Raw genomic sequence first — 53,830 nt, forward strand, 5'->3', positions numbered from 1 at the left:
AGGGCCCCTGCGGCGGCGCGACGACCCGTCCGCCCCAGACCACGGCAGCGGCGGCGGCCGCGTCGACGTCGGCCACGCGGAAGCACGCGTGCCAGCGGTGGCGGCGCTCGAAGCCCGGCGGCGGGCCGTCACTGAGCGCGGCGACCGTGCGCAGTCCGTCACGCACCAGGATCTGCCCGTGCGCGTACTCGACCTCGCAGCTGTCGTCGGCCCCGTCGGCCCAGCCGAGCGCGCCCCCGTAGAAGAGGGCCGCGGCGAAGATGTCCCGGGTGTGCAGTTCGAGCCGGGCGACAGGCCCGTCGCCGACCTGCCAGTTCTGGTCGGGAGCCTGCTGGCGCAGACCGAACACCGCGCCCTCGGGTCCCGCCACCACGGCGATCCGTCCGGCGCCGGTCAGCAGCGGGCCGACCGCCACGGTGGCACCGCGCTCACGGAGCCGGGTCACCGCGACGTCCACGTCGTCAACGGCGAAGTACGGCGTCCAGGCCGCGTGGTCGCCCAGGTCGCACGTCGTCTCGCTGATGGTGCCCACCGGCGCGCCGGCCCGCACGGCCAGCGAGCGCGGCCTGCGCGGCGCGCCGAGCAGCGGGACGTGGCACCAGCCGAGGACCCGGCCGTAGAACTCCTCGGCGGCCCGCAGGTCCCGGGTGGCCAGGCTCAGCCAGCACGGCGCGCCGCGCGCCTTTCCCAGGTTGTCCGGGGGCAGGCTCCCGGCGGACACGGTCGGCTTCCGGTCCCTGACGGGTATCAGCCGCGTCCCGCCGCCCTTCCGCACGGTCCGCTCCCCGGCCCATACGCGTCGTGTGTCCCTCGGCACTGTCACGGCACCCTCGTCTCACTCGCAGCCCCCACGCGGTTCGTGCGGTCTCGCGAGTGGTGATTCCGCAGTCGGAAGCCCGCATACCGGGACTTTCCTCCCTCACCCGGGGGGCCAAAGACCTGCCTTCGCCGTGGTCTGGCATGGTCACCCCCATGCCTGCCTTCTCCGCGCCGGACGGTACCCGGATCGCCTACCACGTCCTCGGAGGCGGCACGGGCGCCGCCTCGGAGGCCCGCGGTGTCCCGCCCGTGGCGTGTCTGCCCGGGGGCCCGATGCAGGCCTCCGCATATCTGGGCGACCTCGGCGGGCTGGCCGCGCACCGCCCGCTGCTCATGCTGGACCTGCGCGGCACCGGCGACTCGGCGGTGCCGGAGGACCCCGCCTCGTACCGCTGCGACCGGCTCGTGGACGACGTGGAGGCCCTGCGCGGGCACCTCGGTCTCGACACGATGGACCTGCTCGCGCACTCCGCCGGCACCAATCTCGCGGTGCTGTACGCGGCCCGCCACCCCGAGCGCGTCGGCAGGCTGGCGCTGATCACGCCGAGCGTCATGGCGGTGGGGGTCTCCGTCGACGGCGCCGTGCGGCGCGAGACGGCGCTGCTGCGCCGGGACGAGCCGTGGTTCCCGGCGGCCTTCGCGGCCCTGGAGGAGATCGTGGCAGGGCGGGCGACGGCCGACTCCTTCCAGGCCATCGCACCGTTCGCGTACGGCCGCTGGGACGCGGCGGCGCGGGCCCACCGGGCGGCAGAGGACCTACAGCGCAATGACGCGGCCGCTGCCGCCTACGGCGCCGAGGGCGCCTACGACCCGGCGGCCACGCGCGCCGCGCTCGCACGCCACGCGGCTCCGGTGCTGGTCCTGGCCGGGGAGGCCGACCTGAACTCGCCGCCCTCCGCGGTGGCCGAAGTCGCGGAGCTGTTCCCGGACGCGGAGCTCGTCGTGCAGCCCGGCGCCGGGCACTTCCCCTGGCTGTACGACCCGGCCGGGTTCGTGGCGGCCACGGCGGCGTTCCTCGCCTGACCGCCGCGCCGCCTCCGTCCCGGCCGGGCCGCCGGGCGTCACCAGATCCGGACGCGCTCCGACGGGTCGAGCCACAGCCCGTCGCCCTCCGCCGTGCCGAACGCCTCGTGGAACTCGTCGAGGTTGCGGACGATGTTCGCGCGGAACTCCGGCGGCGAGTGCGGGTCGATGGTGAGGTACTGCTGCTCCTGCTCCTTGCGGCGCTTGGTGCGCCAGCAGTACGCCCAGTTCATGAAGAGCCGCTGCGAGCCGGTCAGGCCGTCGCTCTCGGGCATCGGCGCGCCGTCGAGCGCGATGAGGTAGGCGGTGTGCCCGATGGTCAGGCCGCCCAGGTCGCCGATGTTCTCGCCGACGGTCAGCGAGCCGTTGACGAACTCGCCGGGGAGGTTGCGGGGCGAGAAGGCGTCGTACTGCTTGATGAGCGCCTTCGACTTGCTCTCGAAGGCGGTCTTGTCGGCGGCGGTCCACCAGTCGTTGAGGTTGCCCGCGCCGTCGTACTGCGCGCCCTGGTCGTCGAAGCCGTGGCCGATCTCGTGGCCGATGACCGCGCCGATGCCGCCGTAGTTCTCCGCCGGGTCGGCGTCGGGCGAGAAGAACGGCTTCTGGAGGATGCCCGCGGGGAAGCAGATCTCGTTGGTGCCCGGGTTGTAGTAGGCGTTCACGGTCTGCGGCAGCATGAACCACTCGTCGCGGTCGACCGGCGCGCCGATCTTGGCGAGCTCCCGGTCGGACTCGAACGCGGCCGCCGCCTGCGCGTTGCCGAGGAGGTCGTCGGGCGACACCCGCAGCGCGGAGTAGTCGCGGAAGGTGTCGGGGTAGCCGATCTTCGGGCGGAACGTGGCGAGCTTCTCGTACGCCCGTTCCTTCGTGTCGTCGGTCATCCAGTCCAGGCGCGCGATCGACTGGCGGTAGGCCTCCAGGAGGTTGGCGACGAGGTCGTCCATCATCGCCTTGGACGACGGCGGGAAGTGCCGTGCGACGTACTCCTTGCCGACGGCCTCGCCGATGGAGCCCTCCACGAACGCGACCGCGCGCTTCCAGCGGGCGCGCAGCTCCGGGGTGCCGTTGAGGGTGCGGCCGTAGAACTCGAAGTTGGTCCGCACGAAGTCGTCCGTGAGGTACGGCGAGCAGGCGCGCAGCACGCGCGTCAGCGCCCAGTCGCGCCACTGCTCCATCGGCACCTCGGCGAGGACCGCGGAGAGGTGGGTGAGGTAGGACGGCTGGCGGACGCAGGTCTCCGCGATGGTGGCGTCCGAGCCGCCGAGCGCGGCGGCGTAGCCGCGCCAGTCGAACTCCGGAGCCAGCGCGGTCAGCTCGTCCAGGGTGGTGAGGTTGTAGGTCTTCAGGACGTCGCGGGTCTCGGCCCGCTCCCAGTGGCCCGCCGCGAGCCTCGTCTCCAGCGCGAGGACGGTCCGCGCGGCGGCCGCCGGGTCGGCGTGCTTGCCGAGGGTGAGGAGCTCGGTGAGGTGGGCGACGTACTTCTCCCGGATCTCGGCGAACTTCTCGTCGCGGTAGTACGACTCGTCGGGCAGGCCGAGTCCGCCCTGGAGGATGTTGAAGAGGTAGCGGTCGGAGTCGCGGTCGTCCGAGTCGATGTACGAGCCGAAGAGGCCGGAGCCGCCGATCCGCTCGAAGCGGCCGAGGAAGGCCGCGAGCTCCCGGGTGTCGCGCAGGCCCGCGACCTCGTCGATCAGGGGCTGGGCGGGGGCGAGGCCGCGGGCGGCGATGGTCTCCTCGTCCATGAAGGAGGCGTACAGGGCGGCGATCTTCCGGGCGTCCTCGGAGGTCGCGCCCGGATCGGCGGCGGCCCGCTCCGCCAACTCCTGGATGATCGTCTTGACCTGCTGCTCGGCGGTGTCGGCCAGCTGCACGAAGGGGCCCCAGCTGGAGCGGTCCTCGGGAATCTTCTCGGTGTCGAGCCAGGCGCCGTTGACGTGACCGAAGAGGTCGTCCTGCGGCCGGATCTCGGGGTTCATGCCCGGGCGGGCGTCATCCAGAATGCTCATCCAGGCAGCCTATGCGAGCGGCCGCCCGCGCCCGGCCCGTCCGCCGCCGACCGGCCCGTCAACTCGCGTGCAAAACGTCTCAATAGGAGCGATAAAGTATCGCGTCAACCTCTGTACGCCTGTGACACCCAGGAGCCCATCCGTGAGCGTAGCCATCGTCCCGTCCCAGGAATCCGCTCCCGCCGGGGAAGCCGCTTCCTCCGAGGAAGCCGTCGTGGACGCGGCGGCACTGGTGGCCGAGGACGCCCGTGACTTCGGGGCCTACGCCCGCACCGGCGGCTGGGCCTTCGGCCTCAAGGTCGCCCGCAGTGTGCGGCCGGGCGGGCAGAGCGCCGGCGAGACGCCGAAGGTGTCCGCCAAGGAGTTCGCCGAGCTCGCGGGCTGCTCGGCCGACCGTGTCATGCGCTACTACAAGGCCTGGGACAAGGCCGCCGACGACGGGATGGTGCCGCACTTCGAGGCGCTCGCCCCCGGCATGGAGGTGGAACTGCCGGACGCCGACGTCTGGTTGTCGTACTACACGTCCCGTTCCAGCGCCCTGACCCCGCGCGGCGAGGCGATCACGGAGGCCGCCGAGGCCGAGGGCATCCGCCCCACCAAGGCCCTGGAGGTCGCGGAGAACCCGACCGCGCTGCGCGCCGCGATCCTCGCCGACCCGGGCACCGCGGAGGCGGCGCGGAAGGCCCTGATGGACCGTCTCGGCGAGGACCCGGCGCTGCGCACGGAGCTGGTCCGTGACATCGTCCGCGCCGACGACCTCAAGAAGGCCGTGGCGGCCGAGTCCAAGGCGGGCGACCGGGTCGACTACGTCCGCCAGATCGTCGAGAAGGGCCAGGTCAAGACGCCCGCAGGGCAGATGATCGACGCGCCCGCCGAGCTGCGCGAGGAGGCCGAGCGCCACCTCTCCCTCATCGACGAGCTGGACGACGGCGAGGAGTCCGGCGAGTGGGCGCGCGAGGCGTACGACACGGTGCGTGACATGGTCGCGCAGACCGTCCAGAGCGACCCGGAGCTGCGGGTGCAGGAGCGGCGCGCGAAGTTCTACAGCAGCCTTCAGAAGGCCACGAAGGTCTTCGAGGAGCTGACGTTCGACGACGTCGCCGCCGCCGAGGAGATCCGCGACATCTACGAGGACGACATGGTGGAGCGCCTCGAAGAGCTCCAGCAGGCCATCGGCGCGTGCATCACGGCTCTCCGGACGGCGACGGCTGCCCAGGAGACGCCGACGCCTCCGGCCGGCGAGGTGGAGAGCCTGCCGGACGAGTGGGACGCGTCCTGACCCGACCCTCCCGGCTGCCAGGGACAGGCTCTCAGTGCGTGAGCGTGATGCGGATCCCGACCGTGCCCTTCAGGCCGCGGCGGATCCTGCTGCCGAGGAGCGTGAGGAAGCCGGTCACCCCGTACTTGTGGAGGATGCGGGTGCGGTAGGCGGCGGTGACGTCCGGCGGGCAGATCTCGGCGGTGGCGGGCACCTGCTCGCCCGTCGGGTTGCCCCGCCGGTCGCACGGGCCGACCATGACGTCCGGACACCTGCGGATCCGCTTCACCTTCCACGAGTCCACGGGCGTCCAGATGCCGAGGGCGTCGCCGTCCCCGACGACCCATACGGGGGTGGGCACCAGGGTGCCGTCCTTGCGGGCGCTGCTGACCAGCAGGTACTTTCCGGCGCTGAGCTCCGTCAGCAGGGTGTCGACCATGCCCGGAGTCTAGGGCTCCGAGGCAGGCATCTCCCGTAACCTCCTATTCTGGTTACATGGCCCAGTCCCCCGGCATCCCGATGCGCTCGCACAGCGGGTCCACCTACCGCTTCGATCCCGGGGCGCTCTGTCTGGAGCTGCTCACGACCGGCGGGCCCGGCGAGTTCCGGCGGTACGAGATGCTGCACGCGCCCGGCGACCTGGCCGCCTGGGCCGGGCGCTCGCGGCTGACGCCGACGCCCTCCCTCGACGTGTCCGACGCCGAGGTGGCGGCCGCCAGGCAGCTGCGCGACGCGCTGTTCCGCGTGACGACGGCCCAGGCCCTGACCAACTCCGCCGACCCTGCCGATCCCGCAGATCCCGCCGACATCGACGCGATCAACGAAGCGGCGGGCCACGCCCCGCTGGTCCCCGCGATCGGGCCGGACGGCGAGCGTGCCTGGGCCGGGCCCGCCGACGGGACCCGGCTGCTCGCCACCGTCGCGCGCGACGCCGTGGAGCTGCTGACCGGACCGTTCGCGCACCGCATACGCATGTGCTCGGCCGGAAACTGCTTCCTGATCTACGTCGACACCTCGCGCCCCGGGCGGCGCCGCTGGTGCTCGATGGAGCACTGCGGCAACCGCAACAAGGTCCGGACGCTCCGCGCACGCCGCTCCGAGGACCACTGACGCACCGCTACCTCACGGCCGGTCCGTACAGCGCGGCCGGCGCCCCCGAGGCCAGCGCCCAGTAGCGGTCCCCGTACGACCAGTGCCACCACTCGGTGGGGTAGTTGACGAGGCCCGCGCCCGTGAGGGCGGTGCCGAGGACCGTGCGGTGGGCCCGCGCCTCGGCGGTGATGTTGTCCGCGCCGGTGTAGCAGGCGCCCTCACTCTCCTCCGGGTCGGCGTTCATCCGCGTGCCCAGGTCGAGCTCGCGCCCTTCGGCGTCGGCGAGGGTCAGGTCGACGGCCGCACCGGCGCTGTGCGGGGCGATGTCGGGCGGGGAGACGTAGCGGCTGGCCGCCGCGTGTATCTCGGCGGCCGGCCGGTGCGGGTGGAGGGCGCGCAGCTGCTCGACGTACTCCTCGAAGTAGTCGCGTTGCAGCGCCGGCGGCCGGTAGCCCTCCACGAACAGCAGCCGCAGCCCCTTCGGCAGCAGTTCCTCTGCCCGCAGGAGGCGCCGCAGGACGCCTTCGCGCAGCAACGCGAAAGCGTCGTCCCCGTCGCCCGCCTGTTCCCGCACGTCGACCAGGAGCCCCGTGCCGTCCCGTACGTCGACGAGCCGCTCGCCGCACTCGCGCACGGGGACGGCGGCGACCCGCGGGTCCGACATGAGGACGATCTCGCCGGGCTCTTGCTCGACGGTGTGCGGGGCGCTCATGAGGCGGTCCACGGGGACACCCCGGTCACCGCGTCCACGGGCAACGGGCCGTAGATGTGCGGGAATTCGACGCCGCCGGGCTTCGGAGCCTCGAAGCGCACCGGCACGGTGAGGCGTTCGCTGTCGATGGTGAGGACGACCAGCTCGTCAGGGCCTTCGTAGCCTCCATAGAGGAACTCGGCCACGCCCCGCAGCTGTTCGGGCAGCGAGCAGTGGATGAACCCCTCCTCGCTCAGCGTCCTGCCGCGGGTCGACATCTCGTAGGTTCCGGTTCTTCGGGCGGCGTCCCACAGGGCGCGCTCGGTGATGTGCAGCAGTTTCGTCATGGATCAACGGTACGCGGGGCCTCGCGGCGGAGTGCGGGGTCAGGGTCGGACGGCCTCCAGGGCCTCGGCTACCACGGTGTGGAAGCGGGCGTGCTGCCGTGCGCTGGGCGGGAGTTCGGGGTTCCAGGGCACGGTGGGGATGCCAGGACCCAGGGCGTCGCCGAGCGCGGCCGCGTTGCCGCGTACGTCGGTGAGGACCAGGTCCGGCTCCAGTGCGGCCGCCTCGGGCCAGGTCGTCGTGGACCAGTTGGCGCCCTGCCCCGGCGCCGGGTCCACGAGGCCGACGCCGAACCCGGCGAGTGCGGCGAGGTCGGGCCAGGCGTACGGCCTCGCCAGGTGGACGGAGTCGGGGCCGGCCGGGGAGAGCGCGAGCACCCGGGGCCGTGCGGGACGGGTGGCTGCGGCGGTCAACCGGGCCTCGGCGGCGGCAAGTTCGGCTTCCGCTTCGGGTCGCGGTGCGGCGCCCAGGCTGCGGGCGAGTGCGGTGAGGCGGTCCCTGATCCCGGCGAGGCTGCGGCCGCCGCCCACGTCGAGCACGACGAGCGGGACCTGCTCCTCCAGGTGCTTGGCAGCTTCCGGGTCGATGCCGTAGACCTGACCACCGCCGTAGGTCAGCGCCACGACCAGGTCGGGACCGGACGCAAGGAGGGCGTCCAGGTCGAGTGCGGAGCCCGCGCCGAAGTAGGGCAGGTCCCCCAGGGGGAGGCTGCCCGTCTTGGCGGGGTCGGGCCGGGCCGGGTCGTCGTGCGCGGAGCCGAAGACACCGGCGGGCCGTATGCCGTGGTCGTGCAGGGCCGCACCGGTCGGCACGTAGGCGACCGGCCGGGCAGGGCGGTTCGCGGTCCTGACCAGATGCCCCCGGTCGTCGGTGAACTCCCATTCCTGGTCCGTGCGTTGTCCCATGATGTCCGGCTCCTCCCGCCGTCCCGCGCCGTGGCTTGTTCCCGCCGTGGCCGTCCCGGTGCTACCTGCCCGGGCGCACGCCGGAGTACACGGACCGGCGAGGTCTCCGCCGGTCGACCTAGTCCCTGCGCCGGTACCGATCCCGGTCGAGCGACAGATGTGGGGACGGGGTGCGTGTTCGTAGCTTCATCGGTGTCGGCAACAAGCGGAAACACACACCGGACCAGGAGGCGGACATGAACGGCACCCACGGGACCACCATGAACGAGCGGGGCGACGAGGGACACGGCACGGGGGCCGACGAGCGCCTGAAGCTCGCGGTCATCGTCGCGAGCACCCGTGAGGGCCGCTTCGCGCCCACCATCGCCGACTGGTTCACCGGGCAGGCCGCACACCGCCCCGACCTCGACGTGGATGTGATCGATCTGGCCGAGGCGCGCCTCCCCGACGGGCTGTCCAAGCGTCCCGGACCCGAGGTCGCCGCGATCACTCGGCGCATCGACGCGGCCGACGCGTTCGTCGTCATCACCCCGGAGTACAACCACAGTTACCCCGCCTCGCTGAAGACAGCGATCGACTGGCATTACGAGGAGTGGCGCGCCAAGCCAGTGGGCTTCGTCAGCTACGGCGGGCTGTCGGGCGGACTGCGTGCCGTCGAGCATCTGCGCCAGGTCTTCGCGGAGCTGCACGCGGTGACCGTGCGCGACACCGTGAGCTTCCACGGCGTCTGGGGCTGCTTCGACGAGTCCGGCGCACCGGTCGACCCGACCGGCCCGGAGAGGGCGGCCAAGACGATGCTCGACCAGCTCAGCTGGTGGGGCCGCACCCTGCGCGACGGCAAGACCGCCCGCCCCTACGCCGCCTGAGCCGTCGTGCCAGGCAACGAGGTCGCGGGCGGCGGGCCGTCCGGCCGGGCCCTGTGCTACCTCTCGCAGAGGGCGTCGTCGACGAGCTGCTCCGTGCGCTCGTCCCGGTCCTCCGCGACCACGTTGGTCGAGCGCATCACCATGACGCCCTTCTTGCCCTTGTCGACGAAGCCGTTGGTGTTCAGGTGGCCGAGGGTGGTGCCGCCGTGGCCCCAGTAGCCGCCTCCGCAGCTGAGCTGCGTCCACAGGATGCCGAGCCCCGCCCTCTCCATCCTCCTGCCGTCCTCCTGCGGCACGGGCACCGTCTTCAGCATCTGTGCCAGCTGCCGTTGCTGGAGCAGTTTGCCGCCGAGGAGGCTCTGCCAGAAGCGCGCGAGGTCGTTCGGGGTGGTGACGAGGTCGCCTGCCGCGTCACCCCAGGTCATGCTCAGCTCGGTGCTGTCGACGAGGCGGCCCTTGGGCTTGAACTGCTGGTAGGCCTTGGCGTGCGGCTGGGGAAGGCCGGTCTGCCTGCCCGCGGAGAAGGTGTGCTTGAGGCCGAGAGGCTTGATGATCCGGGAGCGCACCTCGTCACTCCAGTGCCGGCCCGTCACCTTCTCGATGATCATCCCGGCAAGTACGTAGCCGGTATTGGAGTAGCTCCAGCCCTTGCCGGGCTCGAAGAGGGGCGGGTTCCGCAGGGCCAGGTCGACCAGTTCGCGCGGCTGGTAGTGGTCGAAGCGGTGCTTCTGGAACTCCTCCTCGTCGGTTATGGGCAGGCTGTCGTCGTAGTCGGGCAGCCCGCTGGTGTGCTGAAGCAGTTGCCTGACGGTGATCCGCCTGCCGTCGTTGCCGTTGGCGTCGACCACTCCGGGCAGCCACCGGTGGACGGTGTCGTCGAGCCGCATGCGGCCTTCACCGACCAGTTGCAGCACGACGGTCGACACGAAGGTCTTGGTGTTGCTGCCCATACGGAAGTAACCCTGCCGCGGCATGGGCCGGTCGGTGCCGAGTTCGGCGGTGCCGCTGCGTATGGAGCGCCGTTTCTCTCCGTTCACCAGGGTGGCCTGGGCGCCCACCACTCCGTCCTTGCTGACTATGTCGTCCAGGCTTCGCTGGAGGTCCGTACGGCTGTGGCCGGAAGGGCCGGGGGCGGTGTCGGCCCAGGCGGTGGAGAGCGGTATCGCCAGCGTCGCCGTGACGGCGATCGCCGTCACGGTTCCGAGGGTGCGCAGCTGCGGCATGGTGGTTACCTCGCATGGTCTCAAGACGTGCGGCGTCCCCAACTACCGCCGTATCGACGGTAGTTAGGGTGTCGCCGGGCGACCGGGCAATGCGCCCCGTCCCAAGATCATTGACCCATGGGAGGGCAGCGGCCGACCATGGAGGAGTCCCCCTGAAGGGGGGTGTGGAGAACCCCACCCCCCTACGGCTGATGGGTGACGGAACGGTGGCCTAGGAAGCCGAGTCCAGCCTGCCGTCGCCCCGCACCGCGTACGTCACCTGCGCAGCCAGTGGCCCGCGCCGCTGACCCACCCCTCGAACAGGGCCTCGTCGCCGAAGACCTCGATGCCGTCGGCCGGAGTCGGGGTGCGGCGCTGGTACAGGAGGAGCAGGAGGTCCGTGAGGGGGCCGCGTACGGCGGTGGTCGCCTTCTTGTGGGCGCGGCTCCAGGTGACCGGTGCCTCGGTGAGGTCGATCAGCCACTCCCCCGTCCCCTCGGGGGCGTCCGTCGCGTGGAAGTGGAGTGTGCGGTCGGGGCCGAGGAGGGCGTGCAGCGCGGCCTCCGACTCGTGGGCCTGGGGCAGGGCGCTGAACTCGATCCACTCGTCGAGGCCGTCGAGTGCGACGTCCGCGTCGAGGGTGTACGTTCCGCCGACCGCCGCGGTCGCGTCGAAGCGGTGGATCACCGTTTCGTACGTCATGCGGCGGGCCCAGAAGAGCGGGGTGCCGCCCGGGGCGACGGTCCACACCTCGACCTCCGGCCCCGCTTCGCGCAAGGTGTCCGCGAATTGGGCGGCGCCCTCCGTGAGCCAGGCGGACAGTGCCGGAACGTCGTCATCCGCCTCGGGCGTGACGAGGTTGACCTGCTCGTCCGGGACGGGGCCGGTGGCCCGGGTGCGGACGACGGTCTCGGCCCAGCGGTGCGTGCCGCCCACGTGACGCAGCAGGTGGGCGAGGGTCCAGCCGGGGCACCCCGGCACGGGCACGGTGGCGTCGGCACCGGCGATGGCTGAGGTCAACAGGGCTGTCTGGTCGACGATTCGGTCGGCGTAGCGGTCGTGGACCGCGCGAAGGCTCGGACGCGTCATGTCGACACGGTAGACCACGGGTGGCGGGGTGCTGGGCATGATTTTTGCGGGGCTGGGGGGACGGACCAGGGCCGGGTCTCACGTCGACGTCGCGAGGAACTGCGTCGCCGCCAGTTCGCCGTACAGCGGGTCGGCCGCCACCAGTTCGGCGTGCGTGCCGACCGCTCGTACCTTTCCCGCGTCCATCACCACGATCCGGTCGGCCAGCGTCACCGTCGACAGGCGGTGCGCCACGACCAGGACCGTGACCTCGCGGGACACCTCGGCCACCACGTCCCGCAGTGCGAGCTCGTTGACCGCGTCGAGCTGCGAGGTCGCCTCGTCGAGCAGCAGGAGACGGGGTTTCCTGAGCAGGGCCCTGGCGATCGCCACCCGCTGTCGCTCGCCGCCGGACAGCTTGGACCCCCGGTGGCCGACCACCGTGTCGAGCCCCTCGGGCAGGCGCTCGACCACGGCGTCGAGCCGGGCGCGCACCAGCACGTCCCGCACCTCGGAGTCGGTGGCGTCGGGCGCGGCGAAGAGGAGGTTCTCGCGCAGGGTGCCCGCGAGTACGGGGGCGTCCTGCTCCACGTACCCGATGGTGGCCCGCAGCTGGGCCAGCGGCCACTCCCGCACGTCCCTGCCGTCGACCAGGATCCGGCCACCCGTCGCCTCGTAGAACCGCTCGATCAGCCCGAACACGGTCGTCTTGCCCGCGCCCGACGGACCGACGAACGCCGTCATGCCCGGGCCCGGCACGTCGAAGCTCACGCCGTGGTGGACGTAGGGGAGGTCGTCGCGGTAGCGGAAGGTGACGTCGTCGAAGGTCACGGAGGCGGGGCCGTCCGAAGCCCGGCGGGGGCCCTGCGCCGACTGCTCCGTCTGTTCCACATGCTCCGTCTGCTCCGTCTGCTCCGTCTCCAGACGTTCCGCCTGCACGATCCGTGCGATCGCCGCCGAGCCGACCTGGTACTGCGACGCCGCCTCGACCAGGCGCGACACCGGGTCGATCAGGTAGAAGAGGAAGAGCAGGAACGCCACCAGTGTCGAGACGGTGATCTCACCGGACGCGACGCGCGCGCCGCCGATTCCGAGTACCGCGAGGAACGACACCTGTACGGCGAGGCCGACCGAACTCCACGCCACCGACTGCCACTTCGCGGACCGTACCCCGTGCCGCCACGCGTCCTGCGCGGCCGCCTCCACCGCGGCCGCCTCACGCTGCTCGGCGCCGGAGGCCTTCACGGTCCGGAAGGCGCCGAACGCCCGCTCCAGAGCGGTCGAGATCGTGCCCACCGCCTCCTGCGCACGCTGTGTCGCCCGTGCGATCTTCGGCATGACCAGGGCCACCGCGCCGCCGATCAGCACGATCACGCCGAGCGTGACGGCGAGCAGCACCGGGTCCATCAGTCCCATCATCACGATCGTCGCGAGGAAGGTGAGGCCGCCGGACGCGGCGGAGACCACCGACTGCGTCGTCACGGCCCGCAGCAGGGTCGTGTCCGAGGTGACGCGTGACATCAGGTCCCCCGGCTGGGTGCGCTCCACCTCCGCGAGGCGCAGCCGCAGTAGCCGCCCGATCAGGGTGCGCCGGGCCGCCAGCACGACCGACTCGGCGGTGCGCTCCAGGACGTACGCGCCGACGGACTCGATCGCGGTGCCGAGCACCACGAGCGCGGTCAGGAGCAGCAGGACACCGGCGATGGAGTCGTCGCCGCCGAGCCGGTCCACGAGCGACTTGGCCGCGAGCGGCTGGGCGAGCCCGGTGGCCGAGCCGATCAGTGTCAGGAAGGCGCCCAGGGCGACGGTGCCGCGGTGCGGCTTGAAGTGGCGGTAGAGGGCGCGCCAGGTCTCTTTCGCGGGCAGCCGCTCAGGTTTTTCGGTGTTCTTCTTATCGGCCTGTGCGGGTCTTGGGGTGGGGGCTGAGTCGTTCACGTCTGGCAGGACGCAGCGCGGCGTGCTCCACCTGACAGGCGGGGGGGCGGGTCGTGCCGGGACCCCACCCACCTCGCACACTCCGCACAGGCTTACGACGAGTCGCCGTCCCGCGTGATTCGACCCGGCACGTCACTACCCCGGATACCGAACGGAAGTTAACCGATCAGCCGAATTCAGTGCAGTGACGATTCTGCATGAGCACGGTGGCACGGGGCGGGCGCTGAGGCTCGCGGTGGAGACGTACGCGAGCGGGAGTGGATGGGTGTGCGAGTACGGGGTCACGGAGAGGACACCGGGCGGCCGGAGCGGTCCGGTCGAGGGGCCGGGGGCGGGGGCGGGGGCCTGATCGGGCGGTCCGCGGAACTGGCCGCGCTCCGCGGGATGCTCGCCCGGAACAGGCTGGTCACCGTGGTGGGCGGCGCGGGCATCGGCAAGAGCGCCCTTGCCGCGGAGGCGGCCGCGGTGGTGGGGAGTTCGCTGGCAAACGGGGTGGTGGTGCGGGTGCGCTGGTGGGACGGGGGTTCCCCGGGGCGGGGGCGTTCGGTCGCGGGGGCGGTGGCTGAGGCGGTGGACGGTGGCGGGGTGGTGGTCGGCGAGGTGATTGCCGGGGCGGGGCGCGTCGGGGCGGTGAACTGCGGGGCGACCGACGAGGCGGGACCCCTCGCGGCGGCCGACGACTCGGCGACCGGCTGGCCAGCACCCATCGAAGCTGCCGACGACTCGGCGACCGGCGGGGGAGGTCCCAACGCAGCGGTGGACGGCAGAGCGGCCGACGAGGCGGGACCGCTCTCAGCGGCCGACGGCGCGGCGACCGGCGGGGCAGCACCCGTCGCGGCTGCCGACGGGGCAAAGGCCAACGCGGCGGCCTACGACACGACGGCCGACCAAGCTGGACCCGTCGCGGCGGCCGACGAGGCGGGACCCCTCGCGGCGGTCGACGCCGCGGTGGACGCCGGGGCGGTCGACGCCGGGGTGGCCGACGACGCGGCGGCCAGCCAGGCAGGACCCGTCGCGGCAGTGGGCGAGGCACTGTACGGCGCATCGGCCGACGAGGCCGGGCTCCTAGCGGCGGTCGACAACGGGATGGACGCCCGTGCGGCCGACGACCCGGCGACCGGCCAGGCAGCACCCAACGCGGCGGCCGACGATGCAGCCGGCGAGGCCAGCCGCCTCGCCGAGCTCGTCGCGCGCATGCGGCCCCTGCGGATGCTGCTGGTGCTCGACGACTTCGACCCCGTACGGGGCGAGTGCGTGCGGCTCGTGCGGGAGCTTCTCGACGCGGCTCCCGAGCTGCGGGTCCTGGCCACCGGGCGCCAACCCCTGGGCCTCGGCGAGGAGGCGGTGCTGCGGCTCGGACCGCTGGGGACCGCCGACACGGCCACTGACGGGCCGGACGGGCCAGTCGGACCGGACGGGCCAGACGGACCGGACGGGCCAGACGGACCGGACGGACCGGACGGACCAGACGGACCAGACGGGCCCGCCGTGGTGCTCTTCCTGGAGCGGTTGCGCGCCGCACGGCACCGCGCCGAACAGGCCGGTCCCCCGTGCGGGCCTCGCACCCCCGCCCCCGAAAGCCGGGCCGCCGCCGACGAGCTGCGGCTCGCCCGCGACATCTGCCGGCTGGTCGAAGGCGTGCCGTTGGCCGTCGAGTTGGCCGCGGCCCAAGCGGCGCGGTATCCGTTGGCGCGGCTCGCGCGGATGCTGGAGTCCGCGCAGGGCTGGCTCGGCACGGCGGACGCCCCGCTGCGCAGGCACCGCTCGCTGCGCGCCGCCGTGGGCGCCGGGTACGAGCTGTGCGGGACGGCGGAGCGGACCGTGTGGGCCCGGCTCAGCGTGTTCCCCGGCGGCTTCGACGAGGACGCGGCCGCGTACGTGTGCGCGGGCGGCGGGATCGAGGCCCACGACGTGCCGACCGCGCTGGCCCGCCTGGTTCTCGCCTCGGTACTGGAGCCCATGCGCGATCCCGGTGGCGTTCTCACGCCGCGCTACCGGATGCCCGCCGCGGCCCGCTGCTTCGGCGCCGAACGGCTGCGGTCCGCGGGAGAGACGCCCGCGGCCGTCAGCCGCCACCTCTACTGGTACGGCCACGTCGCCTCCACCGCCCACCACTTGTGGAGCACCGGGGCGCACGAACGGGCCGTCGTGCTCGTCCGGGAGGAGGAGGCCAACCTGCGTGCCGCGCTCGCCGGGGAGCCGAGCGGCGGCGACGAGGCGTCGACGATGCTCGCGCTCGCCGTCGACCTGTGGTTCTGGTGGGCGGTCTGCGGACAGGCCGAGGAGGGGCGCATCGTGCTGTGCCGTCTGCTGCCGCTCGCCCGGTCCGACACGTGGGTGTGCGGGCAGGCGCTGTGGCTGTCCGGCTGGCTCGCCGCGTGCACCGGCTCCCCGGAGGCCGCCGAACTGCTCGGCCAGGCCTGGCGCGTGGCCGTGCTCGCGGGGGACGACGCCACTGTGGGGCGGGTCTCGCACGTACTGGGCGCGCTCGCCCTGGAGGCCGGCAGGACCGAGGAGGCCATCGACCGCCTGCGGGAGGCCGCCGAAACGATTCCCGTGCACGCCGAGCACGGCCCGCCCGCCACGGTCAGCTGGGCGCTGCTCGCCGTGGCGCAGGCCGGGGGCAGACCCGCCGACGCGTGGCGCAGCGTCCGGCGCGCCTCGACGGGTCCGGAGCCGCGGCACGACCTGTGGACGCGTTCCATGACGCAGTACGCACAAGCCTTCGTCGACCACTCGCGGGGGCGCCGCAGCCGGGCCTGGCGCCGGGCCAGGAAGGCGCTCGCGGGAGCCGTCGGAGTCGTCGGAGCGGCCGATGCCCCGGCCGTCGCCGCCATGGCGGGCCCGCCCGGCGCCGCGCTCATCCATCGGCTGATCGCGGAGATCGAGGCGGGCGGCGGCCGGTAGCGGGGGCGTACCGCCCGGTCAGGGCACTTGCGGCACCCGAAACCGGCGCCGGTACTCCGTCGGCGTCGTGTTCAGGCGGCGGCGGAAGGCGCGGACGAGGGTGTCGGTCGTGCCGAAGCCGCACAGGGACGCGATGCGGTCGAGCGTGGCGTCGGAGGACTCCAGTTCGTGGCGGGCCTTCTCGACGCGCACCGACTCGATGTACGCGTGCGGGGTCATGCCCAGTTCGTTCTTGAACAGGCGGGTCAGGTGCCGGTCGCTGACGTGGGCGTACTCGGCGAGGTCCACGACGGTGAGCGGCTCGGCGATGTGCCCGAGGATGTGGTGGCGCAGGTCCTCGATGCGGCGGGTGGTGGAGACCTGCTCCAGCGGGACGCTGAACTGGCTCTGCCCGCTGGAGCGTTTGAGGTACATCACCAGTTGGCGGGCCACCCGCAGTGCGACGGCCTCACCGAGGTCGTCGGCGATCAGGGCGAGGGAGAGGTCGAGGCAGGCGCTGATCCCGGCGCCGGTCCACACATTGCCCTCGCGGATGAAGATCGGGTCTGCGTCGACCTCAACCTCCGGGTGGTCGGAGGCCAGTTGACGTGCGGTCGACCAGTGCGTGGTGGCCCGCTTGCCGTCGAGCAGCCCGGCGGCGGCGAGCAGATGCGCCCCGACGCACACCGAGGTGATCCGGCGCGTGCGCGCCGCGAGCACCTTCACCCAGTCGACCAGGGCGGGGTCGACGAGAGGGTGGACGCGCCCGTCGGCGTCGATCTCCACGGCGCCCGGCACGATGAGGGTGTTGATGCCGCGCTCGGCGGCCTCCTCGAAGGTGAGGTCGGGCAGCACACGGACGCCGGCGCCGGTGGTGACCGGGTCCATGGTCTCGGCGGCGAGGACCACGTGGTAGCCGGCGGCGTCCGCGGTCTCCCGGCGGGCCAGCGCGAACACCTCCGGCGGTCCGGTGACGTCGAGCAGGTCCACGTCCTCGAAGATCACGATCACGATGAGCCGTTTCGCGGATTCCGCCACGCTTCCCCCTGGTGTCGCTGCCGCTGTGCCACCCAACCGTAGGTCGGAATCTGCATGTTAGACGTCATTGTCGACACCGCCGCGGGCTCCTAGCGTTGTGGACACAGCCTCCCGGACCGACAAGGGCCGAGGTCGGGCTGTGTCTCCCCTACGCGATGCAAAGGCGGTACGCCCATGTCCAGGACCACGCTGCGCGAGCTGAACGGCTTCGTCCAAACGCCCGCGAAGCTGGCCGAGTCGACACTCGTCCTGATCGACTTCCAGAACACCTACACCCAGGGCGTGATGGAGCTCGACGGCTGGGAGCAGTCCCTCGACGCCGCCGCGCAGCTGCTGGCCCGGGCCCGCGCCGCCGGCACGAAGGTCGTGCACGTCATCAACGACGGCGGGGAGGGCACTCCGTACGACATCCGGGCGGAGATCGGCCAGATCCACCCGAGGGTCGCCCCTGTCGAGGGTGAGCCGGTCGTCGTCAAGCAGGTCCCGAACGCGTTCGTCGGCACCGACCTGGCGAGCCACCTCAAGGAGGGCCAGGACGTCGTCATCGCAGGGTGGATGACCCACATGTGTGTCGCGTTCACGGCGCAGGGCGCGTTCCTGAACGGCAACCGCCCCACGGTCGCCGCCGACGCCACCGCCACCCGCTCACTGCCCGTCGCGGGCACCGACGTCCCCGCCGACCAGGTGCACCAGGGCGCTCTCGCCACCATCGCCGACCTGTACGGGGTCGTCACCGCCTCTCAGAAGGAGATCGTCTGATGAAGCCGCTGCGTTCGCTCGTCGTCCTGGGCGCCGCCGCCGTGCTCGCGGCCACCATGACCGCGTGCGGTGGAGAGACCGACGCCGCCGCCCGCACCGACGGGAACGACAGGAAGCCGTCGCCGTCCGCCGACCGCAATGTCGCGAAGGACACCACGACGCTGCGCCGGCTCATGAAGCTCGACGAGACCCCGGCCAAGCTGTCCGACGCCGCGCTGGTCCTCGTCGACTACCAGAACGTCTACACCGGCGGCCCGATGGAGCTCACGGGCTGGCGCGAGTCGGTGGACAACACCAAGGACCTGCTGGGACGGGCCCGCAAGGCAGGCACGCCGGTGATCCACATCGTGGAGAAGGGCTACGACCTCAAGTCGAAGGCCGGACAGATCATTCCGGCTCTCAAGCCCGCCAAGGGCGAGGCCGTCGTCGAGAAGGCCGTCCCCAACGGCTTCCACGACACGAACCTCGCCGCGGAGCTCAAGAAGACCGGCCGCAAGAACGTCATCATCGCCGGTTTCATGACCCACATGTGCACCCTGTTCACCGCCGAGGGAGCCGTCTACAACGGCTACAACCCGACCGTGGTGGGCGACGCCTCGGCGACCCGGCCACTGCCGGTCAAGGGCAACCCCAACGGCATCCCCGCCAAGCAGGTGCACGAGTCCGCGCTCGCCACGATCCAGGACCGCTTCGGCGTCGTGGTTCCCCAGCAGAGCGACATCAAGTAGCCACCCAGGTCACTGTCTTCGGCGGGGGAAGGAACTTCGGTTCCTTCCCCCGCCGACGGGCGCGACATCCCGCGCCCCCGAAGAACCCCACACCACCAAACCCCACCCCTCACCTCCCGTCCCCCCAACCCGAAGGTCCCCCCATGAATTCGATCCCCACATCGAAGAGCCACCAGAAACAGATCAGCACAACGCGATGGAGAAAACGAAGATGGCTACCCGCAGAGGGTTCATAGGCGGCGCTACCGGTGTCGGTACGGCCGCCCTGCTCGGCTACTCGGCAGCCCCGAGCTCCGCCGCCGCGGCAGCGGACAGCGCGGCCACAGAGGCCGTCAGCCAGCAGACGGCGCGGTCGTCGATGCTCGCCGTCAACGCCGGAATGCGCGCCAACTACGCGGTTCTGAAAGCAGAACTGATCAAGCACCTCTCCCCGGTGGTCGTCGTGCAGAACGACGCCAAGGGGGGTCGATTCACCCTCGTGACCAAGGACGGGCAGCAGTCCGCCAATCCTGTGTCGGAGACGTTCGAGCTGGCGAAGTCCATCGCTCACGTCCCGCTCGGCATCTTCTCCGTGATCGCCTCCTATCTGGCGAACAAGGTGCCGAACCTGCCGAACGCCAGCCGCATCGACGCCCACGACCTCGTCATGGTGGCGTTCAACAGCACCACGTCGACGGCGTGGATCGAGCCGTTGCAGGCGTACGCCACCAAGCTCGCCACGGCCCGTCGCCAGCTCGCCTCCGCCGGCCTGCCCGCGGCGCTGACCACGTCCTGCGGCAACATCCTCGACGGCGCACAGAAGTTCATCAGCGCCTCGGTCGCGGCCAAGAAGTTCGACATGGCGTCCTTCGAGACCTTCTCCGGCAGCGTCTACCCCGACATCCGCACCAACATGGAGCACGCCTCGCAGGCCCAGATCAAGGGCGTGCAGGACATCATGAAGACCTGGCGTGCCAAGGTCGGCGAAGAGGCGTGGACCGACCTGTACTGCGTGGTCATCTCGCAGTGGACGACGAGCGTCCTCAACCAGAACACCATCATCATCAAGGACTGCATGAACGCGGCGAAGGTCGCCACCCACCTGATCGACCTGCCCGGTCTGGAGCCGCCGACGGACCCGGTCTTCACCGCGCTGGACAACCTCGCGCGGATCGTGCAGGACAACATCGCCGCCGAGATGGTCTTCCCCAAGGACACGAAGGTCGCCGACGCGCTGAAGGGCCAGCAGGACCTGCTGTCCGACGAGATCCTCATCCAGCTCGGCAGCAATACGACGACTCCGATGGCCGCGCCCAACTACAACTCCGTTGCCTCGGGTTCCGGGGTGTGCCCGGTCCCTCACTAGTCCGCGCGATGCCGTCGGCTCCGGGGCGCGCGCACCCGGGGCCGGTGGCCCGGCCGGTTCACCGGCTGCGGGCGGAGCAGGGCGGGATCGATCCGGGGTGCCCCCTTCCACGCGGACCGGCACGACGGTATGTTGGTGATAGTCCGTGGTCGATGGGGTGTTGTTAGCGCAGCATCCGACCTACCGGTGTTCTCTCGGGCCCAGGTTGGGGCTCTTTCGCCAGCGGCTGTCATCCGCGGGAGTCTGCGCCCGCTAAACAACTCCGCTGCCGCCACCATGGCTTCCCCCCCAAGCCGCCCCTTGCGCGCGTGCGCAGCGGTGCCTCCCCCCGGGAGACGCAATGCGCGGCTACTTCGCCGATGAACTCATGCTCATGCTGCCCTTGTCCGACGCTCCCGGTGTACGACTGTGGGGCGAGGTCTTCAGTCCCCATCGCGGCCCCGTGGTCCTGGCCCTGACCGAGGAAGCCTCTCGCACCGACGAGATCGTCCTTGATCTCACCGACGTCCGCTTCATCTCGAACAGCATCCTGGACATCCTGACGGTCCTGGCCCGCCGTCTCGCCCCGCCCCAGTGCCTCCTCGTCAAGGCCGGCGCCGACCTCGACCTGAGAGAGCGGACCGCCGCCCGCGGCTGGGACGAGATCGAGACCGTCCGCCTGGAGGAGATCAGCGCGTGATCGCGCCCAGCAGCGCCTTGGCGCACAGGTCCCGCACCTGTTCCCGTGACAGGTCGGGCTCCTCCAGCCACTCCAGGCAGACCGCCACCATGAACGCGAGCCAGCCGCGCACCGCGAGGCGCAGCACGGGCAGGTCCCGCGTGATGTCCGCGGCGCCCGGGTCCGCGGCGAGGGCGGCGAGGATCTGCCGCTCCTGGGCCGCGAGACCGTTGCGGTAGACCTCGCGGACCAGCGGGTCGCCCGCGGCCTCGGCCCGGTGGAAGGCGCGGAAGCCCTGCGCGTGACTCTCCACGTACCCGAGGAAGGCGTCGAGTCCCGCGCTCACCTGCTCCCGCACCGGCAGCCCCGGCACGGCCGCCGTCAGGCGCAGCATGCGCTCGCTCTCGCGGTGCACGACGGCGGCGAAGAAGTCCCGTTTGGTCGGGAAGTAGTGGTACAGGAGGCCCCGCGAGACACCGGCGATCTCGGCCACCCGCTCGATCCACACGTCGTCGTAGGGCTTCTGCGCGAAGAGCCGCGCCCCGACCGAGAGCAGCTGCTCACGCCGCTCCTCGGTGCTCAGCCTGCGGCGCGTGCGCTCCTGGGGGTTCGCGGCCATGCCAGCACCTTACTTGACGCGAATTCAATAGCGGTACCACACTGGGATCTCCTATTGAATCCACGTACAACAGGCCCAACGGGCCCGTCGGACAAGGGAGATGGGCACATGGCGCAGACGACGCGGTCAGCGGCGGCGGAGAGTCCGGACGGGCGGCCCGCGCCCGAGGCTCCCCCGAAGGGGTTCCGCAGCGCCGAGCTCGGCTGGCCCGAGCTGCACCGCATCCCGCACCCGCCGCACCGCCTGCCGCTGCTCGGCGACCTCCTCGGCGCGAACGTCCGCACGCCGTTGCAGGACTCGATGCGGATGGCGCGCAGGCTCGGCCCCATCTTCCGGCGCAAGGCGTTCGGCAAGGAGTTCGTCTTCGTGTGGGGCGCCGAGCTCGCCGCGGACATGGCCGACGAGTCGAGGTTCGCCAAACACGTGGGCCTCGGCGTCGCCAACCTCCGTCCGGTGGCGGGCGACGGCCTCTTCACCGCGTACAACCACGAGCCCAACTGGCAGCTCGCGCACGACATACTCGCGCCGGGGTTCAGCCGCGAGGCGATGGCGGGCTACCACCCGCTGATGCTGGACGTCGCCCGGCAGCTGACCGCCCGCTGGGACGAACGCGAGACGGCGGGCCGGGCGGTGGACGTGCCGGGTGACATGACGAAGCTGACGCTGGAGACGATAGCCCGTACCGGATTCGGGCACGACTTCGGCTCCTTCGAGCGCTCGGCGCCGCACCCGTTCGTGTCGGCGATGGTGGGCACGCTCTCCTTCGCCCAGCGCCGCAATGTCGTGCCGCCCCTGCTGACCCCGCTGGTGCTGCGCGGAGCCGAGCGGCGCAACGACGCCGACATGGCCTACCTCAACCGCACGGTCGACGCGGTGATCGCGGCCCGGCGCGCCGCGCCCGGGTCGGGCGGCCAGGGCGACCTGCTCGACCGCATGCTGGAGGTCGCCCACCCGGAGACCGGCGAGCGGCTCACTCCGGAGAACATCCGCCGCCAGGTCATCACCTTCCTGGTCGCCGGCCACGAGACGACATCCGGCGCACTGTCGTTCGCGCTCCACTACCTGTCACGCTCCCCGGAAGTGCTCGCCCGCGCGCGGGCCGAGGTCGACGAGGTCTGGGGCGCCGAGGGGGAGCCCGCGTACGAACAGGTGGCCAAGCTGCGGTACGTGCGCCGGGTGCTCGACGAGTCGCTGCGGCTGTGGCCCACCGCGCCCGGGTTCGCCCGCGAGGCCCGCGTCGACACCACGCTCGGCGGCGTCCACCCGATGCGCCGCGGCGCGTGGGCGCTGGTCCTCGCGACGATGCTGCACCGCGATCCCGCGGCGTGGGGCGAGCGTCCCGAGGAGTTCGACCCCGACCGGTTCGCCCCTTCGGCCGTACGCGGACGGCCGCCCCATGTCTTCAAGCCGTTCGGCACGGGAGCACGGGCCTGTATCGGACGTCAGTTCGCGCTGCACGAGGCGACCTTGGTCCTCGGCCTGCTCCTCCGCCGCTACGACCTGCACGCCGATCCGGCCTACCGGCTGCGCGTCGCCGAGCGCCTCACCCTCATGCCGGACGGCCTCACCCTGCGGCTCACCCGCCGCGCCCGGACGGCATAGAGGGCCAATTGTCAGACCCGTGCGCGAGAGTGGAGACGGCATCCCCCGATGCCGACCACGCCACCGAGCACGAAGGAGCCGCTCGACATGACCGGCACGACGTCCGAGGAACTGCTCGCCGCGCAGGCCTGCTTGCGCCTGCTGCACACGGCGCGCGCCGCGCTCTCCGACTCCGCGTCGGTCTCCCCCGTGGCCGCGGCGACGCTGCTCGCGGGGCCGATCGCGGAGGCCGACGAAGCGCTGCGCCGCGCGGGCCTCGCGGGCAACGAGGCGGTGCTCATCGACCGGATCTACGATCTCGCGCCGCCCCCGCGAGCCACCGGTCCGGGGCCGTCCGAGGGGCGGACCCCGATGCCCCGCGCACGGGAAAGGAGCCAGTCATGAGCGCCGACCAGGGCAACGCCTCGTACGGGCACAAGGAGTTCAAGCGTTCCAAGAGCCACTTCGCCGACCGCGTCACCGCGGACGGCAGGGACGGCTGGCCCGCCGAGGCGGGCCGCTACCGCCTGGTGGTGAGCCGGGCCTGCCCGTGGGCCGGCCGGGCCCTCATCGCGCGCCGGCTGCTCGGCCTGGAGGGCGCGCTCTCCCTGGCCGTCACCGATCCGATCCAGGACGACCGGAGCTGGCGGTTCACGCTGGATGCCGACGACCGCGACCCGGTCCTCGGCATCCACTTCCTCAGCGAGGCGTACGAGGCCCGCGAGAGCGGATATCCGGGCGGCGTCAGCGTCCCCGCCATCGTGGACGTCCCGAGCGGCAAACTCGTCACGAACGACTTCCAGCAGATCACCCTGGACTTCGCCACGGAGTGGACGGCCCTGCACCGCGAAGGCGCGCCGGACCTCTACCCCGGGCCGCTGCGCGACGAGATCGACTCGGTCATGGAGGGCATCTACCGCGACGTCAACAACGGCGTGTACCGCTCGGGTTTCGCCCCGGACCAGGCCACGTACGAATCGGCGTGCCGCGACGTCTTCCGCCGCCTCGAACTCACCTCCGAGCGGCTGGCCAACCGCCGGTATCTCGTCGGCGACACCATCACGGAAGCGGACATCCGGCTGTTCTGCACCCTGGTGCGGTTCGACGCGGTCTACCACGGCCACTTCAAGTGCAACCGCCGGAAGCTGGCCGAGGACCCGGTGCTGTGGGCGTACGCCAGGGATCTGTTCCAGACCCCCGGGTTCGGCGACACCATCGACTTCGACCACATCAAGCGGCACTACTACGAAGTACACACCGGCATCAACCCGACAGGCATCGTGCCGCTGGGCCCCGACCTCTCCGGGTGGCTGACACCACATCACCGGGAGCAGCTGGGCGGCCGCCCCTTCAGCGACGGCACGCCTCCGGGACCCGTGCCCGCCGGGGAGGAGGTGCCGCCGACGGGACGCCCCTGATTCCGCCCCGGGACGGGGTCACCCGGCCCGCCGCTCAAGAACCCGTTCGACCGCCTTCACCACCTGTCCGGCGCCGTCCTCCGTCGCCAGCACCCCGGCGAGGCGGTCGGCGGCCCGTCCGTACGCGTCTTCGCGCACCACGCGGCGGAGCGCATCGGCGAGGCGGGGTGCCGTGAGCCGCCCGAACGGGATCGGGTCGGCCGCCGCCCCCAGGGAGGCGAGCCGGGCCGCCCAGAACGGCTGGTCCGCGGTGACCGGCACGGGGACGGCGGCGACACCCGCACGCAGCGCGGCCGCCGACGTCCCGGCCCCCGCGTGGTGCACCACGGCCGCCACCCGGGGGAACAGCAGGGCGTGCGGCACCTCGCCGACGGTGAGGACGTCGTCGCCGGACGCGGCGAGCCCCGCCCTGCCCGCCTGGAGCACCCCTCGCAGCCCGGCCGCGCGCAGCGCCGCCACCGCGATCCCGCTCAGCCGCTCGCCCTCCCCCGCCACCATGCTGCCGAACCCGATGAACACCGGCGGCGGCCCGGCCCGCAGGAAGTCGTCGAGCTCCGGCGGCAGCGGGTCCCTCGGGTCGTGGTGGGGCCACCAGTTGCCGACGACGTCGAGTCCGGCGCGCCAGTCCGCCGGCCTCGGCACCACGGCCGGGCTGAAGCCGTGCAGCACCGGCAGGCCCGCCCGCTCCTGCCGGGCGCGGACCACGCGGGGCTCGGTGGCGGGCAGGGAGAGGCGGGCGCGCAGGTCACGTACGGCGTCGGCGTAGACCCGGTCGACCATGCGCAGGGAGAAGGCGCCGAGGACACGGTTCCCGAAGCCGCCGAGCGACCGCGTGCCGCCGATGACGGGCGGAAACTCCCGTGTGGGGTGCGTGGGTTGGAGATACGCGCCCAGGGCCGGCACATCCATCGCCTCGGCCAACTGCCAGCCGAGCGGCGCCGTGGTGGTGGAGAGCACCAGCAGGTCCGCGCCCCGCACGGCCGCGTCGACGAGGCCGCCCCCGAGGTCACGGACGAAGACGGAGGCAGCTCGCATGAGCTCCTTGCGTCCGCCGGTGGCCTGTCGCCCGCCGGTGCCCTGTCGTCCACCGGCATCGGCGGGCAGCTCGCGGAACCTCAGGCCCGCGGCCTCGACGAGCGGCGCGAAGGAGCCGTGCGTGGCGAGGGCGACGTCGTATCCGACTTCGCGGAGCCGGAAGCCCAGACCGGTGTAGGGGGCGACATCGCCGTACGAACCGGCCGCGGCGATCAGGATGCGCGTCATCGGCTTCCTTCGGGAAAGGAGGGAGAGGAGGAGGCGGGGGAAGAGCAGGGAGCTGAGGGAGCGGGCGGAACACTCTCACCCTCAGGTTTAGCGTCAGTGTTTATCTCGTTGTCACATGAGGCCCGAGACCTGACCCGGGCCTCGGCATTCGCTTCCACCGCCGTCCGCAGATACGCGGCGAGCCCCGGTCGTTGCTGAGGCTGTGGCACCACGAGGGCGAAGGCGCGGGGATCCGTGGCGAAGTCGTCCGCGATGCGCAGATGCATCGCGGGCGGGCACGGCGTGAACCAGCGGGAGATGTGCTGCCGGTGCGCCTCGGCGAGTTCCCGCGCCCGCGCACCATCCGCGGGCTCCCCCGCGTCGAAGGCGGCGAGCAGTTCCTCCCGCCACCGGGCGGCCTCGCTCATGAGCCGCGCCCAGTCCTCCTTGGTGTGGTCGGCGGCGCTCTTCATGGCCGCGCGATGGCCCGCGCTGCCCTGCCACTTCAGCTCGGCCTCGGTGGCGTAGCTCAGGTCGAAGGCGATCTCACCGAACACCTCGAACCGTTCCCGCGGAGTGAGGCTCACCCCGGTCTGCTGCACCTCCATGGCCCGCTCGGCGACCTCCACCAGACGCTCCAGCTTGTCGATCTGTTCGCGCAGCGCCCGGCGCCTGGCCTTGAGCTGGGCAAGGGCGTTGGCCTGGGGGTCGGCCAGGATCTCGGCGATCTCGTCGAGGGTGAAGCCGAGTTCGCGGTAGAAGAGGATCTGCTGGAGCCGGGCCAGATCGGCGTCGCCGTAGAGGCGGTAGCCGCCGGGGCTGCGCTCGCCGGGCGTGAGCAGCCCGGCCCGGTCGTAGTGGTGCAGGGTGCGGACGGTGATCCCCGCGAAACCGGCGACCTGACCGACGGTGTAACTCATGGACCTCGCCTTTCGTCGACGCACAGCCTGCAACCTGACGTGACGTGAGGGTCAACCGAAGGCCGACCGCACCCCGGAAGCCGACCAAGTTGTTAATGGGATTCATTTTCATATAGCGTGCTGCCCTGCACCCCCCTACTCCCCCAAGGAGGACCTCATGGCCGTACCGAAGCGGAAGATGTCGCGCAGCAACACCCGGCACCGCCGCGCCCAGTGGAAGGCCACCACCCCGCAGCTGGTGCCCGTCACCGTCGACGGCGTGCCGCACATGGTGCCCCAGCGTCTGGTCAAGGCGTACGAGCGCGGCTTGCTGCGCCCGGAGAGCTGACGCGCATGGCACACACACGACCCGCGGCGGGCGGTCGCCTGCTGCCCGTGACGGTCCTGTCCGGCTTCCTCGGCGCGGGCAAGACGACGCTGCTCAACCACGTTCTCGCCCATCGCGCGGGCCTGCGCGTCGCGGTGATCGTGAACGACATGAGCGAGATCAACATCGACGCCGCCCTGGTGCGCGGCGGCGAGGCCGCGCTGTCCCGCACCGAGGAGCGGCTGGTCGAGCTGACCAACGGCTGCATCTGCTGCACGCTCCGCGACGATCTGCTCGAAGAGGTCGGCAGGCTGGCCGCCGAGGGCCGCTTCGACCATCTCCTCATCGAGTCCAGCGGCATCTCGGAGCCGATGCCGGTGGCCGCGACGTTCGCGTTTCCGCGCGACGACGGCTCGACGCTCGGCGACCTGGCCCGCCTCGACACGATGGTGACGGTGGTCGACGCCGCGAACTTCCTGCCGGAGCTGTCCGCCGGGGACGGCCTGGCGGAGCGCGGCCTCGATCAGTACGAGGACGACGAGCGCACCGTCAGCGACCTCCTGATGGACCAGGTCGAGTTCGCCGACGTCATCGTCCTCAACAAGCTCGACCTCGTCGACGCGCAGACCGCCGACCGGCTCACGGCCACCCTCGCGCGCCTCAACCCGCTCGCCCGCGTCGTGCCCGCGACCCGGGGACGGGTGGAGCTCGCCCAGCTCCTCGACACCGGCCTGTTCGACCTGGAACGCGCCCAGCAGGCGCCGGGGTGGGTGCGGGAACTGAACGGTGACCATGTGCCGGAGACCGAGGAGTACGGAATCTCCAGCACGGTGTTCCGTGCCGGGCGGCCCTTCCACCCCGGCCGTTTGTGGGCCTTCGTCACGGAGGAGATGGACAGCGGCGACTTCGGGCGCATTCTGCGCTCCAAGGGGTTCTTCCGGCTGGCGAGCCGGCCCGGGATCATCGGCCTGTGGTCGCAGGCGGGCTCCGTCGCCCGCTTCGAGCCTTCGGGAGCGCGCAGCACGGACGACGACGTGCGGGGGCAGGAGCTCGTCTTCATCGGCGTCGATCTGCGCGCCCCTGAACTGCGGGCGGCCCTGGACCGGTGCCTGCTCGCCGAGGGCGAGGCGGTTCCGTCGTACGATCCGTTCCCCGCGTGGGACGCGCACGGCGCGGACGCCTGCGAGACCGAGAGCGGACCGGAGTCCGCCCTCGCCCCTCTCAGCCCGCTGGGTCCGCCGCGTTCTGTGCCTTCTCCGCCCGGGTGACGCAGGCGCGCGTCAGCGTCTCGGTGACGGACGCGTGTTCCCGCAGGTCGTCCACCGGTGAGAGCTCCACCGCGCACACGACCGTCCCGGTGCGCACCACGGCCTGCGCCGTGGTCTCGTCGAGGTCCAGATTCACGTTGGTGGCGGCGATCCGCTCCTCGCCCAGGCCGGGGAAGGACAGGACTTCCAGCCGATCGTTGGACCTGACCCCCATGACGGAACCCCGGTAGTGGGCCTTCGCCCGTCGGACCGAGTCACAGGCCGACACGTCGAAGGTGGCGCGGATCTCCCCGCCGCCGTCCGAGCGGGTCGCGTAGCGCGAACCGGCCCGGTGGCAGGGGGAGTCCGCGCTGCCCGGCTGGCTCGCGGGCGCGGCGAGCTCCGTCCAGCCGGGCGGGACGCTCTCCCGGTCCGGCGTCACCCGCGCGGTCTCCGCGACGGACAGGGCCCGAGCGGTGTTCCGCGCGTCGTCGGGCGCAGTCGTCCGGGGCGAGTCGTCGGCACCGATCAGCTGCACTCCGCCGTAGGCCCCCAGCGCCAGGAGGAGCGCCAGCAGGGCCACCACGCCCGTCAGCGAGGCACGGCCCGCGGGCGTGTTGTTGACCGTCAGCGGGCCGAGCGAGATGTGGCTGCGCGACAGTCTGCTGCCGGTGATGACGACGCTGCTCGTGGTGTGGGCCCGCTGTGCGGCCTCGAGGTGTTCCAGCAGGCGGCGCCGCAGTTCGGGGTCGGTCTCGAGCTCCTGCCGCAGGGCGGTCTCCGCCTCGCGGCGGGCGGCCGGGTCCTGCGTGTCGGTGCCCAGGCCCGCCAACGCCGCACGCCCGTGGTCGGTGCCCGCGAGACGGGCGCGGACTAGCTCGACGACGGCGCCTCCAGCCCCTTGGCCGACCCCGCTCGCCACCCCCGCCGCCGCGGTCACGAAGACCCCAACGGCCGTATGGGCCAGCTCACTTGAATCCATGTGCCCCTCCCCCGTCGAAAGCCGAAGAATCCCATCACCACCGCCTGAGCACCAGACCGCGGCGCCGCGCCGACACGGGTGCCTCTTGTCCCTTCCCCCGGACACGGGGCACTGTGTTGGCCACATCCGTCACCACCGACGCACGAGGTGCAGGCATGAACAGCGGAGCAGGGTCGGCCATGGGGTCCGGGAGCGGCAGCCCGGGGCGTCGGCGGTTCATCGGCGCACTCGTGGGGGCGGTCGGCGCGGGGGCTCTGTCGTCGGTCTCGGCGTGCGCGTCGTCGGATCCGGCAGGCCCGGAGCGCCCGGAGCGTCCGGACCGCGTACGCCGGGAACCCGCCTCCTCGGCCGCCCACCGGCCGCGCCGCGAGGGGCGGTTGTTCCTGGGGACGTACACCTCGCAGGACGGCGGCGGTGCGGGCATCGGCCTGGCGACGTACGACGACGTGACGGGCCGCGTCACCGGTGCCGGGACGGTCACCGGCGTCCCCGACCCCTCCTATCTGGCGCTGCACCCCTCGGGTCGTACGCTCTACGCCGTCAACGAGCGGGACAAGGGTGGCGTGACCGCCGTCGCGCTCTCCGCCTCCGGCAAGCACGACGTCCTCGGCACGCGGGACACCGGCGGCGCGGGCCCCTGCCACCTGTCCGTGCACCCCGGCGGGCGCTGGCTGCTCAGTGCGAACTACACCTCCGGCAGTGTGTCCGTGCACCCCATCGAGGCCTCGGGCGCACTGGGTGAGCGGACGGACCTCGTCACGCACTCCGCGCCGCCGCCGGGGCCCGGCCAGCAGGGCCCGCACGCGCACCAGATCATCACGGCCCCCGACGGCCTCCACGTCCTCGCCGTCGACCTCGGCAACGACACGGTGTACACCTACCGCCTCGACGAGAAGGCGGGCACGCTCCGCCGTGTCTCGCACGCGGCCTTCCGGCCGGGCGCGGGCCCGCGCCACCTCACCTTCCACCCCTCGGGCCGCTTCGCCTACCTCGCCGCCGAGTTGGACAATACGGTCGTCGTCTGCGCGTACGACCCCGCCACCGGCCGCCTCACGCCGGGCAGACCGCAACCGACCGGCACCGGGGAGGGCACCAGCTACCCGGCGCAGATCGTGGTGACGCGCGAGGGCCGCTTCGCCTTCCTCGCCAACCGTGGGCACAACAGCGTCACCCGGTACGCGATCGAGCGCGCCGGCGCCCGGCTCCGGCTCCTCGACACGGTCGCCGTCGGCGGGGACTTCCCCCGCCAGCTCGCGTTCTCCCCGTCGCAGCGCCTGCTGTTCACCGCGAACCAGAAGTCGAGCACGGTGAGCGTCTTCAAGGTCGACGGCCACAGCGGCGCACTCCGCCTCGCGGGCAAACCTTTCGCATCGCCGGTCGCCGTGTGCGCGTTGCCTCTCTAGTCGTGCGGGGCGAGGAGAAGGGGCTCGGGGTGCGGCTCGTGTCGGCGGTGCGGGCGGGGGACGTCGACGCGGTGCGGGCGCTGCTGGCCGAGGGGGCCGATCCGGACGCGGTGGACGCGAGCGGGCTGTCGGCGCTGGGGTTCGCCGTGGCGGCGTACGACGCGGCGGTCGCCGAAGCGCTCGTGGAGGGCGGGGCCGACCCTGACCGGGCGCTGCCCGACGGGACCACACCCCTGTGGCGCGCGATCGACGGCGGTTCCCACGCGGTCTTCTCGGCCGTGCTCGGCACGGAGCCCCGGCTGCGGCTGCCGGCGGGCACGCGTGAACGGTTCCTCGCCCTGGCGCGGGACTGGTACGAGACGGGTGTCGAGGAGGAGCTGCGGCGGAGGTCGAACGCGGTGGGGCCCGCGGTCACGGAACGGGTCACGGACGGCGGGTACGACTGGGTCGAGCAGGTCTCGCTGGGCGGGCTCGTCGTGCGGGCCGGACACGGCGGCATCCTGAGCGCGCTCGAATGGGCCTTCCGCATCCTGACCCCCGTCGACGAACTCGTCGCTCGCGCCGTGCGGCACCCGGACGAGGAGCACACCGACTGGTCGGCGGTCTGCTGGGTCCTCGCCGGGCGCCGCAGCGACGAGACCTGGTCGGCCGTGACCGCCCATCGCCACCACCCGGACCCGGCACACCGGCGTTTCGTGGCGGACTACCTGCGGGTGCGTTCGTTCGTCGACCCCGGGCACCGGCACTACGGCAGGAAGGAGACCGGGCTCCTGATCGCCTGGGCCGCCGAAGAGAGGGACAGCGTGGTGCTCGCCAAGGTGCTGAGCGCCCTCTCCGAGTACGAACACCCGGGTCAGGAGGCCGTCGGGCTGCGCCACGCTAGCCACCCCGATCCCCGCGTACGCCGTGAGGTGCCGTACGCCCTCGTCACGAACGACGGTCTGCGGTCACAGGCCGCGCGGGACGCGGTGCTCGCCCTGACCCGCGACCCGGATCCGGAGGTGCGGCTCAGGGCCTGTGAGGTGGGGGCGGACGACGAGGTCCTGTGGCCCGAGGTGACCCGGGCGCTGCTCGTCATGGTCGAGAGCCCGGACGCCGCCGTGCGCCGCGGGGCGGCGGTGACCCTCGCCGCGTCCCGGGACCACGCGCCCGCCGTCGCGGAGGCGCTGATCGCGTTGTTGGACGACGACGACCTGCTCGTGCGTCTGGAGGTCGCCTGGGGTCTCGCCCGCCGCGACGACCCGCGGACCGAGCAGGCGTACGAGCGCGTGGGGCCGCTCGGTCCGGGTTTCGAGCACGACCACCGGGCGCACGAGCTCTGGAACTGGAGGTGGCGGAGGAAGGAGACGGGCTCGGCCGCTGCCGCCGAGTGACACCCGTGTCGTGACCCCCGGCTCGGCTCTAGGGTTTGGTGAAACGCACGTCGGCCGCCCGCGCGACGATCTCGGCCTCGTCGCCGAGGGACCACTCCGCCACCCGCGACACCGTCGCCGCGGGGACCACGTCGCTGATGCCCTCCGCGGCCGGGATGTCGTACGTCGCGTGCGCGTCGTGCGGCAGGACGACGCGGAAGCCGAGATCCAGGGCGGTGCTCGCCGTCGCCCTGACGCACATCTCCGACATCACGCCGCAGACGGCCAGGTCCCGCACCCCGGCATCGCGCAGCAGCTCTTCGAGCCGGGTGTCCTCGAAGCCGTCGTCGACGGTCTTGCGCACGGCCCTCTCGCCCCGCGCGGTGTCGAGGGGCAGGTGGAGCTCCCAGCCGGGGGTGCCCGTCTCGTCGGGGGCGCCGGGCTCTCCGTCGTTCTGCAACTGGACGACGAACGCGCCGTTCTCGCGGGCCTCGGCCAGGAGGCTCGTCACCCGGTCCAGGAGGCGCTCCGCGTCGGGCACGGCGTCGTCACCGGTGACGAAAGCGGACTGCATGTCGACGATGATCAGCGCCTGGACGGGCGGGACGGGCTCGGCGGACGGAGGGGACGAGGGCGGCTGCGTGGGTGTCGGAGGCTTTGTCACCACGCCATCATCCCTGCGGGACGTGGAACCTCAACTGGATTACCGTACGTGGGTATGAGCACGGACCTTGCCGTATCGGACCTAGGCGTACTCCTTGTCGGCGCCGCCATTTTGGTCGCCGCGACCCTCGCTGTCGCGGCCGTGCTGCTCGTGCGTCTCGTCCGGACCCGCCGCGCCCTGCGCAGAGCCGGGCTGCCCGTCGAGCGGCAGTGGGTGTTCTGGGGCGCGGTCGCCTATCTCGTCCTGCCCACCGACCTGTTGCCCGACCCGGTGCTGCTCGACGACATCGGCGTGCTGCTGCTCGCGCTGCGGTCGATGAGGTCAGCCTCCGACGGGCCGCCCGCGCCGCGTGCCTGAGAGGCGGGCCTTCATCAGGAGTGCGTGCATGCACTCCGTGACCTGCGCGACGTCCTCGACGAGCTCGTGGAACGGGAGGCGGACGTCCGCCTGGCCGCGGGCGCGTTCGAGACGCAGCGAGATCCCGTGCCGGTCGATGGCGAGCGGGCGGACCCGCACCACGCCCTGGAGGCTGTCCGGGCTGATGAGGCGGGTGAGTTGTTCGACGGCGTCCGGGTGGGCGTCGGCGAGGTGGGTGAGCAGGCGCGACTCGGCCTCGGCGAGCGGGTCGGGCACCGTCAGGGCCAGTTCGTCGAGCTCGATCGCCTGGCGTTCCCCGGTGGAGTCGTGCAGGACGGCGCACGTCGGCTCGAAGACGAGGTGCTCCCTGTCGTGCGTCAGCACCCCCGAGAGCCAGAGCCGCGCGCGGATCCGGTCCCTGAGCGGCACCGGCGCCACGTCGACGAACTCGACCATGGTGGACGGTTCACCGCGCGGCATGCAGATGAGGGCGGCGGCGAGCGCGCTGTCCTCGGGGGGTGACAGCAGGAGCCTGCCGTCCTCGGTGACGGTGTGCGCGCCCACGAGTTCGTCCCTGCCGATCTCTGTGGTCACCGCGCAGGACCACGCGGTGGCAAGCACTGAACGAGCGCGTGCCGCCGCTGTGGGCACGGTCGTGCTGCTGTGACGGACACCCATCCTCAACCTCCATTAGGTAAGCCTTGCCTAACTTATCGAAGATTGCGGAACGGGGCCAGTACGCCTCATGGCCCCGCGCGGCGAACCACGCGAGGCCATGAGGACGTACAGAACTACGGAGCGTGTCAGTGACCCCGCGCGATCCACTCCTCCAGGTGCGGCGCCTCCGCGCCGACCGTGGTGCTGTCGCCGTGTCCGGTCCGCACCACCGTCCCGGGCGGCAGCGTCAGCAGCCGCTCCTTGATCGACTCCACGATCGTCGGGAAGTCGCTGAAGGACCGGCCCGTCGCACCAGGACCCCCGGCGAAGAGCGTGTCACCGGTGAACACCGTGCCGAGGGCGGGCGCGTACAGACTCACGGCGCCGTGGCAGTGGCCGGGCGTGTGCAGCACCTTCAGGACCGTGCCCGCGACGGTCAGTTCCTGCCCGTCGGACAGCTCGCCGTCCGGGGCGCGGTCGGGATGGGTCCGCTTCCACAGCTCCGTGTCGGCCGGGTGCAGCAGGACCGGCGCGCCGGTGCGGGCCGCGAGCGCCGGGGCCGCGTCGATGTGGTCGTCGTGGGCGTGGGTGCAGACGATCGCGACCAGGCGCCGCTCCCCCACCGCCGCCGCGATGGCGTCCGCGTCGTGGGCGGCGTCGATGACGACGCACTCGCTGTCGTCGCCGACGATCCACACGTTGTTGTCGACGTCCCAGGTGCCGCCGTCCAGCGAGAAGGTCCCGGACGTCACGAGGTGGTCGACGCGGGCGCCGGGCGCGCCCGCCGTGGCTCCGGCCCCAGTGGTCTCGGCCGCCATCAGAACACCACCACCGAACGGAGGACGTCGCCGTGGTGCATGCGCTCGAAGGCCTTCTCGACGTCCGCGAGCGCGATGGTCTCCGTGACGAACGCGTCCAGATCCAGGCGCCCCTGCTGATACAGGTCGATGAGCATCGGGAAGTCGCGGGACGGCAGGCAGTCCCCGTACCAGCTCGACTTGAGCGCGCCGCCGCGCCCGAAGACGTCGAGCAGCGGCAGCTCGATCTTCATCTCGGGGGTCGGGACGCCGACGAGGACGACCGTGCCCGCCAGGTCGCGGGCGTAGAAGGCCTGCTCGTATGTCTCCGGGCGGCCGACCGCCTCGATGACGACGTCGGCTCCGTTGCCGCCGGTCAGCTCGCGGATCGCCGCGACGGGGTCGGCGGAGCGCGAGTTGACCGTGTGCGTGGCGCCGAGGCCCTTCGCCGTCTCCAGCTTCTTGTCGTCGATGTCCACGGCGATGATCCGCGCGGCTCCCGCGAGGCGGGCCCCCACGACGGCGGCGTTGCCGACGCCGCCGCAGCCGATGACGGCGACCGAGTCGCCCCGGCCGACGCCGCCGGTGTTGATGGCGGCGCCGATGCCCGCCATCACACCGCAGCCGAGAAGCCCGGCCGCGGCCGGGGAGGCGGCCGGGTCGACCTTGGTGCACTGCCCGGCGGCGACGAGGGTCTTCTCCGCGAAGGCCCCGATGCCGAGCGCCGGGGAGAGCTCCGTGCCGTCGGTGAGGGTCATCTTCTGCCGCGCGTTGTGTGTGTCGAAGCAGTACTGGGGGCGGCCGCGCAGACACGCGCGGCACTGGCCGCACACCGCGCGCCAGTTGAGGACCACGAAGTCGCCGGGCGCGACCTCGGTGACCCCCTCCCCCACCGACTCGACGACACCCGCCGCCTCATGTCCGAGGAGGAACGGGAAGTCGTCGTTGATGCCGCCCTCCCGGTAGTGCAGGTCGGTGTGGCAGACCCCGCACGCCTGGACCTTCACCACGGCTTCCCCCGGCCCCGGATCCGGGACGACGATCGTCTCGATCCGCACCGGCTCGCCCTTCGCGCGCGCGATCACGCCCTGCACCTGCTGCGCCATGACTTCAGCCCTTCTTTCTCCACATGTCTTTCCCACCACATCGTTACAGGTCGAGCGCCGTGATACAGCAGGTGGAGCACGTCGCGGGGGAGGCGGCCGCCCCGATCTAGGGTGAGCTCGTGCGCAATCTCGCGGCCCAGGCCCTTCTGCCGGTCAATGCGGCGCTCGCCGCCGCCCTGCTCGTGCTGCTGCTGGCCGCCGCGGCGACGGCGGCCGTCTTCCGGCTCGCCCCGGACGGCTCGCGCGGCAGGGCGCGGGAGATCCTGGTCGCGGGCGCCCGCGCCACCGCGCAACTGGCCGTCGTCTCCCTGGTGATCGCCTGGGTCGTGCACCACGTGGCCGCGCTCTTCGCCTTCCTGCTCCTCATGTTCGCCGTGGCCACCCGCACCGCGGGGCGGCGCGTCACGCCGAACGGCACCTGGTGGTGGACGGCGCTGCCCATCGCGGGGCCCGTCCTCCCGGTGGTGACCGGACTGACCCTCGCGGGCCTGCTGCCCGTGGGGGGCATCGCCATGATCCCCGTGACGGGCATCCTCATCGGCGGGGCGCTCACCGCGACGGTCCTCGCCGGCCGCCGCTCCCTCGACGAACTCCGCACCCGGTACGGCGAGTTCGAGGCCGGCATCGCCCTGGGGCTGCCCGACCGCGACGCGCGCCTGGAGGTCATCCGCCGGGCCGCGTCGGACGCCCTCCTGCCCGGACTCGACCAGACCCGCACGGTCGGGCTCGTCACCCTGCCCGGCGCGTTCGTCGGCATGCTCCTGGGCGGCGCGTCCCCCGCGCTCGCCGGAGCCGTGCAGCTCTTCGTGCTGATCGCCCTGATGGCGGTCCAGGCGATCGCCGTGGCGCTCACCGTCGAGCTGGTCGCCCGGGGCCGGCTGCACCGCGAGGCGTAGGCTCCCCACCATGTCTGTCTATGAAGCGGTAGAGATCGAGAGCCTGCAAGGCGGCCCCGCCGACCTGCGCCAGTACGAGGGCAAGGCCGTCCTCGTCGTCAACGTCGCCTCCAAGTGCGGGCTCACCCCGCAGTACGCGGGCCTGGAGCGGCTCCACGAGCAGTACGCGAGCCGGGGCTTCAGCGTGCTCGGCGTGCCCTGCAACCAGTTCATGGGCCAGGAGCCCGGCACGTCGGAGGAGATCGCCGAGTTCTGCTCGGCGACGTACGGTGTGACCTTCCCGATGACGGAGAAGGTCGACGTCAACGGCGAGGCGCGGCATCCGCTGTACGCGCGGCTCGTCGGCACGGCGGACGCCGAGGGCCACACCGGCGACGTCCGCTGGAACTTCGAGAAGTTCTTGATCGACCCGGCGGGCGACGTCGTGGCCCGCTTCTCTCCCCGGACCGAGCCCGACGCCCCCGAGGTCATCGCCGCCATCGAGAAGCACCTGCCGGCCTGACGGCTGAAGTGACGGGGCGGCAGTTGCCCGGCTGAGCGGTGTCACCTCCGGGCGGTCCAGGGATACCTCCAGCCGGGCCAAGCCGATCTGCGGACTGTCGGCGGCGCTCCTACGGTGGCTGAATGGTCATCAGGAACCTTTCGCGCTCCTCCTCCGTACGCGCCGGGGCCGCCCTCTCCCTCGGTGCTCTGGTCCTCCTGTCCTCACCGGTCGCCGCCTCGGACGTCCCGGCCGAACCGGCGCCTCCGCGGCCGCTCCCCGCTTACTCGTCTGCCCTGCTCGACCGGTCCGGTGTCCAGGTCCGGCCCGGCCTCGGCGCGCCCGCGCTGCCCGCCGAGGTGTCCGCCCGCGCATGGCTGGTGGCGGACGCCAGTACGGGGGAGGTGCTCGCGGCGCGGAACGCGCACCGCCCGATGCCGCCGGCCTCGACGCTCAAGTCCCTCTTCGCCCTGTCGACGCTCTCCCGGCTCGACCCCGAGATGCGGCACGTCGTCGCCGAGCACGAGCTGGACGGGGTCGGTGAGGGCAGCAGCATGGTGGGCGTGGCGGAGGGCCGGGCCTATCGGGTCGCCGACCTGTGGCGCGGCGTGTTCCTCAGTTCCGGGAACGACGCCGTGCATGTCCTGGCGGGGCTCAACGGCGGCCTGGAGAAGACCGTTCGGGAGATGCAGGCCAAGGCGCGCGAGCTGGGGGCGAACGACACGCACGTGGTGTCGCCCGACGGTTACGACGCCGAGGGGCAGGTCTCTTCGGCGTACGACCTGGCGGTCTTCGGCAGGGCCGGGCTCGCCGACCCGGAGTTCGCCCGCTACTGCTCGACCCGCGTCGCGCACTTCCCCGCGGGAGACTGGTCGTACCCCATCCAGAACACCAACCGGCTGCTGACCGGTGCCGACGGCGTGGCGCCCTACCCGGGTCTGCTCGGTGTCAAGAACGGTTACACCAGCCACGCGGGCGCCACCCTGATCAGCGCGGCCCAGCGCGGCGGGCGCACGCTCGTCGTCTCGGTGCTGAACCCGCGGGGCGGCAGCGGGCGTGCCGTGTACGAGGAGACGCGGTCGCTGCTGGACTGGGGGTTCGCGGCGGCCGGGCAGGTGCGGCCGGTCGGTTCGCTGCTGCCGCCGAGGAAGGTCCGTGAGGCGCCGGCCGCCAGTCCCGCGCACGCGGCCGGGCAGTCCGCCCTGGCCGTACAGCCCGGGGACTCGGACTGGCCGGCGGTGCTGCTGGTCGTCGCGGGCTCCGTCGTCCTGCTCGCGGGCTGCGTCGTGGCGGCCCGGCGGCGGGCGGTCCGGCGCCGGAGGGCTACGGTGGCCCGGCGCGCGGACCCGGAACGCGCCGTGGAGTAGGGCGGGTACGCGTGTTCTTGCCGGGCGGGGAGACGGGGAGGTCCACGGGTGAGCGGTCTGCTGGGGGTGGCCGTGCTGGGGGCCGGCCACATGGGCGCCGATCACGTGCGGCGGATCGGCGAGACGGTGGGCGGGGCCCGCGTGGTGGCGGTCGCGGACCCCGACACGGCGCGGGCACAGGCGGCGGTGGCGGGGCGCGAGGGAGTGTCCGTGCACCGCGAGGCGTCGGCGGCGCTCGGCGCTCCGGGGGTGGAGGCGGTCCTGGTGGCGTCGCCGGAGGCGGCGCACGAGGAGGCGCTGCTCGCGGCCTGCGCGCGTGGGCTCCCGGTGCTCTGCGAGAAGCCCCTGACCCCCGACTCCGCTGCGGCCCTGCGGGTCGTGGAGGCGGAGGCCCGACTGGGGCGCAGGCTGATCCAGGTCGGGTTCATGCGCCGGTACGACGCCGAGTACGCGGCCCTGAAGACGCTCCTCGACTCCGGGCGCCTGGGCCGTCCCCTGCTGCTGCACTGCCGTCACCGGAACGTGTCGTCTCCACCGCACTTCACCTCATCGATGCTGATCAGCAGCTCCGTCTCCCACGAGATCGACGCGGCACGGTGGCTGCTCGGCCAGGAGATCACGGCGGTGACGGTGGTGCGGCCCGTACCGTCCGCGGGCGCCCCGGAGGGGCTGCTCGACCCGCAGCTGGTGCTCTTCGAGACGTCGGGGGGTGCCGTCGTCGACGTGGAGGTCTTCGTCAACTGCGGATTCGGTTACGAGGTGGCGTGCGAGGCGGTCTGCGAACGCGGCAGCGCGCGGCTCGGCGACGCGCACACCATGGTCGTCCGGTCGGGGGGCCGCGCGCAGGAGGAGGTGGCGCAGGACTACCTGGTCCGGTTCGCCGACGCGTACGACCGTGAGGTGCGGGCGTGGGTCGCCGCCGCGCGGGACGGCCGGGTCACGGGGCCGAGCGCGTGGGACGGGTACGCGGCCGCGGCCGTCGCCGAGGCCGGTGTCGCGGCGCTGGAGGCCGGTACGCGGACGCCGGTGGAGCTGGCCGAGCGGCCCGCGCTGTACGGCTGAGGGCGCAATTCGGCTGTGGCCAAGGGCGGGCGTCCGGCTCCGGTGGAGTGTTCAGACGCCGCCGAGCAGGCGTGAGAGCCCTTCGTCGAGGTCGATCTCGTCGCTCTCGTCGCCCGCGGGCACCACGGTGTACGACCGGACCAGGAAGCGGCGCAGCACGATCTTGTCGAACTGCACCAGCGCCAGCCCCTGGTGCGAGTGGAACTCGAGGACCGTCCGGGCCCGTCCGCACGGCCAGATGTGCACGTCACCGCTGCCCGTGGGCGCCGCGAGGCCCTCCTCCAGGAGCTGGCGGGCGAAGATCCAGGTGACTTCCGCGCCGTCGAGGGACGCCTGCGAGGGAAAGGTCATCTGGACGGCCAGGGGGTCGTCCGCGGAGTAGCGCAGGACCACGGGCAGGGCACGCTCACGCCCCTCGGGGGTGACGAGACGGGCACGGGCGGGCTGTTCGAGGGTGACGGCCATGAGCGGACTCCACTTCTGATGTTTCCAGTGCTCGGTATCGCGGTTCCGGGCGCCTGTGCCCTTATGACCCCTCACGGAGGGGCGGTATTACGCCACGATGTCGCATTCTTCATGTGACCTACATCACTCTTCTCTTATGGGTCGGACCTTCGGCACCTGGAGTCTCGAACTCGGTGGAGTCGACCGACACGCGTCCGGGTGCCCGCCACAGGCGAGTACACGCGTGCCTTTGAAGAACAGCAGCCACGTGTCGTCCGTCTGGCGGAACGAGACGCGGCCCTAGGTCCCCGGCCCTGGGCCCCGGGTCCCCGGTCGTGGTCCCGCACCGCCCCGAGATCGTCCCCCGGCCGGATGCCACCCCCGGGACGCCGGGACGACCATGCAGGTGACGGTCCGCCGCCCGGCGGATCCCCGACTCAGGAGCGCGTCATGTCGTACCCGCAGAACCTTTCGTACCCGCAGCCTGGCCACCCACGAGTCGACCGGCGGCGAATTCGGCCTCTACAAGTCGGAGTTAGAAGTGGGTCACGGGCCGCGCGGGCGACTTCCTGTACGTGCCGGTCGGCGGCCTGCACGCCTTCAAGAACGTGACCGACGAGCCCACGTCCATGCTGATGCTGTTCTCCCCGGGCGCCCCGCGCGAGGAGTACTTCGAGCAGGTCGCGGAGATGTCGCGGCGCGGCCCCGAGGAGCTCAAGGCGTTCCGCATCCGGCACGACAGCTACTTCACCGAGGACTTCGGGCCCGAGGCGGAGTGACTCCTCGCGCGCGGTCTTGCGGCCGTGTGACCGTGCGACCCGTCCGGCCGTGCGCCGCGCCCGGCCGCGATGCAGGATGGCCTCATGCTGCTCGCCCGGCTCGCACACGTGTCCAAGGAAGTGGCCGCCACCTCGGCGCGGTCCCGGAAGATCGCCCTGCTCGCCGAATTGTTCCGGGCCGCGGAGCCGGACGACGTGCCGATCGCCATCCCCTATCTGTCGGGCCGGCTGCCCCAGGGGCGGCTCGGCATCGGCTGGAGCACGCTCAAGCACGCGGTGCCGCCCGCCGCCGAGGCGACGCTCACGGTGCGCGGGGTGGACGCGGCGCTCACCGCGATCGGTGCGGTGGCGGGCGCCGGCTCGCAGGCCGAACGCAAGCGGCTCGTCGGTGAGTTGCTGGGGGCCGCGACCGCCGACGAGCAGCGGTTCCTGCTCGGGCTGCTGACCGGCGAGGTCCGGCAGGGCGCACTGGACGCGGTCGCGGTCGAGGGGCTGGCGCTCGCCACGGAGATTCCGGCGGACGCCGTGCGGCGCGCGGTGATGCTCGCCGGCTCCGTGGCGCCGGTCGCGCAGGCGCTGCTTGCGGACGGGGCGGCGGCCCTGGACGAGTTCCGGCTGACCGTGGGCCGGCCGGTCCTGCCGATGCTCGCGCACAGCGCCTCGTCGGTCGCCGAGGGCATCGACAAGCTGGGCGCGTGCGCGGTCGAGGAGAAGCTCGACGGCATCCGCGTGCAGGTCCACCGGGACGGGGACGCCGTACGCGTCTACACCCGCACCCTGGACGACATCACCGACCGCCTCCCCGAGCTGACCTCCGCGGCCCTCGCCCTGGAGGGGTCGCGCTTCATCCTGGACGGTGAGGTCATCGCGCTGGACGCCGACGGGCGGCCGCGGCCGTTCCAGGAGATCGCGGGGCGCGTCGGTTCACGCGTCGACGTGTCGACGGCGGCGGCCGGGCTGCCCCTCTCCCCCGTCTTCTTCGACGCCCTGTCCGTAGCCGGGCGCGACCTGCTCGACCTCCCCTTCGCCGAGCGCCACGCGGAGCTGGCGGCGCTGGTGCCCGAGCCGATGCGGGTGCGGCGCACGCTCGTCGCGGACCCGGCCGACGAGCGGCTGCGCGGCGAGGCGCAGGAATTCTTCGAGGCGACGCTGGGACGGGGTCACGAAGGGGTCGTACTGAAAGGGCTCGACGCCCCCTACAGCGCGGGCCGCCGGGGCGCCTCCTGGCTGAAGGTCAAACCCGTCCACACCCTCGACCTGGTCGTCCTGGCCGCCGAGTGGGGCCACGGCCGCCGCACCGGCAAGCTCTCCAACCTGCACCTGGGTGCGCGCCGGCCCGACGGCACGTTCGCCATGCTGGGCAAGACGTTCAAGGGAATGACGGACGCGATGCTCGCCTGGCAGACCGAGCGGCTCCAGGAGCTGGCGGTCGACGAGAGCGGCTATGTGGTGACGGTGCGGCCCGAGCTCGTCGTGGAGATCGCCTACGACGGCCTCCAGAAGTCCACCCGCTATCCGGCGGGTGTCACGCTCCGCTTCGCCCGGGTCGTGCGCTACCGCGAGGACAAGTCCCCCGACGAGGCGGACTCGGTCGAGACGGTCCTGCGGGCCCACGTCCCCCTCACCGGCTGAGACGGGCCCACGTAACCCTCACCGGCTGCGCCCGGCGTACCGAGGCGGCCACGACGCGCGGGATTTTGCCATCTCTTGGCCCCGATAGGGTGACAGCCGGGGGAGATCATCCATGACGCAAGGGGAAAGCTGTGCCCGCCTCACGACTCAGCCGTACGCCGCTCCCAGGCATCGGCATGCGGTACGACCTCACGACCCGAGAACAGCGGCGTCTGTCGGTGGTCGCGCACCGGGACGGTGCACGGACACTGAGCGCCTACCGGTCCGACGACCCCGACGAGTGCGCGCTGTCGCTGCGGCTGAGTTCGGGCGAGGCCGAGGCGCTGATCGACGCCTTGATGCCCTCCCACCACAGCCCGGCCCTGCTGCACACCACCGACCTGGGCCTGGTCGCCGAGCGCGTGCTGCTGTCGGCCACCTCGCACTGGAACGGGCGGCTGCTCGGCGAGACCCGGATGCGGACCGAGACGGGCGTCTCGATCGTGGCCGTGCTGCGGCGGGCCGAGGCCATTCCGTCGCCGGCCCCCGACTTCCGGCTGGCCGGCGGGGACACCCTCATCGTCATCGGGACGCGCGAGGGCGTGGAGACCGCCGCGACGATACTCGGGCGGGAGTGATCGCGTGCACTCCGCTGTCTTCCTGATCGAATTCGGCGCGATCATCCTCGCCCTCGGTCTGCTCGGCCGGTTCGCGGGGCGTTTCCGGTTCTCGCCGATCCCGCTGTACCTGCTGGCCGGTCTCGCGTTCGGCGAGGGCGGTCTGCTGCCGCTCGGCGCGAGCGAGGAGTTCGTCGCCATCGGCGCCGAGATCGGCGTCATCCTGCTGCTCCTGATGCTCGGCCTCGAATACACGGCCAACGACCTCGTCAGCAATCTGAAGACCCAGTACCCGGCCGGTCTGGTCGACTGTACGCTGAACGCGCTGCCGGGTGCCGTCGCCGCGCTGCTCATGGGCTGGGGCCCGGTCGCGGCCGTCGTGCTCGCCGGCGTCACCTGGATCTCCTCGTCCGGCGTCATCGCGAAGGTCCTGGGAGACCTCGGCAGGCTCGGCAACCGCGAGACCCCGGTGATCCTCAGCGTGCTGGTCCTCGAAGACCTGGCGATGGCCGTCTACCTGCCCATCATCACCGCCCTGCTGGCCGGTGTCGGACTGGCCGCGGGCAGTCTCACGCTCGCCATCGCGCTCGGCGCCGCGGGAATCGTCCTCTTCATCGCGGTGCGGTACGGGCGGCTCATCTCCCGGTTCGTCTCCAGCGACGATCCGGAGAAGCTGCTCCTCGTGGTGCTCGGCCTGACCATCCTGGTCGCGGGCATCGCGCAGCAGCTCCAGGTGTCCGCCGCCGTCGGCGCGTTCCTGGTCGGCATCGCGCTCTCCGGCGAGGTCGCCGAGGGCGCGCACACGCTGCTCGCACCCCTGCGGGACCTCTTCGCCGCCGTCTTCTTCGTCTTCTTCGGACTGCACACCGACCCGACGAGCATTCCGCCGGTGCTCCTTCCCGCGCTCGCGCTCGCCGTCGTCACCGCGCTGACGAAGATCGCCACGGGGTACTGGGCGGCCCGCCGTGCGGGCATCTCGGTCAAGGGCCGCTGGCGTGCCGGTGGCGCGCTGGTGGCGCGGGGCGAGTTCTCCATCGTCATCGCGGGGCTCGCGGTCACGGCGGGCATCGAGCCGTCACTCGGACCGCTGGCGACGGCGTACGTGCTGATCCTCGTGATCGTCGGGCCCCTGACCGCCCGGTACACGCAGCCCGTCGCCGGGTACGTCGGCGGGGTCCTCGCACGCCGCCGCGAAACCGCCGGCGGCCGGACCCCCGAGGTGCCGGGGCCACGGGAAACGGTCGAGGTCCTGGACGCGCAGGACGCGACCGACCGGCCGTAGGCACCGCGAGCACCTCGGGGGCGCGCGGCTACGCGGCGAGCCGCGCCGCTAGCCGATGCATCTGGGCCGGAACTCCGGGTCGGCCGGACCCTTCCGGCCCAGCGCGTCGAGGACCCACTGGGCGGCGACCGGGTCCTTCGTCACCTGGTCGTGCAGGAACGGGTCCAGCGGACAGCGGTCTTGCAGGACGACATTGGTGACGTACTCCTTCGGCCCGTCCAGCAGAGCGCTCGTGTACGGGATGACGATCTCGTCGTACCGCGTGGTGAGGACGGTGTAGTCGGGCCCCGCCGGAGTCTCGGTGCCTTCGTTGAGCCGCGTGAGCAGCTCGGAGCCCGCCATCTGGTCGAGGCAGGCGGGGCACGCGAGGTCGCCGAGCGGCTTGGTCAGCGGGTTGGTCGTGCCGTGGTTGGAGGGCACGATGCCGATCAGGTCGTCGACCTTGTCCGCGCCGCCGAGGAACTTCACGTAGTAGCGGGGCATCATGCCGCCCTGGCTGTGCCCGACGAGGTCCACCTTCGCCGCGCCCGTGGCGCCGCGCACGGCCTCGACGAAGTCCTTGAGCTCGACGGCCGACCGCGGCACGGGAGCGGTCGCCAGCTTGCCGTAATTGAACGCGAAGACGCAGTAGCCCGCCTTCTTCAGCTTCGGCGAGAGCGTGGCCCAGTTCTCCGCCATCAGCTTGAACGTGCCGTTGACCAGGACGACCGGCTCGGGGTGTGCCGGATCGGGCTTGCAGGACCAGTCGTTGGCGCCGCGGGGCGGGATGTCCAGGACCGAGGCCGGCGCGGGGGCGGCGGGTAACGCCCGGGCGGGGGCGGCGAGGCCCACGACTGCGAGGGCGAGGGCGGCCGCTGCGGTCAGCAGGGACCGGACGGCGGGGCGCAGGTGCATCGGGCATTCCCATCGTGAGGTGGTGAGTGACGCATGGAGCGCATGGAGCGCATAGGCGAACGCGGTTCGGCAATGCCGACCGCTGGACGAGATCATTTTCGTTGCGTACACATCACGTCAAGGGGTTTTGGCGACGGCGCGCGTTTTACGGGCACTTCGGGCATCTCCCGGACTCGCCACCCCGCACCGGCCCGCCGCCTGGCACGATGCTCCCCATGACCTCAGGTCCCGGGTTCCGCCTCGCACGAGCCGCGATGTTCGCGGCTGTGTGCGTGGTGGTGACGGCCCTCGGTCACACCGTCATGTCCGGTGCCGCGCTGCCCTGGTGGGCGGTGGGTTACGCGTTCGCGGCCACGGTGGCCGCCGCGTGGTGGCTCACCGGGCGCGAGCGCGGCGCGGCGGCCGTCACCGGCGCCACGGTCGCGGCCCAGCTGTGCCTGCACGAACTGTTCGGCCTCGCCCAGCGGATGGGTGCCCCGGCGGGCGGGAGCGGGCCGCCGGGTGCGGCGCGGACCCACCCCGACGACGGCATGAACCACCTGAACCACGCGATGCCGACGACCGTGCCGCCGTCCGGCGCCGACTCGTCCGGCGCCGCCGCGTACGGGGCCGCGATGCCGGACGACGGCATCTCCCACTGGATCATGTCCGTGTTCGGGCACAGCGGGTTCGGCATGTTCCTCGCCCACGTCGTCGCCGCGCTGATCTGCGCCCTGTGGCTGTGGCGCGGCGAGGCCGCCGCCTTCCGCACCGGTCGCGCGCTGGCCGCGGCCGTCTTCGTACCGCTGCGGCTCGTTCTCGCGATCCTCGTCGCGTCCCTGCCGCCGGCGCCGCCCCACGTCGGCGCCCTCGTCCCCGTGCCGCGGCTGCGCGGGGTCCTTCTCCAGCACGTCGTCTCACGCAGAGGTCCGCCGGTCCTTCCGGCCGGTTCCTGACACCGCCCGCACCCCTCGGTGCCGGGCGGATCTTCGGCGTCCGCGCATCCGGGGACCGCTCCCCGCCGCGCGTCGGCGCCGCTTCCCGAACTCCCTTCACCGAAGGACCTTCTGCGATGACCCATACCCTTGTGCGGTCCCGTACCGACGCGGACCTGAGCCGTGACGACCGCATCACCCAGTGGGCGCTGGCGGCGCGCGACGGCGACGCCCGGGCATTCGAGGAATTCGTGCAGGCCACCCGCCGCGACGTCTGGCGCTTCGTCGCCCACCTCAGCGGTGACCTGCACGGCGCCGACGACCTGACTCAGGAGACGTATCTGCGGGCCCTGACCGCGCTGCCCGGCTACGCCGCCCGGTCCAGTGCGCGCACCTGGCTGCTCGCCATCGCGCGCCGGGTGGTCGCCGATCGGTTCCGCACGGCGGCGGCCCGGCCGCGCATCGCCGACACCGGCGACTGGCAGGCGGCCGCGGAGCGGGCCCAGCCGCGCGGCCTGCCCGGCTTCGAGGAGGGCGTGGCCCTCCTCGACCTCCTGGAGACGCTCGACGCGCCGCGCCGCGAGGCGTTCGTCCTCACCCAGCTCGCCGGGCTGCCCTACGCGGACGCGGCAGCCGCCGTCGGCTGCCCGATCGGCACGGTCCGCTCGCGCGTGGCCCGCGCCCGGGAGCGCGTGAGCGAGCTGCTCCTCGCCGCGGACCACGCCGCATAGCGGTCCACCGCCGCTCTGCGGTCGCGCACCACCGTGCCGGGCCTCCCCGTGGAGGTCCGGCGTGGTGCGCGATGATCCCGGTCGCGGGCCCCGAGCGGGGCGTTTAGCGTGGTGCGGGGGCGTCTGGAGGCCATCACCATGGACCGTGAAGCCGTGCCCACGCCGGAACCCGCCCCGATACCCGGGGCCGCCCACGGGACCGGACCGTCCGCCTCCGTGGGGCACAGCGGAGGCGGCCGTCACGAGCACCGCTGGCTGATCCTCGCGGTGGTCGGCATCGCGCAGCTCATGGTCGTCCTCGACGCGACGATCGTGAACATCGCGCTGCCCTCGGCCCAACGGGACCTGGGTTTCACCGACGGCAACCGCCAGTGGGTCGTCACCGCGTACGCGCTCGCCTTCGGCTCCCTGCTGCTGCTCGGCGGGCGCATCGCCGACCTGGTGGGGCGCAAGATCGTCTTCCTCGCCGGTCTCGCCGGCTTCGCGGTGGCGTCCGCGCTCGGCGGCGCGGCGACCAGCTTCTCGATGCTGGTGGCCGCCCGCGCGCTTCAGGGCGTGTTCGGCGCGCTGCTCGCGCCCGCCGCCCTGTCGCTGCTCACCACGACATTCACCGATCCCCGCGAGCGCGCCAAGGCGTTCGGCATCTACGGCGCGATCGCCGGCGCGGGCGGCGCGGTGGGGCTGCTGCTCGGCGGCGTACTCACCGAGTACCTGGACTGGCGCTGGTGCCTGTACGTGAACCTCGCGTTCGCCGCGGTCGCCATGGTGGGCGGCGCGCGGCTGCTGCACGCGGGGGCGCCGCCGGACCGGCCCAAGCTGGACGTGCCCGGCACGCTGCTGGTGTCGGCCGGTCTGTTCTGCATCGTCTACGGCTTCTCGAACGCGGAGACGCACGCCTGGAGTGACCCGCTGACCTGGGGGTTCCTCGTCGTGGGCGCCGTGCTGCTCGTGGTGTTCGCCTGGTGGGAGACGCGCGCGGCCCATCCGCTGCTGCCCCTGCGGGTGGTCCTCGACCGGGACCGCGGGGCGTCGTTCCTCGCCATGTTCATCTCGGGCGCCGGCATGTTCGGGGTGTTCCTGTTCCTCACGTACTACTTGCAGCAGATCCTGGAGTACACGCCCGTCAAGACCGGTCTGGCCTTCCTGCCCATGGTCGCGGTGATGGTCGTGGCCTCCGTGGTGACCACCAACAACCTGCTGCCGCGGATGGGCGCGAAACCGATCGTGCCGCTCGGCATGGGGCTCTCGGCCGCCGGCATGGCCTGGCTGACCGCCCTCGACGTCAGCAGCGGATACGCCGCCCACGTGCTGCCGCCGCTGCTGGTCGCCGGACTCGGCCTCGGGCTCATCTTCGCCCCGGCGATGAGCATGGCGACCGCCGGGGTCGCGGCGCACGACGCGGGCGTCGCCTCCGCCATGGTCAACACCAGCCAGCAGGTGGGCGGTTCCATCGGCACGGCCCTGCTCAACACGCTCGCCACGACCGCCGCGTCCAACTATCTGGCGGGCAGGAACCCGACGCCGCGGGTCGAGGAACAGGCGGCGATGCAGTCATACTCGACCGCGTACTGGTGGTCGGCGCTCTTCTTCGCGATCGGCCTCGTCGTCACCGTCGTCCTGTATCGCAAGGGGCCGCACGCGCCGACGGAGACGGGCAGTGGCGCGGTCCACATGTGAGGCGGTGACGCGATGACTTCGGACCCGGCCCAGGCCCCGGCAGGTCCGGCTCCGGCCGCCGATACCGCGGGCGGCGTGGTGCTCGCCTCCGCCCGCGGCCGCTGGGTCCTCGTCAGCGCGGTGCTCGCCTCGGGCATGGCGCTGCTCGACGGCACCGTCGTCAACGTCGCCCTGCCGACGCTCGGCCGGGACCTCGACGCGTCCGTCTCCGCACTGCAATGGGTCGTCAACGCCTACATGCTCACCCTCTCCGCACTGCTGCTGCTCGGCGGGGCGCTCGGCGACCGCGCCGGGCGGCGGCGCACGCTGGTCGTCGGGGTGGTGTGGTTCGCGGCGGCGTCCGCGCTGTGCGGCCTCGCGCAGGACGCCGGGACGCTGATCGCGGCGCGCGCCCTGCAAGGCGTCGGCGGGGCGCTCCTGACGCCCGGTTCGCTGGCGCTCGTCCGCGCCTCGTACCGCCCCGAGGACCAGGCCCGCGCGGTGGGCGCATGGTCGGGGCTCGGTGGCGTGGCGGGGGCGGTCGGCCCGTTCCTCGGCGGCTGGCTGATCGACGGGCCCGGCTGGCGGTGGATCTTCCTGATCAACGTGCCGCTGGCCGCACTGGTGCTGTTCGCGGTGCGGCACGTGCCGGAGAGCCGCGACGATGCGGCCTCCCGACGGCCGTTCGACGTGACCGGCGCGTGCCTGGCCGCGCTGTTCCTCGCCGGCGTCAGCTTCTCGCTGATCGGCGCGTCCGGCGACCCGTCGGTGGGCGGGGTGGTCGTGCCGGGGGTGCTGGGTCTCCTGGCGGGCGGCGTCTTCGTCGTGGTCGAACACCGCAGGCGGCATCCGATGCTGCCCCTCGACCTGTTCCGCTCGCGCCTGTTCACCGCCGCCAACGTCATGACGCTGTGCCTGTACGCGGCCATCGGCGGCATCCTCTTCATGCTGCCGGTGCAGTTGCAGACGACGCTCGGGTACGACGCCCTGGAGGCGGGCACCGCGACGCTGCCGATCACCGTCCTGATGCTGCTCCTGTCCGCGTCCGCCGGTGACCTGGCACGGCGTCTGGGCCCGCGGCTGCCGCTCGTCGCGGGGCCGTTGGTGGCGGCCGCCGGGGTGCTCCTGATGCTGCGGGTGCGGCCCGGCGCGGCGTACGTCACCGACGTGCTGCCCGCGGTGGTCGTCCTCGGCCTCGGCATGAGCGTGTTCGTGGCACCGCTCACGGCGACCGTGCTGGCCTCGGTGGACGCGAGCCGGGCGGGGCTCGCCAGCGGCGTCAACAACACGGCGGCGCGCATCGCGCAGTTGCTCGTCGTCGCCGGACTGCCGCTCGCGGTCGGCCTCTCGGGCACGGCGTACGCGGATCCGGCCGCGCTGGACAGCGCCTTCGGCAAGGCCGCCGTGGGCTGCGCGGCGCTGTTCGTCCTCGCGGCGGCGGCCGCCGCGGTGTTCGTCCGGCCCAGCCCGAAGGCCTGGCACGACGAGCGCGGCAACGAGCCGCGGTGCAAGACCTGCTGCGGCGTGCAGGCGCCGCCGCTGGAGCCCGGAGGACGTGGCGCGGAGTGACCGCGGCGGCCGACTGCCAGGTGCGTGTCCGGTGGCTGGCTACCGGCGCGTACGACTACCGGGGCGTCTCGCGCACGAACAGGGTCACCGAGACGCTCGCCTCGAAGCCGTTGCGCCGCATCAGGGCGGACGACGCGGTGTTGCGGGACTCGACGTCGGTCACGACGGCGCTCGCCCCCGCGTCCGTGAGCGTCGCGCAGCAGGCCTTCACGAGCCGGCTCGCGACGCCCCGCCCCTGGTACTCGGGTGCGCTGGCGATCCACTCCAGGTTGCCCCAGTCGGAGCGCTGGTCGAAGCCCATCGAGCCGAGCACGAAGCCGGCGAGGTGGTCCCCGTCCAGCGCGACCCAGCACGCGGACGCGTCGCCGTCCAGGTGCCGGGCGATCGCCGAGAGCGACCAGGAGGTGTACGGCTTCACGGAGGTGTCGTAGACCCGGCGGCCCAGGGCGAGGACGTCGGCCAGATGGGTGGCCGTCATCGGGGCGAGACCGATTCCGGCCGCTTGGTCCGGCGCGGCGGGGTGGGACATGGGGCCTCCAGGGGGCGGGCGCGGCGCCGCGCCGCGGCTGTCTGCGCCTCACGCTATGAGGCGGCCGGTGCTCGCGCATGCGGAGGATGAGCTCGGGAGCGGAACGCCCGCATGCGGAGGATCGGCTCGGGAGCGGCACGCCTGTGGGCCCTGGCGGGCGGGGGCGCTCGGAGCGCCGTGACGCGGCTCCGGATGGCTCCCCCGGATGGCCGAAAGGTCGTACCATCCGCCTTCCCGCCCCAACTCACCCACGCGCACAGCATTTTGTACAGTTGGACGTCTGTCCGGGGCACTCCTTCGGAGCCCTTATCGTGGACCGCATGTCCGTTCCTGAGCTCATCCGCATCGTCTCCCGCTCCTCCCCCATGGCCCTCGCCCAGGTGGAGCGCGTCCGCACCGAACTCGCCGCGCTGCACCCCGGCATCCGTACCGAGGTCGTGCCGGTCACCACCTCGGGGGACCGCTGGATGGGCGATCTGGCGGCACTCGGCGGCAAGGGAGCCTTCACCAAGGAGGTCGACGCCGCGCTGCTCGCCGGAGAGGCGGATCTCGCGGTGCACTGCGTGAAGGACGTACCGGCGGACCGGCCGCTGCCCGCGGGCACGACGTTCGCCGCGTTCCTGAAGCGGGACGACATCAGGGACGCGCTCATCCACCCCGGCGGGCTCACTCTCGACGAGCTGCCCGCGGGGACCCGCATCGGCACGTCGTCGGTCCGCCGCGTCGCGCAACTCGCCGCCTCGCACCCGGATCTGGAGTGCGTCCCGATGCGGGGCAACGCGGGCCGCCGGCTGGAGAAGCTCGCCGCGGGCGACGCCGACGCGCTGCTGCTCGCCCAGTCGGGCCTGGACCGCATCGGCCGGCCCGAGCTGGCCAGCGAGATCCTGTCGGTGGAGACGATGTGCCCGCCGATCGGTGCGGGCATCCTCGCCCTTCAGTGCCGCGAGGACGACACCGCGACCATCGACGCCGTGACGGACCTGGGCGACAAGGACGCCTGGCGGGAGGCGACCGCCGAGCGCATGTTCCTGCACGTGCTTCAGGGGCACTGCAACTCGCCGATCGCCGGGTACGCGCGCTCGGAGCGCGGCGGGGACCTGTCGCTGCGCGCCTGCGTGTTCACGCCCGACGGCAAGACGGTGCTCAACGCGCACGAGTGGGCTGGCCCGCTCGACCCGGCGACTCTCGGCACGTCCGTGGCCGTGGCGCTGCTGCGTCAGGGCGCGCGCGAGCTGATCGACGGCATCGCCCACTGAGCGGTGCCGGGCGACGCGTTCGCCGGGTGAACTGTCACAGAACGTCGACAGCACCAACCGCACAACCGGATGCCCCCTCTTGCCCGGTGGACCGACCGCCAGCCCGTCCGCCGCGGTCCGCCGCGTGCGGCCACCGAGGAGACATCCACCATGACCGAGACAACCGCTTCCGTGACCCGGCGTCCGCGCGGCCGCGCCACGGGACGCGCTGTGGCAGTGACGGCCCTGGCCCTCGCCGTCACGATCCCGGCGACGGCCGCGACGGCGACCGCGGCCGCCCAGCACCGTTCCGCCTCCGCCTCCGCCGACCCTGTCTCCGTCCTGAAGTTCACCGCGGACGAGCGGAAGGACGCCCTCTCCTACTGGACGCCCGCCCGCATGAAGGCCGTCGGGAAGTCGGTGGACCTCGGTCCCACCGGGCCGAAGGCCGAGCCGTGGCGCGGGACCGGCCTGAAGACGGTGGGGCGGCTCTTTTTCGTCAACGCGAACGGCGCCGACACCTGGTGCACGGCCACCGCGGTGAAGAGCGCCAACCGCTCCGCCGTCATGACCGCGGCCCACTGCGTACGCCGGGGCTCCTCCCCCTACAACACCAACTCCTCGATGGTCTTCGTCCCCGGCTACAGCAAGGGCAAGGCGCCGCACGGCGCGTTCGCGGTCCGCCAGGCGGCGACCCCGCGCACCTGGGAGGCGGACTCCGTCAACGACATGTCCGCGCTGACCCTCGACGCCGGCAAGGGCGGCAAGAAGGTCACCGACGTCGTGGGCGGCCAGGCCATCGCCTTCAACCGTCCCGTCGGCGGCACCATCTCCTCCTTCGGCTACTCCGCCACCCGCCCGCAGCTCGGCGAGGAGCTCCTCCGCTGCGTCGGCACGGCGAAGAAGGAGCGCGGCGCGCAGTTCATCCCCTGCGACATGAGCGGCGGCTCCAGCGGCGGCCCGTGGCTGGCCGACTTCGACGCGACCACCGGCAAGGGCGTCCTCGTCTCGGTCAACAGCGCGCTGGACAACCTGCCGCCGACCAAGATGTACGGAGAGGTGTGGGGCGCCACGGCCAAGAAGGTGTACGACCGGGCCCAGCGGGCCTGACACGCAACCGTGTGACCGCGCCGGTCGCCACGTACGGCCATCCCCTCAGTGCCCCTTGCCGCTGCCCGGGTCGTACGTCCTGGCGAGTGCGTTCACCGTGTCGGCCATGGCCCGGCGGAGCTCCGCCGGAGCGACGACTTCGACGTCGGCACCGAGCCGCAGCAGCTCACCGCAGGCGTGCTCGGTGCTCTCCGTCGGTATGACCGCCTCGGTCCATCCGTCGTCGCCCACAGCGGTCGCGGTGGACTCGACGGCCCGCACCACCTCCGGCGGGAGGTTGTCCGGCAGGCGTCGGCGTCCCCGCGGGGAGAGCCGGACCGTCGCCGTGCCGGTGAAGCGGCGCTTCTCGAAGTCGTCGAGGTACGAGGCCCAGTAGGCGCCCAGATCGAAGTCGGGCGGCCGGTCGAACCGCTCGTCGCTCAGGGTCGCGTCGAGGACCTGGGTGACGCGGTAGGTCGCGGTGCGGCTCTCCGTGGCGGCCACGAGGTACCAGACGCCCGACTTGAGTACGAGACCGTACGGGCGGAGCCGACGCCGCACTTCCTGCGGTGCGCGCCAGCGCCGGTATCGCACGTCCACCACGCTGCGCCCGAGCACCGCGTCGACGAACAAGGTGAGGTACGGCGCCGGTTCGGGCTCCCTGTACCAGCCAGGGGCGTCCAGATGGAACACCGCCGCGGTCCGCGCCGCCTCCTCGCGCGCTCCCGCGGGCAGCGCGGCCAGCAGCTTGAGCCGTGCCGCGGTCACCTCTTCCGCTAGCCCCAGGTCGGCGGCGGGGCCGGGGAGCCCGGCGAAGAACAGCGCCCGCGCCTCGCCCTCGCTCATCCCGGTCAGGCGCGTGCGGTAGCCGTCGAGCAGCCGGTAGCCGCCGTTGCGGCCCGGCTCCGCGTACACCGGGACCCCGGCGGCCTGGAGACGGGCCACGTCGCGGTAGGCGGTCCGCACGGACACGCCGAGCTCGTCGGCGATCCCCCGCGCGGACATACGGCCGCGGGATTGCAGCAACAGCAGCACTGACAGCAGTCGACCGGCAGACATGGCCGCATTCTCTCCGTAAACCCTGACAGCCCCTGGCACAAGGCTGCCCTAGCGTCACTGCCGGACCGTCGAACCGAACGTCAGAAGGAGCCCGCCGCGTGTCCCTCACCGAGACCTCCCGCCGCCTCGCCGTCATCGAGCTTCGTCAGTACACGCTGCGCCCCGGCCGGCGCGACGAGCTCGTCGCGCTGTTCGACCGGGAGTTCGTCGAGACCCAGGAGGCGTTGGGGATGCGGGTGCTCGGCCAGTTCCGTGACCTCGACGACCCGGACCGCTTCGTCTGGCTGCGCGGCTTCCAGGACATGGCGACACGGCACCGCGCGCTGACCGCCTTCTACG

Annotated in this window: 53 protein-coding genes and 1 pseudogene (2 of these 54 cut by a window edge); 32 read left to right on the top strand and 22 right to left on the bottom strand. The window is 72.5% G+C overall.

Annotated elements, in window-relative coordinates; all coding sequences use genetic code 11:
• Window positions 1–721: the 5' portion of a VOC family protein gene (locus tag ACZ4Z4_RS05390; RefSeq protein ID WP_468322514.1), read on the bottom strand. It extends 65 nt beyond the left edge of the window; only the first 721 of its 786 coding nucleotides appear in the window; its start codon is at window positions 719–721; the stop codon falls past the left edge of the window.
• Between the two features lie 251 nt (window positions 722–972).
• Here ACZ4Z4_RS05390 and ACZ4Z4_RS05395 point away from each other — a divergent pair, with 251 nt between their 5' ends.
• Window positions 973–1,842, top strand: a complete 870-nt coding sequence (locus tag ACZ4Z4_RS05395) for an alpha/beta fold hydrolase (RefSeq protein ID WP_468322516.1) — start codon at window positions 973–975, stop codon at window positions 1,840–1,842.
• A gap of 38 nt (window positions 1,843–1,880) precedes the next feature.
• On the opposite strand, the gene ACZ4Z4_RS05400 is transcribed toward ACZ4Z4_RS05395, so the two are convergent.
• On the bottom strand, window positions 1,881–3,848 hold the full coding sequence (locus ACZ4Z4_RS05400) for a M13 family metallopeptidase (RefSeq protein WP_468322519.1): 1,968 nt from the start codon (window positions 3,846–3,848) through the stop codon (window positions 1,881–1,883).
• A gap of 142 nt (window positions 3,849–3,990) precedes the next feature.
• Between ACZ4Z4_RS05400 and ACZ4Z4_RS05405 the strand changes: the two genes are divergently transcribed.
• Entirely contained in the window at window positions 3,991–5,127 is a 1,137-nt protein-coding gene (locus ACZ4Z4_RS05405; RefSeq protein WP_468322521.1) for a hypothetical protein, read from the top strand.
• 31 nt (window positions 5,128–5,158) lie between these two features.
• Here the strand turns inward: ACZ4Z4_RS05405 and ACZ4Z4_RS05410 are convergent, their stop codons facing one another.
• Window positions 5,159–5,545, bottom strand: a complete 387-nt coding sequence (locus tag ACZ4Z4_RS05410) for a PPOX class F420-dependent oxidoreductase (protein ID WP_468322524.1) — start codon at window positions 5,543–5,545, stop codon at window positions 5,159–5,161.
• 56 nt (window positions 5,546–5,601) lie between these two features.
• On the opposite strand from ACZ4Z4_RS05410, the gene ACZ4Z4_RS05415 reads away from it, so the two are divergent.
• Window positions 5,602–6,216 carry a CGNR zinc finger domain-containing protein gene (locus ACZ4Z4_RS05415; protein WP_468322527.1) on the top strand — a complete coding sequence of 205 codons (615 nt, stop codon included), beginning with the start codon at window positions 5,602–5,604 and terminating at the stop codon, window positions 6,214–6,216.
• A gap of 7 nt (window positions 6,217–6,223) precedes the next feature.
• Here the strand turns inward: ACZ4Z4_RS05415 and ACZ4Z4_RS05420 are convergent, their stop codons facing one another.
• The 3 genes from ACZ4Z4_RS05420 to ACZ4Z4_RS05430 are packed head-to-tail and all read right to left on the bottom strand — an operon-like array spanning window position 6,224 to window position 8,139.
• The gene (locus ACZ4Z4_RS05420) at window positions 6,224–6,910 is read right to left on the bottom strand and encodes a M15 family metallopeptidase (RefSeq protein ID WP_468322530.1); all 687 of its coding nucleotides are present in this window, start codon (window positions 6,908–6,910) and stop codon (window positions 6,224–6,226) included.
• Window positions 6,907–7,236 carry a DUF952 domain-containing protein gene (locus ACZ4Z4_RS05425; protein WP_468322533.1) on the bottom strand — a complete coding sequence of 110 codons (330 nt, stop codon included), beginning with the start codon at window positions 7,234–7,236 and terminating at the stop codon, window positions 6,907–6,909. Before ACZ4Z4_RS05425 ends, ACZ4Z4_RS05420 begins: the two co-directional genes overlap by 4 nt.
• A gap of 39 nt (window positions 7,237–7,275) precedes the next feature.
• Window positions 7,276–8,139, bottom strand: coding sequence for a substrate-binding domain-containing protein (locus tag ACZ4Z4_RS05430; protein ID WP_468322535.1), 864 nt, complete (start codon window positions 8,137–8,139; stop codon window positions 7,276–7,278).
• Between the two features lie 260 nt (window positions 8,140–8,399).
• Here ACZ4Z4_RS05430 and ACZ4Z4_RS05435 point away from each other — a divergent pair, with 260 nt between their 5' ends.
• Complete coding sequence (locus ACZ4Z4_RS05435) at window positions 8,400–9,005, top strand: NADPH-dependent FMN reductase (RefSeq protein ID WP_468324126.1); 606 nt, start codon at window positions 8,400–8,402, stop codon at window positions 9,003–9,005.
• 56 nt (window positions 9,006–9,061) lie between these two features.
• Here ACZ4Z4_RS05435 and ACZ4Z4_RS05440 read toward each other — a convergent pair whose 3' ends face one another.
• The 3 genes from ACZ4Z4_RS05440 to ACZ4Z4_RS05450 form a co-directional block, all read right to left on the bottom strand.
• Window positions 9,062–10,228, bottom strand: coding sequence for a serine hydrolase domain-containing protein (locus tag ACZ4Z4_RS05440; protein WP_468322538.1), 1,167 nt, complete (start codon window positions 10,226–10,228; stop codon window positions 9,062–9,064).
• A gap of 255 nt (window positions 10,229–10,483) precedes the next feature.
• On the bottom strand, window positions 10,484–11,296 hold the full coding sequence (locus tag ACZ4Z4_RS05445) for a maleylpyruvate isomerase family mycothiol-dependent enzyme (RefSeq protein WP_468322541.1): 813 nt from the start codon (window positions 11,294–11,296) through the stop codon (window positions 10,484–10,486).
• 78 nt (window positions 11,297–11,374) lie between these two features.
• Window positions 11,375–13,141 (bottom strand): ABC transporter ATP-binding protein, encoded by a 1,767-nt coding sequence (locus ACZ4Z4_RS05450; protein WP_468324129.1) that lies wholly within the window; start codon window positions 13,139–13,141, stop codon window positions 11,375–11,377.
• 453 nt (window positions 13,142–13,594) lie between these two features.
• On the opposite strand from ACZ4Z4_RS05450, the gene ACZ4Z4_RS05455 reads away from it, so the two are divergent.
• A complete protein-coding gene (locus ACZ4Z4_RS05455; RefSeq protein ID WP_468322543.1) occupies window positions 13,595–16,117 on the top strand; it encodes an ATP-binding protein in 2,523 nt (840 codons plus the stop codon).
• Between the two features lie 18 nt (window positions 16,118–16,135).
• Here the strand turns inward: ACZ4Z4_RS05455 and ACZ4Z4_RS05460 are convergent, their stop codons facing one another.
• The gene (locus tag ACZ4Z4_RS05460; RefSeq protein WP_468322547.1) at window positions 16,136–17,134 is read right to left on the bottom strand and encodes a GlxA family transcriptional regulator; all 999 of its coding nucleotides are present in this window, start codon (window positions 17,132–17,134) and stop codon (window positions 16,136–16,138) included.
• A 174-nt stretch (window positions 17,135–17,308) separates the two neighbouring features.
• On the opposite strand from ACZ4Z4_RS05460, the gene ACZ4Z4_RS05465 reads away from it, so the two are divergent.
• The 4 genes from ACZ4Z4_RS05465 (at window position 17,309) to ACZ4Z4_RS05480 (ending at window position 20,645) form a co-directional block, all read left to right on the top strand.
• Window positions 17,309–17,893 carry an isochorismatase family protein gene (locus tag ACZ4Z4_RS05465; RefSeq protein ID WP_468322550.1) on the top strand — a complete coding sequence of 195 codons (585 nt, stop codon included), beginning with the start codon at window positions 17,309–17,311 and terminating at the stop codon, window positions 17,891–17,893.
• Window positions 17,893–18,621 carry a cysteine hydrolase family protein gene (locus ACZ4Z4_RS05470; RefSeq protein ID WP_468322553.1) on the top strand — a complete coding sequence of 243 codons (729 nt, stop codon included), beginning with the start codon at window positions 17,893–17,895 and terminating at the stop codon, window positions 18,619–18,621. The genes ACZ4Z4_RS05465 and ACZ4Z4_RS05470 overlap by 1 nt, the downstream gene beginning before the upstream one ends.
• A 211-nt stretch (window positions 18,622–18,832) precedes the next feature.
• Window positions 18,833–19,966 carry a hypothetical protein gene (locus ACZ4Z4_RS05475; protein WP_468322555.1) on the top strand — a complete coding sequence of 378 codons (1,134 nt, stop codon included), beginning with the start codon at window positions 18,833–18,835 and terminating at the stop codon, window positions 19,964–19,966.
• 340 nt (window positions 19,967–20,306) lie between these two features.
• Complete coding sequence (locus tag ACZ4Z4_RS05480) at window positions 20,307–20,645, top strand: hypothetical protein (RefSeq protein ID WP_468322557.1); 339 nt, start codon at window positions 20,307–20,309, stop codon at window positions 20,643–20,645.
• Here ACZ4Z4_RS05480 and ACZ4Z4_RS05485 read toward each other — a convergent pair.
• A complete protein-coding gene (locus ACZ4Z4_RS05485; protein ID WP_468322559.1) occupies window positions 20,635–21,243 on the bottom strand; it encodes a TetR/AcrR family transcriptional regulator in 609 nt (202 codons plus the stop codon). The two genes, ACZ4Z4_RS05480 and ACZ4Z4_RS05485, sit on opposite strands and share 11 nt — an antisense overlap.
• A 108-nt stretch (window positions 21,244–21,351) precedes the next feature.
• Here ACZ4Z4_RS05485 and ACZ4Z4_RS05490 point away from each other — a divergent pair, with 108 nt between their 5' ends.
• The 3 genes from ACZ4Z4_RS05490 (at window position 21,352) to ACZ4Z4_RS05500 (ending at window position 24,242) form a co-directional block, all read left to right on the top strand.
• Window positions 21,352–22,845, top strand: a complete 1,494-nt coding sequence (locus ACZ4Z4_RS05490; RefSeq protein WP_468322562.1) for a cytochrome P450 — start codon at window positions 21,352–21,354, stop codon at window positions 22,843–22,845.
• Window positions 22,846–22,932: 87 nt separating this feature from the next.
• Window positions 22,933–23,229: a hypothetical protein gene (locus ACZ4Z4_RS05495; protein ID WP_468322565.1), complete on the top strand. Its 297-nt coding sequence runs from the start codon at window positions 22,933–22,935 to the stop codon at window positions 23,227–23,229.
• Window positions 23,226–24,242, top strand: coding sequence for a glutathione S-transferase family protein (locus ACZ4Z4_RS05500; RefSeq protein ID WP_468322568.1), 1,017 nt, complete (start codon window positions 23,226–23,228; stop codon window positions 24,240–24,242). Before ACZ4Z4_RS05495 ends, ACZ4Z4_RS05500 begins: the two co-directional genes overlap by 4 nt.
• Before the next feature lie 18 nt (window positions 24,243–24,260).
• Here ACZ4Z4_RS05500 and ACZ4Z4_RS05505 read toward each other — a convergent pair whose 3' ends face one another.
• Together ACZ4Z4_RS05505 and ACZ4Z4_RS05510 are read right to left on the bottom strand one after the other, a co-directional pair.
• Window positions 24,261–25,505, bottom strand: coding sequence for a glycosyltransferase (locus ACZ4Z4_RS05505; RefSeq protein WP_468322571.1), 1,245 nt, complete (start codon window positions 25,503–25,505; stop codon window positions 24,261–24,263).
• Window positions 25,502–26,404, bottom strand: a complete 903-nt coding sequence (locus ACZ4Z4_RS05510) for a MerR family transcriptional regulator (protein WP_468322574.1) — start codon at window positions 26,402–26,404, stop codon at window positions 25,502–25,504. The genes ACZ4Z4_RS05505 and ACZ4Z4_RS05510 overlap by 4 nt, the downstream gene beginning before the upstream one ends.
• Before the next feature lie 157 nt (window positions 26,405–26,561).
• On the opposite strand from ACZ4Z4_RS05510, the gene rpmF reads away from it, so the two are divergent.
• Together rpmF and ACZ4Z4_RS05520 are read left to right on the top strand one after the other, a co-directional pair.
• Complete coding sequence (gene rpmF / locus ACZ4Z4_RS05515) at window positions 26,562–26,732, top strand: 50S ribosomal protein L32 (RefSeq protein ID WP_398304371.1); 171 nt, start codon at window positions 26,562–26,564, stop codon at window positions 26,730–26,732.
• 5 nt (window positions 26,733–26,737) lie between these two features.
• Entirely contained in the window at window positions 26,738–27,979 is a 1,242-nt protein-coding gene (locus tag ACZ4Z4_RS05520) for a GTP-binding protein (protein ID WP_468322577.1), read from the top strand.
• Here ACZ4Z4_RS05520 and ACZ4Z4_RS05525 read toward each other — a convergent pair.
• The gene (locus ACZ4Z4_RS05525) at window positions 27,933–28,940 is read right to left on the bottom strand and encodes a hypothetical protein (protein WP_468322580.1); all 1,008 of its coding nucleotides are present in this window, start codon (window positions 28,938–28,940) and stop codon (window positions 27,933–27,935) included. The genes ACZ4Z4_RS05520 and ACZ4Z4_RS05525 overlap by 47 nt on opposite strands.
• Window positions 28,941–29,095: 155 nt before the next feature.
• Between ACZ4Z4_RS05525 and ACZ4Z4_RS05530 the strand changes: the two genes are divergently transcribed.
• Both ACZ4Z4_RS05530 and ACZ4Z4_RS05535 read left to right on the top strand, forming a co-directional pair.
• Window positions 29,096–30,343, top strand: a complete 1,248-nt coding sequence (locus ACZ4Z4_RS05530) for a lactonase family protein (protein ID WP_468322582.1) — start codon at window positions 29,096–29,098, stop codon at window positions 30,341–30,343.
• 2 nt (window positions 30,344–30,345) lie between these two features.
• Window positions 30,346–31,716: a HEAT repeat domain-containing protein gene (locus ACZ4Z4_RS05535; RefSeq protein ID WP_468322584.1), complete on the top strand. Its 1,371-nt coding sequence runs from the start codon at window positions 30,346–30,348 to the stop codon at window positions 31,714–31,716.
• Window positions 31,717–31,744: 28 nt separating this feature from the next.
• On the opposite strand, the gene ACZ4Z4_RS05540 is transcribed toward ACZ4Z4_RS05535, so the two are convergent.
• On the bottom strand, window positions 31,745–32,284 hold the full coding sequence (locus ACZ4Z4_RS05540; protein ID WP_468324131.1) for an isochorismatase family protein: 540 nt from the start codon (window positions 32,282–32,284) through the stop codon (window positions 31,745–31,747).
• Between the two features lie 129 nt (window positions 32,285–32,413).
• Between ACZ4Z4_RS05540 and ACZ4Z4_RS05545 the strand changes: the two genes are divergently transcribed.
• A complete protein-coding gene (locus ACZ4Z4_RS05545) occupies window positions 32,414–32,716 on the top strand; it encodes a DUF1232 domain-containing protein (protein WP_468322586.1) in 303 nt (100 codons plus the stop codon).
• Here ACZ4Z4_RS05545 and ACZ4Z4_RS05550 read toward each other — a convergent pair.
• The 3 genes from ACZ4Z4_RS05550 to ACZ4Z4_RS05560 form a co-directional block, all read right to left on the bottom strand.
• On the bottom strand, window positions 32,681–33,394 hold the full coding sequence (locus ACZ4Z4_RS05550) for a DUF2470 domain-containing protein (RefSeq protein WP_468322589.1): 714 nt from the start codon (window positions 33,392–33,394) through the stop codon (window positions 32,681–32,683). The genes ACZ4Z4_RS05545 and ACZ4Z4_RS05550 overlap by 36 nt on opposite strands.
• A gap of 125 nt (window positions 33,395–33,519) precedes the next feature.
• Window positions 33,520–34,191, bottom strand: a complete 672-nt coding sequence (locus ACZ4Z4_RS05555; RefSeq protein WP_468322592.1) for an MBL fold metallo-hydrolase — start codon at window positions 34,189–34,191, stop codon at window positions 33,520–33,522.
• Window positions 34,191–35,276 carry an S-(hydroxymethyl)mycothiol dehydrogenase gene (locus ACZ4Z4_RS05560; RefSeq protein ID WP_468322594.1) on the bottom strand — a complete coding sequence of 362 codons (1,086 nt, stop codon included), beginning with the start codon at window positions 35,274–35,276 and terminating at the stop codon, window positions 34,191–34,193. Before ACZ4Z4_RS05560 ends, ACZ4Z4_RS05555 begins: the two co-directional genes overlap by 1 nt.
• Window positions 35,277–35,395: 119 nt before the next feature.
• Between ACZ4Z4_RS05560 and ACZ4Z4_RS05565 the strand changes: the two genes are divergently transcribed.
• From ACZ4Z4_RS05565 to ACZ4Z4_RS05580, 4 genes are all read left to right on the top strand, one after another.
• Entirely contained in the window at window positions 35,396–36,172 is a 777-nt protein-coding gene (locus ACZ4Z4_RS05565) for an ABC transporter permease (protein WP_468322596.1), read from the top strand.
• Window positions 36,173–36,182: 10 nt separating this feature from the next.
• On the top strand, window positions 36,183–36,674 hold the full coding sequence (locus ACZ4Z4_RS05570; protein WP_468322599.1) for a glutathione peroxidase: 492 nt from the start codon (window positions 36,183–36,185) through the stop codon (window positions 36,672–36,674).
• Between the two features lie 122 nt (window positions 36,675–36,796).
• Window positions 36,797–38,020: a D-alanyl-D-alanine carboxypeptidase family protein gene (locus tag ACZ4Z4_RS05575; RefSeq protein WP_468322601.1), complete on the top strand. Its 1,224-nt coding sequence runs from the start codon at window positions 36,797–36,799 to the stop codon at window positions 38,018–38,020.
• A 48-nt stretch (window positions 38,021–38,068) separates the two neighbouring features.
• On the top strand, window positions 38,069–39,082 hold the full coding sequence (locus ACZ4Z4_RS05580) for a Gfo/Idh/MocA family protein (RefSeq protein ID WP_468322604.1): 1,014 nt from the start codon (window positions 38,069–38,071) through the stop codon (window positions 39,080–39,082).
• Window positions 39,083–39,133: 51 nt separating this feature from the next.
• On the opposite strand, the gene ACZ4Z4_RS05585 is transcribed toward ACZ4Z4_RS05580, so the two are convergent.
• Window positions 39,134–39,547: an SsgA family sporulation/cell division regulator gene (locus tag ACZ4Z4_RS05585; protein ID WP_468322607.1), complete on the bottom strand. Its 414-nt coding sequence runs from the start codon at window positions 39,545–39,547 to the stop codon at window positions 39,134–39,136.
• A 379-nt stretch (window positions 39,548–39,926) separates the two neighbouring features.
• On the opposite strand from ACZ4Z4_RS05585, the pseudogene ACZ4Z4_RS05590 reads away from it, so the two are divergent.
• The 4 genes and pseudogenes from ACZ4Z4_RS05590 (at window position 39,927) to ACZ4Z4_RS05605 (ending at window position 43,815) form a co-directional block, all read left to right on the top strand.
• Window positions 39,927–40,305, top strand: a pseudogene (locus ACZ4Z4_RS05590) (cupin domain-containing protein).
• Between the two features lie 84 nt (window positions 40,306–40,389).
• A complete protein-coding gene (locus ACZ4Z4_RS05595) occupies window positions 40,390–41,937 on the top strand; it encodes an ATP-dependent DNA ligase (RefSeq protein ID WP_468322610.1) in 1,548 nt (515 codons plus the stop codon).
• Between the two features lie 131 nt (window positions 41,938–42,068).
• The gene (locus ACZ4Z4_RS05600) at window positions 42,069–42,554 is read left to right on the top strand and encodes a cation:proton antiporter regulatory subunit (RefSeq protein WP_468322613.1); all 486 of its coding nucleotides are present in this window, start codon (window positions 42,069–42,071) and stop codon (window positions 42,552–42,554) included.
• A 4-nt stretch (window positions 42,555–42,558) separates the two neighbouring features.
• Window positions 42,559–43,815 carry a cation:proton antiporter gene (locus ACZ4Z4_RS05605; RefSeq protein WP_468322615.1) on the top strand — a complete coding sequence of 419 codons (1,257 nt, stop codon included), beginning with the start codon at window positions 42,559–42,561 and terminating at the stop codon, window positions 43,813–43,815.
• 48 nt (window positions 43,816–43,863) lie between these two features.
• Here ACZ4Z4_RS05605 and ACZ4Z4_RS05610 read toward each other — a convergent pair whose 3' ends face one another.
• Complete coding sequence (locus ACZ4Z4_RS05610) at window positions 43,864–44,709, bottom strand: alpha/beta fold hydrolase (RefSeq protein ID WP_468322618.1); 846 nt, start codon at window positions 44,707–44,709, stop codon at window positions 43,864–43,866.
• Between the two features lie 215 nt (window positions 44,710–44,924).
• On the opposite strand from ACZ4Z4_RS05610, the gene ACZ4Z4_RS05615 reads away from it, so the two are divergent.
• The 4 genes from ACZ4Z4_RS05615 to ACZ4Z4_RS05630 all read left to right on the top strand — a co-directional run bounded on the left by ACZ4Z4_RS05615 (window position 44,925) and on the right by ACZ4Z4_RS05630 (window position 49,579).
• On the top strand, window positions 44,925–45,644 hold the full coding sequence (locus tag ACZ4Z4_RS05615) for a hypothetical protein (protein ID WP_468322620.1): 720 nt from the start codon (window positions 44,925–44,927) through the stop codon (window positions 45,642–45,644).
• 116 nt (window positions 45,645–45,760) lie between these two features.
• Window positions 45,761–46,354 carry a sigma-70 family RNA polymerase sigma factor gene (locus ACZ4Z4_RS05620; RefSeq protein WP_468322623.1) on the top strand — a complete coding sequence of 198 codons (594 nt, stop codon included), beginning with the start codon at window positions 45,761–45,763 and terminating at the stop codon, window positions 46,352–46,354.
• Between the two features lie 138 nt (window positions 46,355–46,492).
• Window positions 46,493–48,031: an MFS transporter gene (locus ACZ4Z4_RS05625; RefSeq protein WP_468322626.1), complete on the top strand. Its 1,539-nt coding sequence runs from the start codon at window positions 46,493–46,495 to the stop codon at window positions 48,029–48,031.
• A gap of 12 nt (window positions 48,032–48,043) precedes the next feature.
• Window positions 48,044–49,579 carry an MFS transporter gene (locus tag ACZ4Z4_RS05630; protein WP_468322628.1) on the top strand — a complete coding sequence of 512 codons (1,536 nt, stop codon included), beginning with the start codon at window positions 48,044–48,046 and terminating at the stop codon, window positions 49,577–49,579.
• Between the two features lie 55 nt (window positions 49,580–49,634).
• On the opposite strand, the gene ACZ4Z4_RS05635 is transcribed toward ACZ4Z4_RS05630, so the two are convergent.
• Window positions 49,635–50,108 (bottom strand): GNAT family N-acetyltransferase, encoded by a 474-nt coding sequence (locus ACZ4Z4_RS05635; RefSeq protein ID WP_468322630.1) that lies wholly within the window; start codon window positions 50,106–50,108, stop codon window positions 49,635–49,637.
• Between the two features lie 320 nt (window positions 50,109–50,428).
• Between ACZ4Z4_RS05635 and hemC the strand changes: the two genes are divergently transcribed.
• Together hemC and ACZ4Z4_RS05645 are read left to right on the top strand one after the other, a co-directional pair.
• On the top strand, window positions 50,429–51,364 hold the full coding sequence (gene hemC, locus ACZ4Z4_RS05640) for a hydroxymethylbilane synthase (RefSeq protein ID WP_468322632.1): 936 nt from the start codon (window positions 50,429–50,431) through the stop codon (window positions 51,362–51,364).
• A gap of 150 nt (window positions 51,365–51,514) precedes the next feature.
• The gene (locus tag ACZ4Z4_RS05645) at window positions 51,515–52,453 is read left to right on the top strand and encodes a trypsin-like serine peptidase (protein WP_468322634.1); all 939 of its coding nucleotides are present in this window, start codon (window positions 51,515–51,517) and stop codon (window positions 52,451–52,453) included.
• Between the two features lie 45 nt (window positions 52,454–52,498).
• Here ACZ4Z4_RS05645 and ACZ4Z4_RS05650 read toward each other — a convergent pair whose 3' ends face one another.
• Window positions 52,499–53,491, bottom strand: coding sequence for a helix-turn-helix transcriptional regulator (locus tag ACZ4Z4_RS05650; RefSeq protein WP_468322636.1), 993 nt, complete (start codon window positions 53,489–53,491; stop codon window positions 52,499–52,501).
• Window positions 53,492–53,589: 98 nt separating this feature from the next.
• Between ACZ4Z4_RS05650 and ACZ4Z4_RS05655 the strand changes: the two genes are divergently transcribed.
• Window positions 53,590–53,830, top strand: the 5' end (the start) of a protein-coding gene (locus ACZ4Z4_RS05655) for an NIPSNAP family protein (protein WP_468322639.1). It continues 533 nt past the right edge of the window; only the first 241 of its 774 coding nucleotides appear in the window; it begins with the start codon at window positions 53,590–53,592; its stop codon lies off the right edge, out of view.

This window comes from Streptomyces sp. NPDC030245 (genome assembly GCF_055572995.1).

Excerpts from the sequence above, each read along its gene's own strand:
- ACZ4Z4_RS05395 (WP_468322516.1), top strand. The coding sequence starts at position 973 with ATGCCTGCCTTCTCCGCGCCGGACGGTACCCGGATCGCCTACCACGTC.
- ACZ4Z4_RS05400 (WP_468322519.1), bottom strand. The coding sequence starts at position 3,848 with ATGAGCATTCTGGATGACGCCCGCCCGGGCATGAACCCCGAGATCCGG.
- ACZ4Z4_RS05410 (WP_468322524.1), bottom strand. The coding sequence starts at position 5,545 with ATGGTCGACACCCTGCTGACGGAGCTCAGCGCCGGAAAGTACCTGCTG.
- ACZ4Z4_RS05415 (WP_468322527.1), top strand. The coding sequence starts at position 5,602 with ATGGCCCAGTCCCCCGGCATCCCGATGCGCTCGCACAGCGGGTCCACC.
- ACZ4Z4_RS05420 (WP_468322530.1), bottom strand. The coding sequence starts at position 6,910 with ATGAGCGCCCCGCACACCGTCGAGCAAGAGCCCGGCGAGATCGTCCTC.
- ACZ4Z4_RS05425 (WP_468322533.1), bottom strand. The coding sequence starts at position 7,236 with ATGACGAAACTGCTGCACATCACCGAGCGCGCCCTGTGGGACGCCGCC.
- ACZ4Z4_RS05430 (WP_468322535.1), bottom strand. The coding sequence starts at position 8,139 with ATGGGACAACGCACGGACCAGGAATGGGAGTTCACCGACGACCGGGGG.
- ACZ4Z4_RS05435 (WP_468324126.1), top strand. The coding sequence starts at position 8,400 with ATGAACGAGCGGGGCGACGAGGGACACGGCACGGGGGCCGACGAGCGC.
- ACZ4Z4_RS05440 (WP_468322538.1), bottom strand. The coding sequence starts at position 10,228 with ATGCCGCAGCTGCGCACCCTCGGAACCGTGACGGCGATCGCCGTCACG.
- ACZ4Z4_RS05445 (WP_468322541.1), bottom strand. The coding sequence starts at position 11,296 with ATGACGCGTCCGAGCCTTCGCGCGGTCCACGACCGCTACGCCGACCGA.
- ACZ4Z4_RS05455 (WP_468322543.1), top strand. The coding sequence starts at position 13,595 with ATGCTCGCCCGGAACAGGCTGGTCACCGTGGTGGGCGGCGCGGGCATC.
- ACZ4Z4_RS05465 (WP_468322550.1), top strand. The coding sequence starts at position 17,309 with ATGTCCAGGACCACGCTGCGCGAGCTGAACGGCTTCGTCCAAACGCCC.
- ACZ4Z4_RS05470 (WP_468322553.1), top strand. The coding sequence starts at position 17,893 with ATGAAGCCGCTGCGTTCGCTCGTCGTCCTGGGCGCCGCCGCCGTGCTC.
- ACZ4Z4_RS05475 (WP_468322555.1), top strand. The coding sequence starts at position 18,833 with ATGGCTACCCGCAGAGGGTTCATAGGCGGCGCTACCGGTGTCGGTACG.
- ACZ4Z4_RS05480 (WP_468322557.1), top strand. The coding sequence starts at position 20,307 with ATGCGCGGCTACTTCGCCGATGAACTCATGCTCATGCTGCCCTTGTCC.
- ACZ4Z4_RS05485 (WP_468322559.1), bottom strand. The coding sequence starts at position 21,243 with ATGGCCGCGAACCCCCAGGAGCGCACGCGCCGCAGGCTGAGCACCGAG.
- ACZ4Z4_RS05490 (WP_468322562.1), top strand. The coding sequence starts at position 21,352 with ATGGCGCAGACGACGCGGTCAGCGGCGGCGGAGAGTCCGGACGGGCGG.
- ACZ4Z4_RS05495 (WP_468322565.1), top strand. The coding sequence starts at position 22,933 with ATGACCGGCACGACGTCCGAGGAACTGCTCGCCGCGCAGGCCTGCTTG.
- ACZ4Z4_RS05500 (WP_468322568.1), top strand. The coding sequence starts at position 23,226 with ATGAGCGCCGACCAGGGCAACGCCTCGTACGGGCACAAGGAGTTCAAG.
- ACZ4Z4_RS05505 (WP_468322571.1), bottom strand. The coding sequence starts at position 25,505 with ATGACGCGCATCCTGATCGCCGCGGCCGGTTCGTACGGCGATGTCGCC.
- ACZ4Z4_RS05510 (WP_468322574.1), bottom strand. The coding sequence starts at position 26,404 with ATGAGTTACACCGTCGGTCAGGTCGCCGGTTTCGCGGGGATCACCGTC.
- rpmF (WP_398304371.1), top strand. The coding sequence starts at position 26,562 with ATGGCCGTACCGAAGCGGAAGATGTCGCGCAGCAACACCCGGCACCGC.
- ACZ4Z4_RS05520 (WP_468322577.1), top strand. The coding sequence starts at position 26,738 with ATGGCACACACACGACCCGCGGCGGGCGGTCGCCTGCTGCCCGTGACG.
- ACZ4Z4_RS05525 (WP_468322580.1), bottom strand. The coding sequence starts at position 28,940 with ATGGATTCAAGTGAGCTGGCCCATACGGCCGTTGGGGTCTTCGTGACC.
- ACZ4Z4_RS05530 (WP_468322582.1), top strand. The coding sequence starts at position 29,096 with ATGAACAGCGGAGCAGGGTCGGCCATGGGGTCCGGGAGCGGCAGCCCG.
- ACZ4Z4_RS05545 (WP_468322586.1), top strand. The coding sequence starts at position 32,414 with ATGAGCACGGACCTTGCCGTATCGGACCTAGGCGTACTCCTTGTCGGC.
- ACZ4Z4_RS05550 (WP_468322589.1), bottom strand. The coding sequence starts at position 33,394 with ATGGGTGTCCGTCACAGCAGCACGACCGTGCCCACAGCGGCGGCACGC.
- ACZ4Z4_RS05555 (WP_468322592.1), bottom strand. The coding sequence starts at position 34,191 with ATGGCGGCCGAGACCACTGGGGCCGGAGCCACGGCGGGCGCGCCCGGC.
- ACZ4Z4_RS05560 (WP_468322594.1), bottom strand. The coding sequence starts at position 35,276 with ATGGCGCAGCAGGTGCAGGGCGTGATCGCGCGCGCGAAGGGCGAGCCG.
- ACZ4Z4_RS05570 (WP_468322599.1), top strand. The coding sequence starts at position 36,183 with ATGTCTGTCTATGAAGCGGTAGAGATCGAGAGCCTGCAAGGCGGCCCC.
- ACZ4Z4_RS05575 (WP_468322601.1), top strand. The coding sequence starts at position 36,797 with ATGGTCATCAGGAACCTTTCGCGCTCCTCCTCCGTACGCGCCGGGGCC.
- ACZ4Z4_RS05585 (WP_468322607.1), bottom strand. The coding sequence starts at position 39,547 with ATGGCCGTCACCCTCGAACAGCCCGCCCGTGCCCGTCTCGTCACCCCC.
- ACZ4Z4_RS05595 (WP_468322610.1), top strand. The coding sequence starts at position 40,390 with ATGCTGCTCGCCCGGCTCGCACACGTGTCCAAGGAAGTGGCCGCCACC.
- ACZ4Z4_RS05610 (WP_468322618.1), bottom strand. The coding sequence starts at position 44,709 with ATGCACCTGCGCCCCGCCGTCCGGTCCCTGCTGACCGCAGCGGCCGCC.
- ACZ4Z4_RS05615 (WP_468322620.1), top strand. The coding sequence starts at position 44,925 with ATGACCTCAGGTCCCGGGTTCCGCCTCGCACGAGCCGCGATGTTCGCG.
- ACZ4Z4_RS05620 (WP_468322623.1), top strand. The coding sequence starts at position 45,761 with ATGACCCATACCCTTGTGCGGTCCCGTACCGACGCGGACCTGAGCCGT.
- ACZ4Z4_RS05625 (WP_468322626.1), top strand. The coding sequence starts at position 46,493 with ATGGACCGTGAAGCCGTGCCCACGCCGGAACCCGCCCCGATACCCGGG.
- ACZ4Z4_RS05630 (WP_468322628.1), top strand. The coding sequence starts at position 48,044 with ATGACTTCGGACCCGGCCCAGGCCCCGGCAGGTCCGGCTCCGGCCGCC.
- ACZ4Z4_RS05635 (WP_468322630.1), bottom strand. The coding sequence starts at position 50,108 with ATGTCCCACCCCGCCGCGCCGGACCAAGCGGCCGGAATCGGTCTCGCC.
- hemC (WP_468322632.1), top strand. The coding sequence starts at position 50,429 with ATGTCCGTTCCTGAGCTCATCCGCATCGTCTCCCGCTCCTCCCCCATG.
- ACZ4Z4_RS05645 (WP_468322634.1), top strand. The coding sequence starts at position 51,515 with ATGACCGAGACAACCGCTTCCGTGACCCGGCGTCCGCGCGGCCGCGCC.
- ACZ4Z4_RS05650 (WP_468322636.1), bottom strand. The coding sequence starts at position 53,491 with ATGTCTGCCGGTCGACTGCTGTCAGTGCTGCTGTTGCTGCAATCCCGC.